The organism is Deltaproteobacteria bacterium, assembly GCA_026388415.1.
Taxonomy (GTDB): Bacteria; Desulfobacterota; Syntrophia; order Syntrophales; family JACQWR01; genus JAPLJV01.
This window is the reverse complement of sequence record JAPLJV010000024.1, coordinates 1-43,793: the sequence shown is the minus strand read 5'-3', so window position 1 is coordinate 43,793 and position 43,793 is coordinate 1. Positions and strand designations below refer to the sequence as shown.

Here is a 43,793-nt window from a genome sequence, read left to right as displayed (position 1 = left end):
CGCTTTACTTAAGAAATATAAGGGTGATGTTACTGCATGTCAAGGGAATCGGCTGAAGCTATAGGACAAAATGGAAGGATCAAGAGAACGTATCAGGAATACTTTGGACAACCCTCAAGGTAGGAAAACCGAAATATGCGATATTGGTTGGCGCGATATAATCATGTAGATGTTAATGAGCCTTATCGGATGCCTGCTGAGTTGTCACAGGCAGAGTTCGGTACTACCAACCCTTTTCCTATATCTTTCGTTAACATTTATTTATGAAGCAACTGGCGGTAAGGCACCATCAGATATTGATTATGGTTTAAAATGTTGGATGCTCGGTAAAATAACCAGATGCTACAGTTCAGGAAAATATTTTGCCCCCGTTCATCAAAATAATCAGCCCCCATAATATTGCGAGTTACTACCCGTAATTCTCAGATAAAATCAAGGAAAATATTGACCTTGTCTGGCATTGATGCCACAAAGTGTTAGGTGGACTTGTCATTAAGAGCTAACGATTACCATTTGTAATGGTGGAGATAAATCCAATATTTAAAAATAGATCCCGGGCGATTTCATTTTTACTGCGACCTTCGGTAGTAATATCCTTAGCCCGTGCTTCAGCAATCAGCATGTCCAGGGGCATTTCATTAAGAAGAGGATAGCTGTGCAGGGGGGAATCGAAATATTGGAGAAGGTTTTCTTCCCGGCGTTTTTCCATTGATGACGAAAAACGCGGCGACTGATGGTTGAAGATCGTCTTGAATATTTTTGTTGAGAACAGATCTCTTCTACTAATTAAATCAGACATTGTTCCCCCGGCAAAGCTGCCCCTGATCCCTTCCCGTGAAGAGATCAGGGGAAAATGATTGTGTTAAATTTACTTACTTCCTTCCGCCTTGATTCTTTTCCCCGGCCATCCATCCATAAACCAGTTATGGTAGAGCATCACATTGATTAAGAGGATAATTGGCGCCATGGGAAACTGCTGGGGATGTGAATAACCAGACTGAGTTCCCAGCAAAAAAGGGCTTGCCTTATAATATGCCCAGTGAAAAACTAAAGCTCCCACAATGGTAATAAAAACACGTATCAGTATATTTACTTCCGTGCTGAACTTGTTCGGCCAATTATCAAAGTAAAAATAGAGGATCATGGCAACACCGAGGACCAGTATTGCCAGTTCACCGGCATGGAGATACCGCCAGTCAGGGGCCATTAATCTCTTGGCACCTTCAACAGATACACCCCACACTACATCCTGCATGAATACAAAGAGGAAGAAAAAGATGGCTGCCAAAAGCAGAATAAAAACGAATCCGCCGATACCCCGCCATGGTTGACTTTTTATCAACCGAAAAGGATATCGCTCCAAGATCATCTCAGAAAGCCATACGGCAACAGTGCCACACATGATCCACCCCACGTTGAAATTACCGCTTAGAGTGTGGAATGTACTGTACCACCAGGGAAAAGCTGCCGTATACTCCTGCCAGGGGTAGAAAAGTACACGGTAATGGGGATGCATGCATATGAAAAAAACATAGGTGGTGAGTAAAAAGGTGACGCAGAATACCGTCATGCCCTTCGCGGGTTGCTTCAGACCATGCCAGGGATAATTCTCGAATGCCGCAGGCCAAATGGGGCTAAGCCAGGAGGCGATGGCTGCCATCATCAAGATGGCAAGAGATGAGTATTCTCGAGAGAAGAAATCTGAAAGACCTGTCTTATGCAGTTCAGGCCAGCTAAAATAAGGAATGGCCAGTTTGCCGAAAAAGTAATAGTAGAATCCCCAGATCAGAAACCCGGTAATTGCAAAGTTAATGAGGGTCAAAACAATACCTTTTTTAAGGGGATGAGAGCCCTCCATCCATTCTCGCTTGAACGGCCAGAAATTGAAAATATATGCCTGCCAAATCGCTACGATGAGTAGCCAGCGGATATACATGTATCCATATTGGGGTGTGTACCAGCGCAACCAGCCGCGGGGATCCATGAAAACCCACCATAGACCCATAAAAACGGCAAAAGCAAGGACAGCGCCGATAATACCTCGCCAAGGTTGTTTTATCAAATTTACCCTTTTACGTTCCTCTAACCATAAAGGATCTACAACTTGTTCAGACATTTTCATCACCTCCTGATAAGGTTAGGCAATTAACAGTTCATCGCCATTCCCAAGATAAATATCCCTCTTGCTCATATTACGGGCAGTTCCTTTCACCATAGGAAGACCAGCCTTAATCATCTTTTCCGCTGTGATATAGCCGGTACAATGGTTTGCACCTATCTTCTGAACACCGTATTTGTTGAACGCCATAATGAGATCATCATATTGCGGATCCCAGTCCTCAAAGGGTGAGATATGGAGGCCACCCTGAACGGCATAGAACTTTTCACCACCTTTTATCTTCTTCCTCACCGCCTCCATATAGCTGATCACGCCCTGGTGGCAGCAGCCGGTTACCAGCACCAGGCCTTTGTCTTTGACATTGAACACGAAGGACTGTTCCCCGAAAACACGGAGGATGATGGGGACATCGAACGTCATGAGGGCAATTCCCGGATAAAGCACGTTGACCTTGCTGGAATCGAGGACAATGACCTTGCCTTTGTGGGGATAGCCATTTTTTACGTTGCCCTTGGGGAAAGACTTGCCCTTGAGAAGATCGAACCCCTCCTGATAGAATCCCTTCGGTACATAAATCGGAATGTCGGGGTAGAATTTTGTAGTTGCCTCAATGCCAAAGAAATGGTCGATATGTTCGTGGGTCTGGACCATAAAATCTATCTCCTTCTTGGCGAGTTTTTCCGCGACTCCTTCTTCCCGGAATCTTTTTTCCATCCAGGCGGGGTTCCAACCGGTATCCAGGAGGATCTTCATGACCTTACCGTCCATAAGGGTTGCCTCAATGTATGTCGCGAAGCCACCCAGATTACTCCCTTGATAGCCGCTCTTAACGCCTTCGACTGTCCAGGGAATCTCGTACTGGTTGACGAGTAGTCCGCCGACTTTCTTGACATCATTCAGCCAGACGTTGTTGTCGTACCAGCTTGTCTCGGAGACCACCTTTATCTTCAGATTTTTTATTTCACCAATGTCAACCTGATTCAGTTTTTCTTTTGGGAGAAGTGCTTTTTTGAACACCGTCGAGGAAAGACCTGCGCTGGCAAAATACCCCGCAACAGTTCCAAGAGCCATTCCTTTTACAAACGAACGCCGAGAAACGTTTTTTTCTTCCATGGTTCAACCTCCTTTGTGTGCTATGGCTATCGTGCCAGAAGCAAGAGCCAGTATGTAACCATAAACAGTGCTATCCCGATTAAAATCCCGACAATCACACCAACACCATAACGAGATTCTCCCTGAACTACTTTCTCCTCCATTGATTTTTCCTCCCTTCAATTGATTTATGAATCCATACAAGCTATATCCTCATCTGCCAGCAAGGGCAGCAGATCCTCCTGCCTGGATCTTAATGCTGTTTGAGTTATTATCTTTTGAATATCAGGCGATGATTCCGGCCAAAGATTTTGCCCGTCGCTTTTAAATAGCATTCCTTCTCCCTTCCAGGTATCTTCATCCTGAACAGTGTATTTATTAACAAGAGTCCAGCAGCGCACAAATTTTTTATAAAGAAAACTGGTAATCATAAACCCGGGATAGTCCCTATCAACCTCTCCCTTTTTCACCATTATTGACGGAGTGCCATTATCGTTGGGAATTGCATAATCCCCCGTGAGAATCACCCGCCAGCTTGTCTGGCTCTTAACCCGAATCAATGCCCCCACGTCTTTTTTGAATGCAACAGACATATCGCCGGCATAGAATAAATCTGCCGGAATTGTGTTACTGAACTGATATGAAGGGACACCGATGTCATGAGAAAATTCCGAAAATCTTTTGGGTGCATGTTCGTCAGGCAGGCTATGACATGGACAGCCCTGAGCACCATCGGGGGGATGGATATGGAACATGTTACCTGCCCGGCAGGCTTTTTCCATTATGGATAAACCATTATAGGCGACTTCATTATCTCTCGGATAATATTTTACTCTAAGCTCTGCAAGCCAGTCGTATCCTTCAACTGTCTGTGCTCCGAGAAGCTCACATTTATATACTCCGGCACAATCAGCAAACCATAGATGCCAATACGGATTGTCATCATTCATAAAGCTTATATATTTTAGGCTCACTTGTTCTTTCAGAATGCTATCCGATATAATTACCAGCCAGTAATTATTGATAAAACCTGCAACTTCTTCTGACTTATCAATCATAGAGTTATGACTTCGCCTTTTTAATGCATTTTTCACAGAACCCTTTATAAGAGAGCATGTGATCAATAATTTTAACGTTATTTATTTAGATAAATGTTTTCCGGTTGCTTTAATAATGGCCGGTTATTTATCGATAGTATTATCGATGGTCCTACGGCAATCACCATGCTTCGCCTGTTTTGTGAACGGCCTCCGGTCAGGATATTGAGAAGCTTTGGTTTATTTTGCAGATGATAAGAAAGAGAAAAAATCAAGACTGCTGATACGAGCGGTAGATGTGTCCCTGATTTGGCCATTCCTAAGTCCCTCAATGTGCCAAGAAGTTTGGGAACTGAATCTAACAATATTTAAAACCGCGTAAATTTAATCATTTAATATTTCTATTGTCAATTGATTTCGTGAATTTGATAAATGAATATCTAAGGTGGACCCACTTGTCAAGACTAACCATTACACATTGAAATCTAGTATCCCTATCTTAACGGCAGATCTAATGCTTTCAGGAAGAAATTTCTGCCGCCATTCACCCCAATAATCACCCTTAAAAAACTGCAAGTTATAATTGGAAATACTCGGATTCTCCCGAAAAGTCCAACGAGTTATTTTTACCGGTTCGCAAATCAGACCACGTATTCTCTCACGGGCCAGAAATTCCTGTCAGCTCTTGCCGTGACCTCAAAATTGCATAAGGGAACATAACCCTTTTTTCTGCCTTCTTTGACCTGGACGATAACGCTGTAGCGGTCATCTTCCTCTGGCTCAACATCAATGACATTCATAATATGACCCACCCTGAAGGGTTGATGCTTGGCTATATCTGTAAAATATGCGTTATCATCGTCCTCTATACGTTCTACTGTAAAGGGAAAGGTAAGATGTTCTTTAAGCCATAGTGGCCAGTCTCTTGTTTTTCATTCCTGGTATATTTTTTCAAAGGCATCCTCATCAGTAGGGAGATAGCCTTTGTTGGATTCTTTGAGGTCCCATGAGGTGTCGTAATTTTTGTCATGATAATTTTTGCCGGTAAAAACTGGACGTGATTATGTTGGAGATAGCGGATAGGGGCGATTTGGTCATTAGTGTAAAGGGGAATTGTTTGTCAATAATCGCTATCTGCACCACCGCCCCCGCTGTCACCACCCTCACAGCCACTGTCACTTTTGGAATCGCTGGAATCACTGTCAGGGCTGCTGAAACCGGAGCTGAATACTGAGGTCGAGCTGTAAGAATCATCCCGGCTATAACTGCGAGAGCGACTCCCGAACTTCCATATGATCCAGATGATCAGTCCGATGATGCCCGCAGCCATAACGGCAATGATAGAGATGGCGGTCGTACTCAATTCATCACTTTTCTTCGCTGAAGTGTTTGGTTTCGCTACCACTGAAGGTTGACCGGTCAGATTCACTTTCGCGTCTGAGGCAATAATTGCTGCTACGACCCTTACCGCATTCAACATACCAGTGCCGTAGTCGCCCTTTTTCAGATAGGGAGCCATCTCGTTGCGTATTATTTCACCCACCTTGCCGTCAGGCAATATCCCTTCCACTCCGTACCCGGTTTCTATGCGGATCTTTCTTTCCTTGACGGCAACAAAGATGAGAACGCCCTTGTTTTCGCCTTTTTTGCCGATTCCCCACGTGTGATAAAGATCATTGACATATCCCTGAAGGTAGTTCTCCCCGATTGTTGGCACGGTAGCCACGACAACTGTGGTTCCCGTCTTCTGCAGTACTTCCCGAACTCTAATTTCCATCTCATTTTTTGCTTCCTGCGGGATGACCCCTGCAAAGTCGTTGATCAGTCCCTGACGTGCTGGGAGTTTGTCTTCGGAAAACAGGGGAACAGTCAAGATAAGAGATATAATGATCGACAATGTCAGAATGATGCTTTTCGTATCACGCAAATTCTGGCCACCATTCCAAAAATGATATTTTGCATCAGCGCTGAAAGGGATAATGATATCTCCGGTGTGATGGATGTAAGGGCTGGCTTTTGGGGTCATGTTGTTGAGTTTCCTTTTATTTATTTATTATTTTCATCGGCGAGAGCTGGGTTTTGATCAATTCCTTCCTGTTGTCCCGGTCCAGCAACAAAGCCAGCACCAGCGGGATAATAAAGCCGATGATGCTCACCCAGATTGGTATGATAAACCCACCGATAAGAATTTCAACCTGAAAAATAATCCTCACCAGGTGCGCCACTGATACACCCATGAGAAGAATCGCTGCAATGGTTATTAAGGGTTTCATGATCAGATCCCTTCCTTGGCTTTATCTGTGATTCTGATAGTATATCTCTTCAAGTGATTTTTTCTTTTTCGCCTTCTTTGGTAGGGTAAGAGCAAATGATCTTCCAGTATCAAGCCACTTGGTCAATTCCTCTATTTTATCCCAGGATCCTTCTTCTACCATGACCCAGCCCTTCATGGGTTTTCCGATTATATCGAACTCCCTTACATGATCGTTGTTCAGTTTTTCAGCGGCAAGTTCCGGCGCCATTCTCACGATGAGATAATCTTTCCAGATGCCAAAGCACATGTTACCGTTGAGCAGATAGCAGATACCGCCGAACATTTTTTTCTTTTCGATACCGTCCCAGGACAAGGTTATGTCTTCGATTTTATCTTCCAGGGCTGTGTTGTAGGGCATAACGGTTCCCCAACAAACGGGAATTCTGTTTAGCGGCCAGGTCTGGTAACGGGAACTGGTGACGATTATTTAGAGCTACCGGCACGCTCTGGCGTTGATCTGCAATATTACCCCTGTTCCCACCCGTTGTAAACAGCGGAAATTTTGTATTGCTAAATTACATATAAAAATAGTTATGTTACAACCATTAAACCTTAAGGAGGATTCATCATGGGAACTGCCGCTTGTAATCAACATTTTTTAGAGGGCAATAAGGTGTGCAGATTACCCGTGGGAGTTTTTATGCCAGGCACGATACATTAGGTCTGACTTTTGAGTCTCTGCCATCTTTGGTTCTCTTTAAAAAATCCAGAACGGTACGGATGTATTCTTCCGGGCGTTGGTCATACGTATTGTGACCGCACTTCGGAAAAACGGCAAGCTCACCCTTCGGAAGATGACGGTAGAAGGCGACGGATTGCTCAACGTCAAAGATAGAACTGCGGTCCGGATAGAGCACCAGGGCGGGACAGGCAACCATATGAAGGATCGGGCGCAGGTCAAAATAGTCTACACCATAAGCGCCGCCATATCTGGCGAATTGATTATAATAGCATTCTGCCGCTTCTCCATGCCACTCAATCATCTTGGCCTGTAGTTCGGGCTCCAGGTCTGTAAATTCTGTTACAAGCCTCATGGTATTGAGCTCGGTCATTGGCACATCGCTGTAGCATTGTGTACTGGCAGCGGTTAAGGTTTTAACCTCCCCTGGATATTTGATTGAATAATCGACACCGACAACGCCTCCTTCACATTGTCCCACTAAATGACACTCCTCAATACCGAGGTGTTCTTTTATTGCTTTCAGTTCTTCGACACTTTCCGGCCGGTAACGATTGCTTACATAGAAATCCAGAAAATCATCCCCCGGTTCAGAGCGGCCGTAACCCCGGCGGTCATACATTACCACCTTGTAGCCTTCAGCTACAAAGCGAGGATAGATACCCTTCCATATCTTCATACAGCCGAAACCATGATGCATAAAAAAAATCACTTCCCCTTCACCATGAACTTCGTAATAAATCCGGAACTTATCTGTTTTTACAAAAGGCATACAGTACTCCTTTATACTCTTTTCCCGTTGTTTGTATCAGATTTTGCCGACTTCACCGGTTTGCCCAATTACTTTGATTCATTATTCACCGCTGTATATCTTACTACAAAAACCTGTTTAAAAACCCTTTTTTCTTGATAATTGCACGAAGGCTACACTATATTGATGTATTGTATGGATATCTTAAAAGTAATGCATGAGAGACAACGCATCAGGGAGTATAAAAAAGATCCCGTTCCTGACGAGATAGTCACCGAGAATTGATAAGACATTGCTTTTCGATGGTGAAAGTATGGGGTGGCTGTTTTTGTTTGTCAATGGGTATTGTACACCGCAGAAATAGTGAACAGTAACTGATTGCTGTTTCAAATGTTGTGTGCCCGTCAAATTCCTCAGATGCTCTCTTTCAGGAAGATGAACATATCACCCCCAACCAAAAAAATAACGCTCAATAATCTGAGGCTTTCATCCCGTAACACTCAGGTAAAATCAAAGATAAAGTGTAATATACCAACCAGTTAGAATACCTACAAACAAACGACCGCAATCTCAGTGTGAATCGATGATTATCGTTTGTAATGTTGAACCTACTACTTCGTGTATATTGCTCTATCATGGATGCCATGTTCTTTAACAAATTTTATAAACTGTTTCTCTCCTAAAACGCCCTTCCACTCAAATTTAACTCCACGCCTACGATAACTTGATCCTGGTGAACTTTCAATATCGGACACTGTCCTGAAGTCTGCCGCTTCAGGCATGTTATCGGAGAATTTAATAAGCCCTTGCTTGGCAAGATCACGAGGTGAACCTTCATAAACAAAGGCAGCGCCGCCATGACTGATATCTACAACATTCACCTTCCACTGAATAGTATTGCCATGCTTTGTTGGAGTTATCACAACAATAATGCCATTATGTATCAGATGCCTGTGATCTTTCCTATCCTTGAAGAATAACTTCTTAAGAAATTGTAGCATAATCCATTTCTAATCCCGTAAGCCGGGTATACAGCAGGTTGGCCATTTTACCGTACCCGCCGGAGACGCATACCAATTGAGGATTAAAATCCAGAATAATATTCGGAGACGGACCATTTACTGACTTCAAGTGTGCCACGAGGTTGCACAAGATAGGAGGGTACACTACCTCATTTGCCGCTTACTGCTTTCTGACTTACATCTTCCTGTCCATCCGGTTTTTTCAAACGAATAGGAACAGATGGTTGCGGCAATGCCAATTCTCTCACCGCTTTCCTGGACTCTGACGATATCTGACCTGCAATTCAAGTTCACGGGACCTGTCGAATCAACATTTTCCAGCCGAATGGTGAACTCTATGGACTTGCTGGGAATAAAAGATTTACCCGTCTCAAAAAAAATACCCCAACGGCTAAAGTCGCGGGTAATGCCTTTATATCCTTCAAATTCCACAGGTATTGCTCCTTGATGGCGCGTCACTCGGCGGTTTTCAGATTCATTTACTAAACTCCCTTCTGTTTTCTGGGCATAGCGCAGGAGCGCCTTGCGGCTGTCCACGTGCAGCTTTTTATAGATATTGCGCAGGTGAGTTTTGACTGTGACTTCGCTGATGCAAAGCTGGTTGGCGATTTCCTTGTTGTGCATTTCCTTACCTACCAGCAGCACCACTTTGGTTTCCTGAGGTGTGAGGAGAGCGGCAACCTCTCTCGCTACAGTTTCGCGCAACAGCAATTTTTTGAAGGAGAGACTAGCCATGCTCCGCTCAAACCATTGTTCTCCCGCATGCACCTTACGCACGCACTGGATCAGCAGTGGCATGGCCATGTCTTTCAATACAATGCCCTTGACACCTATGCACATCGCGTCCAACAACTGATCCTCACCAATTTCCGCAGTGAAGAGCACTACTCTGGTCTGTAGCTTCTCTGCCTGGATTTCCCTAGTAATCGTTAGCCCATCCTTACCAAGCATGCTGATATCTAGAATAGCGACATCAGGCAAATGCTGGCGCACTGCCTCCATGGCATGTGTCCCATTTGTGCAAAGGGCCGCCAAATGAAAATCATTTTCCAACATGAAAAGACTTTCAACCCCTTTTAGGATGAACGGAGAAGCATCCGCCACTACCAAAGATATAGACATCTCATTCCCCTCCTTTTTCCATTTCATTTACCGACTGTATGCCCTCTGTAGACCTATACTAAGGGGTACTTTGACGGTTACATCAGTATGCTTCTTTTGAAAACCATTGGCCTTCAGTTGCATAGTGCGTACGCTAGCCCCTGTACCGGTAACTGTTTGCAATGTACGAGCCGACCCGCCTGACCGATACGCCGTCGGTAGCAGGTATCTACTTCTTATTAGCGTGTATTTCTTTATTATGATTCCTATATTCTTTGATAAATTCGATTAGCTGTTGCTCACCTAAAACGCCCATCCAATTAAATTTGGCTCCTCGCCTATGACAAGTTGGTCCCGTTGAATGCTTAATATTTGATCTTGCTTTCAATTCTACCGTTTCTGACATCTCAGAAGAGCAGTTAATAAATCCATGTTTGGCAAGATCATTAGGTGACCCTTCGTAAATGAAGGCAGCTCCTACACGGCTAATATCTGTAACATTAATCGTATACTGCAGTTCACCTCCGTCATTTATAGGAGTTATAACAACCAAACTGCCCCTGTTCAGTAAATGCCTGGAATCTTCCCCCTCCTTGTAAAATAACATCTTAAGAATATTTAGCATAATACCTCTCTCCTTCCGCTATCTTCAATAGACTTCTGATGCTTGCTTGCTAAGCTTTCGTGAATTTCTCTGAAGTTACTCTTGTTTGTTCGATTTTCTCAAGACGCAGGCAATTGAGTTCTTCAATCAGTTGTTTCTTGGTCTTCCTATCATCTTCCATCGTCAAACTCCGTAAGTGATAGCGTTCTGAAAGGGAATAATCTCTTCCCGGCGCAACAGGCGATGTATGCTTTTTTGAAATGGTGTTCTGGTATGGATGCCATACTCCCCTTTGTAAAAGCAGCTAGTTGCGGAGTATATGAGACTGGCAAGTAGTAATGTCAATGGGAGATGTTTGGTAAAATAATGGTAGGGTAAATTACCTATTACTCAAGAATTGCAAGATGTGATTCGAGATTTATGTTTCTATTGCTCAAGCCGAGTTTTTTTCTGATATTTTTTCTGTGGATGTCTATTGATGCACTGCCTATCCCCAATATCTCTGTGATTTCTTTCGTTGACTTGCCCTGTCTGACGAGCGTAGCCACCTTGATTTCTTTGGGAGTAAGGTTGAACTGTCTCAGGTTTTTCAGCAGGGGTGTGGCAAGTTCGCGAAGATGTGCTTCCATGATATCAAGTTGGGTTAGCTGCCTGACATCGAGATGGCCTCTTTTTATAAATTCTATATAGGGGAGAACCAGATTTTGTATATTCGTCACGAATCTCTCTTCTAAGTCCTTTTTATCATCTTCCCTTTTTTTCAGTAAGACAGTAAGCGCTGTGTTGAGTTCATGAAGGGTTATGTTATTGCTTTCCAATTCCGTCGTTCGTTCCTTAACCATATGCTCAAGATGCTCTCGATATCTTTCCAATTCCTCACCCGCCTGCTTTTGCTCGGAGATGTCAAATCCCAGAATGATGATAGTATTAATTGACCCCTGCTCATCGATCTCAGGCATGTAATCGATGCTGAACCAGCGAGGTTCCCCTTGGATAGGTACCATGTTTTCATATCGTATCCGCTTACCCGAAAGGGCACGATCAATATAGGGCAAAGCGCGCTGGTAAACATCCGCGGGAAGAATCTCCTTGACCTGCCTGCCGACAATTTCCTCTGGCAGCTTGCCGAACAAATTGGCAAAATATTTGTTGACATACTTGTAACATAGGTTCTGTGCGTTGACGTAGTTCACAAACACAGGGATATTATCCGTAATATGATGCAGTTGCTGCCTACTCTCCCGCAGCTTCTCCTCGGAATGGATATAGACCAGAATACCACCTATCTGCGCTGCCAGCATCTCAAGCAGATGGCGTGTGTGAATCGGGATATCATCATGAACATGCGAAGCCATGTTCATGATTGCGACAAGATTGCCCTTGTGCAGCACCGGAATTGACGCGAGAGCGGTCAAACCTTCCCTGTCGCGGGTCTCATCTTTACCCGGCGGCCAGAGAGCCGTGTATCGCCCATAAAATGATGTACCGGCTCTTGCCCGTATCACCTGCGGAGAATCAGCCGCCAAATGGGACGTGTGCTCAACCATTTCGGGCGAGTGTCCGCAAGTAACTGCTAAATTCATAGTACTGTTGACCGGGTCATTCAAGTAAATCCCCCCGGAGTCCAGACACTTATCCCGCAAGGCAGCATCAAGAATGTGTTCAAGGGCTTCCTTTACGGTCTGGCAGGTTGTGAGGGCAAGGACAAGGTTGTGCAGGATTCGCAGCGCCTCCTCAGCCTGCTTACGCTCGGTGATGTCCCTGGAAATCTCAATCACTGTGATAGGTCTTTCATCTTTGTCTCTAAGCACTGTAGTTGCTGTACAGTGGAAGTAAATTGCTTTACCTGCCGCATCGACAACGTCTATTTCGTGTTCATGTATTCCTCCATCGTTAAATGCTTTAAGGGTAAGACAGGGATACGGTTCACAAGGCTCTTTTCGTCTATGATAGGCTTCGTAGCATTTTTTGCCAATTATATCGTTTCCGAACGTTCGTTTGGCAGCCTCATTGGCCCAGACAAGATTAAGTTCTTTATCCATCATACTCATATGGTCGGGCATTGATTGCAGCATGGCATTGAGTTTGCTCTCGCTCTCCCGCAGTGCTTGCTCCACCTGCTTTCGCTCGGTGATGTCCTGAATGTTCGTAAGCAAATAAATTTCATTGTTAACGCTAATCATGACAGCATTGAATAATCCATATCTCAAAACTCCGCTTTGCGGCCGGATTTCCATTTCGAAATTTTCAATGCGTCCACTTTTGTTTAGCTCATTGAAAAAAGACGCTCTTTGCTCTTTTGTAATAAATCCGCCTCCTACCGCTGTATGCCCGATGACTTCATCACGCTTTTTTCCTACAAGTCGAAGAAAATCATCGCTAACTTCAACAACTATGCCGTCTTTCACTGTAGTTATGATTGTGGGAATTGAATTTTGGAGGAAAGCTTTAGTGAATTTCTCTGAAGTTAATCTTGTTTGTTCGATTTGCTCAAGACGCAGGCAATTGAGCTCTTCAATCAGTTGTTTCTTGGTCTTTCTTGCATCTTCCATAGAATCCTCTCAATAAAAGAATATGAGCTCGTCCTGATAGTAATGTTGTGCCTGCTGTTGCTTTTCATTTAGGCAATAGAGCAATATCTTGCAGCAGTAAGGTTCTTCATACTTGCCTACCCTCTTCGTTTCTTTTTCTTACCGTTCCTCTATTTCCGTCATTTCCATTACCAGACAAGCAGGGAAAGTCCATGGTTGCAAGTGGCCTTATTGATGCTGTAAAAAAACGAAAGCCCTGTCACATTTTAAGAGACAGGGCTGGGAGACTTTTTCTCCTTCCTTTAAATGGGAAGGACAATATTAAATATTCTAAGCCTTTCAACATGTTAAGTGCAGTGTACTCCGATTCTCGGTAAAGTCAAGGCATATTATTGCATATTACAAGGGAAGAGGTACCATTGGATACTGAATACCATTCGTAACAAAGCATATCCGTCAAACTTACCGGACGCTTGACTACAGGAAGTTAGCCTCAACTCTGCTCACCCGAAAAATCATCCTTCCAAAACTGCATGTTACGAGCGGTTATACTCGGAAACATGGAAAAGTCCACCAGATATTTTTTGTCAATGGTTTGGGGAATCTGCCTGAACTTTCACGCACTAAGGAATTGCTTTTGACGGGTCGAAGTTTAGTCCCTTTCCGGCCAGACATTCCCTTTGTCTCGAAAGAATAGCCGCCAGATGGATCATTGCTGCTCTTATTGGAGAAGGTGTCGCTCAGGCCCTGGGCGTATTCTGTCCTGACGGCTATGGTGCGGGGAGCCAGTAAAAGACATGGAACAATTCGTCACCCGCCGTGAGTGAGTTGGCCGGCGGACATATAAACTGGCGGTGCACTGGTCGCCCCGGCACCGCAGCAATAGAAAGTGTTCTCCGGGCCGACTACTTCATGTTGCGGATGCGGACTTCTATCCCCGAATCTTTCAGCAAATCTGATATCTTCCGGGTATCCGTTTCGCCAAAATGGTAGGGATATAAAATCTTGGGCTGGAAACTTCTGGCCGCCGCCGCTACCATTTCCGGGGTCATGGTGTAGGGCAGATTCATGGGAAGAAAGGCCACGTCAATCGCCGATAAGTTCTTCATTGCCGGGATATTTTCCGTATCACCGGCCACATAGACGCGCTTGTCCCCCAAGGTCAGGACATAACCGTTCCCCATCCCGGGAGGATGGAAAGGCTGACCATCGGGACGCTTCTGCACAATATTATAAGCCGGCACCGCTTCGATCCGCAGTCCGCCCATGCTCTTGACATCGCCGTTTTTCATAACAATGCCGCCTTGCACTTTGGCGGCGCAGGATTCCGTCAAGACGAGGGTGGTTTTACCGGGACGGGTCAGCATGGCAATGGCCTTGGCATCCAGGTGATCACTATGGTCGTGGGTCACCAGGATCAAGTCGGCCTGGGGCAGGGTGCTGTAGTCGGCTTCTTGCAGTACCGGATCTACCTGAATAATCTTGCCGCCGTAAGCCAACATCAGGCTACCGTGACCGATAAAAGTTATCTTCAGGTCACCGGTCTTGGTTTTGAACACATCGGTAACAAATTTCTCTGCGGCCGCAGCCGGGGAGCAGGAAAGGGAAAGAATGCCTGCCATGATCAATAGGGATAACAGGATCTTCATACTGCACCTCCTCAATTTTTTATTGCTGATGGTTGTAAGGGCGACGCATGCGTCGCCCTTACAATTCACTGCCCTCTTCTTCGTCATCTCCATCTATTATACCCGGCAACATATCCATCTCCGGCGTCATTTCGCCATTCTCGTCTTCCGGGACGTCTTCCTCATCTCTCTCCTCTTCCCGGTCCACCCTGGCCACGCCGACGAGCCGTTCCTCATCTTCCAGATCAATCAGCTTGACTCCCTGCGAGGCGCGATGGACGAGGGGCACTTCCTCCACCCGGAGCCTGATGATCTTGCCCGCATTGCTGATCAGGATCAGATCCTCGTTGCCGACTACCTGCATCAGGCCGGACACACTGCCCACCTTCGGTACGGTATTGAGATTTACGACTCCTTTACCGCCCCGACGATGGATGGGATACTCCGTCATATAGGTCCTTTTCCCGTAACCCCTCTCCGAAACAGCGACAATCGTATTACCGTCCGTGGGTATTTCCATCCCGACCACTTGATCGTCTTTGGCCATCCTGATCCCGGTGACACCCCGGCTGACGCGGCCGGTGGGACGCACATCATCCTCGTGAAAACGGATGGCCTTCCCTTTTCTGGTGCCGAGAAAAACATCCTGGCTGCCCAGCGTCAGTTGGACATCAATTAATTCGTCGTCAGAGTCAATATTGACCGCAATAATGCCTCCCGCCCGGGGGTGGGCATAGGCCGTCAGGACCGTCTTCTTGATGATCCCCTTTTTCATGGCCATAATGATAAACCGGTCCTCCACAAAATCCTTCACAGGCAAGATAGCGGCCACCCGTTCCCCCGGCGCGATATTCACGAGGTTGACAATCGCCTTGCCCTTTGCCGCACGGCCGGCCTGGGGAATCTGATAAACCTTGAGCCAGTAAACCTTGCCCAGGGAGGTAAAGATCAATAGATACTGGTGCGTAGAGGCAATGAAGAGCTTTTCCACGAAATCCTCTTCCTTGGTGCCCATGCCCACCTTGCCCCGTCCGCCGCGGTGCTGACTTTTGTACAAGCTGACGGGATTTCTCTTGATATAGCCGGTATGAGATACCGTGACCACCATATCTTCCTCGATGATCATGTCCTCGATCGCGATGTCTTCAGAACTGGCGACAATCTCCGTGCGCCTTTCATCGTTATAGCGCGTCTTGATGTCTTCCAGTTCGGCGATAATGACTTCCAGCACCTTGCGGGGGTCATCGAGGATGGCCTGTAATCTGGCCATCAAACTTAATAATTCGGCATATTCGGCGTCAATTTTTTCTCTTTCCAGACCCGTAAGGCGCTGGAGGCGCATCTCGAGAATGGCTTTGGCCTGCACCTCGCTGAGACCGAATTGAGCGCACAGGGCCTGTCCTGCCTCCTGGGGGTTGGCGGCGGCCTTGATCACGGCGATCACCGCATCAATCCGGTCCAGGGCAATAATAAGACCTTCCAGGATATGGGCCCGCTCTTTGGCCTTGCCCAGCTCGAAGATCGTGCGGCGGACGACGATCTGCTGACGGAAGGCAATAAAACTCTGCAGCATCTCCTTCAGGTTGAACACCTTGGGCTGGCCGTTTTCAATCGCCAGCATGATGATGCCAAAGGTATTTTCCATCTGGGTATGTTTATACAGTTGATTGAGAATGACACCGGAATGCTCATCACGCTTCAGATCAATGACGACGCGAATGCCTTCCCGATCCGACTCATCCCGCAGATCGGCAATCCCGGTGATCTTTTTTTCCTTCACAAGTTCGGATATCTTTTCAATGAGATGGGCCTTGTTCACCTGGTAGGGCAGCTCGGTGACCACGATGCTTTCCCGTTCGTTTCTCGCCTTGCGCTCGATCAGGGCGCGGGCCCGCACCCGGATGATGCCCCGGCCGGTTTTATAGGCATCGTTAATGCCCTGGCGGCCGTTGATGAAACCGGCCGTCGGAAAATCCGGACCATGGATGTGGCGCATCAAGTCCTCAATGCCGGCCTCGGGATCGTTGATGAGCATAATGGTCCCGTCAATGACCTCACCTAAATTGTGGGGCGGAATATTTGTGGCCATCCCGACCGCAATGCCGGAACTGCCATTGAGTAACAGGAGGGGCGCCCGGGCCGCTAAAACGGATGGTTCCTCCAGGGACTCATCGTAATTAGGCACAAAATCAACGGTCTCCTTGTCCAGATCGGCCATAATTTCTTCGGCGATTCTGGCCATGCGCACCTCTGTGTAACGCATGGCTGCCGGTGGATCGCCGTCAATGGAACCGAAATTTCCCTGACCGTCAATCAGGAGATAACGCATGGAAAAGTCCTGCGCCATCCTTACCATGGTGTCGTAAACCGCCGCATCGCCATGGGGGTGGTACTTGCCGATGATATCGCCGACGATGCGGGCCGATTTTTTATAGGGTTTGTTCCAGCGGTTGCCCATTTCATGCATGGCAAACAGCACCCGGCGATGCACCGGCTTCAGCCCGTCACGCACATCGGGAATGGCGCGACCGATAATGACGCTCATGGCATAGTCGAGATAAGATTTTTTCATCTCGCTTTCGATATCTACGAGAATGTTTCTTCCATATAGTTGATCTTCCATGCTCTTCAAAAATCTCCTTAATAATAGCAGATAAGAGGGTCACCTCATGCCGTGTCCCTCCAGGCTTGGTAATATGTTATTTAAACATCCAGATTGGATACATTCAGGGCATTCCGGTAGATGAAATCACGCCGGGGCTCCACCTGATCTCCCATGAGGGTGGTAAATATGATATCCGCCTCCACGGCATCTTCCACTCTCACCTGCAAGAGGGTGCGCTTATCGGGGTTCATCGTCGTCTCCCACAACTGCTCCGGGTTCATCTCGCCCAGACCTTTGTACCGTTGCACCGCTAAACCTTTTTTACCGGCAGTCAACACGTACTCTACCAGTGCCGTCATGCTGGGCAGGAAGATTTGTTGTTCTCTTTGTCGGGCCGCTGCCGGAGCTTCATTGGTTACGTCGCCCTCGGAAGGAGGAACGACTGCTTCGCCGTTCTCCAAATCCAGGCTGTAGGGAGGGGCGCCGAGCACCTGTATCTGGCTGAGCTGCGTCCTCAATTCAGCAAATTTAGGCGACCGGAAGATGTCCCGATCCATGGCCGTGGTAAAAACCTGGCCATCCCGTAAGACCTGAAATAACATCCGATAGATGCCATGTTCAGGATCGATCTCCAGGGTGGAATCCTGTATGTCCGCATCCATCGCCACCGTCCTGGCGGCTAGTGCTTTCATTTTGTCGCCCTGGCGAAAATCTTCATCCTTAAAATCCGGCTGGTCCGCCAATATTCTCAATACTTCCCGGTCTTTGCCTTCCTTGGCAAACTTATCCAGGATCGCGTCAATGCGTAATATTTTTTTAATAAAGCCCATCAGACGATTGCCGGCCAAGGCGGTGACCTGCCCGTTGCCCGTGAGGAAACGAATCTTACTGATGCCGTTTTCCAGAACGTAGGTTTTCATTTCCTCTTCATTGTGGATATAAAGCTCCCGCTTTCGGTCCACGATCTTGAAGAGCGGCGGCTGGGCGATGTAGAGATAGCCGCGTTCAATGAGCTCCCGCATCTGGCGGAAAAAAAAGGTCAGGAGCAGGGTGCGGATGTGAGAACCATCCACGTCGGCATCGGTCATGATGATGACCTTGTGATAGCGCAAGCGGCTGACATCATATTCTTCCCGTCCGATGCCGGTGCCCAGGGCCGTCACCATGACTTTGATTTCCTCATTTTCGAGCATCTTGTCGAACCGGGCCTTTTCAACATTCAAGACCTTGCCCCGGAGCGGCAGAATTGCCTGGTTCTTTCTATCTCTGCCCTGTTTGGCCGACCCACCGGCAGAATCACCTTCCACAATATAGATCTCGCTGCGCGCCGGATCCCGCTCCTGGCAATCAGCCAGTTTCCCCGGCAGCGCTCCCACCTCGAGGGCGCTTTTCCGGCGTGTCAACTCCCGGGCTTTTCTCGCCGCATCCCTGGCACGGGCCGCATCGAGACACTTGCTGAGCAATTGTTTGGCGACGGCCGGGTTTTCTTCCAGATACGTGCCAATTTTATCATAGACTACCCATTCCACCAGGCCCTTGACCTCGCTGTTGCCCAGTTTGGTCTTGGTCTGACCCTCAAATTGGGGATTTTTAATCTTGACGCTGATCACACAGGCAAGACCTTCGCGCAAGTCTTCGCCTTTGAGCGATTCCTGACCGGCCTTCCATATCTTGTTGCTCGTGGCATAATTATTAAAAACCCTGGTTAGAGCGGAACGAAAACCGATCAAATGCGTGCCGCCTTCTGTAGTATTAATGCTGTTGGCGAAGGCAAAGAGGTTTTCCGCGTACGTATCGTTATACTGCAGAGCCACTTCAACAAAACAATCATCCTTGGAACCGCTGATATAAATTGGGCTTTTATGCAGCACTTTTTTACTACGATTAAGATACTCCACAAAAGACACAATGCCGCCATTATATAAAAATTCACTCTTCTTGTCCGTACGCTCATCCAGCAGGGTGATGGTCACCCCGGAATTGAGAAAGGCGAGCTCGCGTAGCCTGTTAGCTAAAATATCAAAATTAAATTCCAACTCCTCAAAAATGGTGTCGTCGGGCTTGAAGGTAATTTTTGTGCCCCGCCCTTTCGTTTCACCTGTCTGTTCCAGCGGCGCCAAGGGAACTCCCTGACAATAGTTCTGCACGTAAACCCCGCCATCCCTTTTGACTTCCAGCTCCAGTGCAATAGAAAGGGCGTTCACGACCGATACCCCTACGCCATGCAAACCGCCGGAAATTTTATAACTGTCGTTAGAAAATTTCCCCCCCGCATGGAGCATCGTCATTACCACCTCGGCAGCCGATATCCCTTCCGACTTGTGCATATCCACGGGGATGCCGCGGCCATTATCTTCCACCATGACACTGTTATCAACCCTGATCACTACGGCAATCTTATCGCAGAAGCCGGCGGCCGCCTCATCAATGCTGTTATCAACCACTTCATAGACCAGATGGTGGAGACCTTCCTTGCCTGTACTGCCGATGTACATGGCCGGCCTTTTCCGGACGGCCTCCAATCCTTCAAGTACTTTAATACTATCTGCATCATATACATTTACATCACTGCTCATGCTCTCTCATACCTCTCGTTTATTTTACAATTTTAGCGGCATCACAATACACGCGTAGCGATCATTGCCTGCCCCCCTGACGACGCTGGGTTTGTTATTGACGCCTATTTCAAGGGCCACATTCTGTTCATCAATGACTTCCACGGCATTCAAAAAGTAGCCGATGTTATAGCCCACCACTATTTCCTCTCCACTATACTCTATCTCTATCTCATCGGTCGCCTCACCCACATCATCATCTTTAAATTTCAGCTCCATCAGGTTATTTTTGAGAGTCACCACCACCCCCCCGTAACCTTCGCTCGATATTACATTAATGCGCTTCAATGCGTGCAGTATTTTGTCCTTCTCAAGTGTTACGACGATGCCTTTTTCCTGGGGAATCACGCGATGATAATCAGGAAATTCAGCATCTATCAAGCTGACCTTCAAAACAACTTCCATGCTTTTGATAACACACATATTTCGCTCTACACCCAGCGCGATATCACCAATATTTTCCTCAAGCAACTTCTTGATTTCTACCAATCCCTTGCGAGGTATAATAATTCCCTTGGGGAACAGATTTGACATCTGCTCCCGTTCTTTTCCCAAGGGTATTGATGTAACTATAGCCAGACGGTGACCGTCCGTTGCTACCATTCTCAGGATATTCGCTTCCGGCTGGTTTTCCATCTCCAAATAAGCGCCGGTCAAATTAGGCCGCGTCTCATCGGTGGAAGTAGCAAAAAAAGATTTAGTAATCAGTTCCGTAAAAACTTTGCTATCCAGTTTGAATAACGGTAAGTCTTCATCCTCGGCAACACTGGGGAATTCCTCGGCCGACATGCCACTAATGCGGTAAACAGCCTTTTGGCAGGAAATGGTTAATAAATTAGCGTCATTTTTTTTAACCTTGACTAATCCATCCGGAATTTCCCGCATCATTTCATATAATTTTTTTGCCGATACGGTGACCTCCCCTTCCGACAATACCTCTGCCGCGTAATGGGAAACCAGAGTTATCTCAATGTCAGTGGCAATAATGGTAATTTTGTTACTGTGGACGCGCAGCAAGACATTGTTCAGAATGGGCATGGTCGTTTTCTTTTCTACAATGCCTAAAGTTTTTCTGATGCCCGCTAAAAGGGTGTTTCTCTGGATATGAAATTCCATGATTCTATGACTCCTTTCTTATTTATGATTTCCTATTATAAAAGTATAGTAGTAGTAAAATAGGCTGTTGATAATGGTTAAAATTAGAAATAATCATATTGTATCAATGTATTACATGAAATTAGTATGTGGATAGACTGTGGCCGGGGAATGTTGATAACTGTCAGGTTATGTTGATAACAAAATTGGACTAATAATTTAGCAAGCCAATCAGTCATTGTTTATCCTTTGCGAAGCAGATCGCCCAGATTTTGCAGCGTAGTTCGGGTGTTTTCATCCACGTCTCTTAACTTCTTAATTTTATTACAGGCATATATAACCGTAGAATGATCTCTGCCGCCGATTTTCAGGCCAATATCAGGGAAAGAAGAAGAGGTGAACTGTCGGGCCAAGTACATGGCGATTTGTCGCGCAAAGGCCAGGTTCTTATTTTTTTTCTCTGATTTCAGGTCATGAATCTTCAATCCGAAATGATGGGCCACAATCTTGACTATATCTTCGATGGTGATTTTTTCTTTTTCGGTCTCGATGATCTTCTTTAGCACTTCCTGGACCAGGGTGATATCAATTTCTCGTCCCGTCAGAGAGGCATAAGCGGCCATCCGGATCAGATATCCTTCTAATTCCCTGATGTTGGATTCGGCGCGGGAGGCCATATAGTGTGCCACATTGCCCGGCAGGACAATATTGTTTTCCTGCGCCTTTTTTTCTACAATGGCGATTTTGGTTTCAATATCCGGCGGTTGAATATCGGCAATCAGCCCCCATTCGAAGCGCGAACGTAATCTTCCTTCTAAATTAGGAATATCTTTGGGGAATTTATCGCTGGTAACGACAATTTGTTTACCGGAATCGTGGAGCGTATTAAAAGTATGGAAAAACTCTTCCTGCGTTCTGTCCTTGCCGGCAATGAACTGAATATCATCAATCAGCAGGCACTCGATATGGCGGAATTTTTCCCTGAATTTCGGCATCTTGTCGTAACGGATGGCATTCACCAGTTCGTTCATAAATGCCTCCGCCGATATGTAAAGTACGTTCAGATGCGGATGCAGGGCCGTGATCGAAAGGCCGATAGCGTTTAGTAAATGAGTTTTCCCGAGGCCCACCCCCCCGTAGATAAAAAGAGGATTGTAGTTTTTTGCCGGTTTTTCGGAAACAGCGACCGAGGCGGCGTGGGCAAATTGATTGCTGGTGCCAACTATAAAGCGATCAAAAGAATAATGCTGATTGAGGGACGGGTTGATCCTGTGCGTTGACTGTTTGGCTGCCGAGTTGCTGTCGTGCTTACTGCGGCTATTATTTAAAGTTTCAGGTGTTTTTTCCATGGGTTGGGATATTTCAAAACTAATTTGGATGGTCGTTCCCACCAGAGACGTCAGGCTATCCTTAATCAGTGTATGATAGTTGTCTTCCAGCCAGTCTTTAAAAAACCGGTTCGGCACGGATAATATTATGCTGTTATCCTGCAACGTGGCTATCCGTATCGGCCTGATCCAGGTATCAAAGTTCTGTTGACTAACTTTTTCCTTAATAATATTAAGGCTTTTTTCCCACAATAGATCCAATTTACCAACACCTTATCAACAACATCAATAATATTGCGGCAGTGGGGACAGATTGCAAATCAGCCCCTCCCCCAGATTTAATCTGCCCCCGTGAGAATATTCATCAGGCGGTTAAATTCTTCCTTGCCGGAAAATATAATCTCGATTGCACCCAGTTTTTTACCGTATTTGATGCGCACCTTCGCCATCATGCGGGCCGACAGCTTCTTTTCCAGTTCCACAATCTGGGGATCGGCAGGCGCCTTCGTCCGTCCGTCCGGTGCTTCCTTAAGACTTTTTATCAGACGTTCCGTCTCGCGGACATTTAAACCTTTTTTAACAATAAGATGCAGAACTTGCATCTGCTCCTGGGCCGAGTTGAGCGCCAGGAGCGAGCGGGCATGGCCGGGGGTAATTTTTTTTTCTATCAGAGACGTCTTGGCTTCCGGAGGCAATTTCAGGAGGCGCACGGTATTGGCAATAGTGGATCGGTCCTTGCCCACCCGCGTGGAAAGATCTTCCTGAGAAAGGCCAAACTTGTCCATCAGGGTCTGATAAGCGTTGGCCTCTTCTACGGCGTTAAGCTCCTCACGCTGAATGTTTTCCACCAGGGATAGCTCCGCGACTTCCATATCTCCTGCTTCCCGGATAATAATCGGCACATCTTGAAAACGCGCCGCCTGTGCCGCCCGCCAGCGCCGCTCGCCCGCGATAATTTCATAACCCTTCTCGGTTTTTCTCACGACGATGGGCTGGATGATGCCGGATTGCTTCAGGGAAGCAACCAATTGCTGTTGAGCTTCATCATTAAAGTCCTTGCGGGGCTGAAAACGATTCGGGTAGAGTTCCTCTATACCACAAATTATAAACGTTGGCCTCGTATTTAGATCGTCAACAGCAGAAGACAAGATTGCCCCCAGACCCTTGCCGAGTGAGTTTTTCTGCGGCATCTATAGCCTCCCGTTGGAAAGTATTTCCTGTGCCAGCTCCATATAGGCAATCGCACCCCGCGACTTGATATCATAAAGGATGATCGGCAAGCCGTGGCTGGGACTCTCGGACAGCCGGACATTCCTGGGGATGACGACATTAAATACCTTATCGCCAAAATATTTCCTCACATCTTCGCTGACCCGCCGCGACAGCAGATTTCTGGTGTCATACATGGTCAAAAGGATACCCCCGAGGGTCAGGGAGGGATTCAGTTTGGCCTTGATCAACCGGACAGTATTGATCAGGTGCCCCAGACCCTCCATGGCGAAATACTCGCATTGCAGCGGCACAATTAGATAATCAGAGGCCACCATCGCATTGACGGTCAAAAACCCCAGCGAGGGGGGACAGTCAATAATAATAAAATCATAAACAACATCCAACTGTTGCAATAGAGTGCGCAGTTGCTTCTCGCGATTCTGGATAGCGACAAACTCCACCTCCACGCCGACCAGATCGCGATTGCAGGGTACGATGTCCAGATTCGGCACCGCCGTGGGCAGAATGACATCTCTCAGGGGCAGGTCGCCGATCAAGGCATGGTAGAAATTTTTTTCTCTGATCAGGTCCTGATTTACGCCTAGGCCGCTGCTGGCATTGCCTTGTGAATCGCAATCAATCAAGAGGGTCTTCTTTTCCGCCGTGGCAATAGAAGCGGACAGATTGATGGCCGTCGTCGTCTTGCCGACGCCACCTTTTTGATTGGCAATACATATAATTTTATTCATTATTTTTCAGGTATGAAAATAGTTCCTTTATCGAGCTGAATGGTAGCCTCAATAGCATAAATTGATATTTTTATATATAAGTATTTTCACGGCGGGGAAAGTGCAGCAGATCATGCTTTTCACGGCTTGCATTTTATAAAAATGTCTTGTAGAATCTTAAAGAAGGAGGTCAATTATGCAAACAGCCGTAACAAAACGCGGACAGACGGTTATCCCCGCGGCCATCAGGAAGCGTTACCACATAACCGGCCAGGTGCATCTGGCCTGGCTCGATGACGGCGAGACAATCCGTGTCGTCCCGGTGCCGCTGGATTCTGTCGCGTCTCTGCGGGGACGTGGGCGCGGTCAGAAGCTGGTTGACCGTCTGTTGACAGAACGTCGCGCCGATCTCGTCAGCGAGGAAAAAACCTGAGATGTCGCCGGCGACCGCATTGGAAACTAATGTTTACCTTCTGGACACCTCGGCGCTTTTGACCTTCATCGAGGATGAAGAAGGAAGCGATCGCGTGGAGACGGTCCTGAGGCTGGTGGGAACACTGCTGCCCTGGCCGGTTCTGATGGAGACTTACTACATCAGCCTCCGGGAAGCAGGGCGGGCGGAGGCTGATCGCCGTTATGCCCTCATCAGACAATTGCCGGCGGCAATTCTGTGGGACATGAATGAGCAGATCCTCTTGACTGCGGCCCGGCTGAAGGCGGAACATCATGTGTCGTTGGCGGATGCTATTGTTGCCGCATATGCCATCCAGAACCAAGCGATCCTCATTCATCAAGATCCGGAATTCGAAGCCTTAGCCGGCCTTCTGCCGATGGAGGCGCTGCCTTACAAAGCAAAATAAATATGCCATAATTGTCAATGACGATTAACAAATTAACGTGCAATATGTAAAGTCAGCTTAACAGAGTATATTCCGAGTATATTCCGGGGACATAATACAATTTACCATTGACATCCCCCTGTGAAACTGTTAGCATTCCCACCATGGCTCGAATATCTCGAATAATCGCTGTCGGTCATCCGCACCACCTAACCCAGCGGGGTGTCCGTTCTATGGCTGTCTTCCAGAGCGATGCGGACAGGCTCTGCTACTTGCAGCACGTCAAGGAAGAGACAGAGCGTTTCGGGGTGGAAATTCTCTCCTGGTGCCTCATGACAAATCACGTCCACTTCATCGCCGTGCCCAGGGAAGAGACATCTTTTGCCCGAGGTTTCGGAGAAGCCCACCGAAAATATACCCGCATGAAGAATTTTGCCGATGGCGTGCGCGGCTATCTTTTTCAGGGGAGATTCAGTTCCTGTGTGCTCGATGAGCGCCACCTGATTGCTGCCGCGCATTATGTGGAAACAAATCCCGTTCGTGCCGGCATGGTCAAGGCAGCCTGGGACTATCCCTGGTCCAGCGCCGCCTATCATACCGGCCAGGCTGAAACGGATATCCTGGTTGCCGACAGGACTTTACTGGGCCTTGTTGAGGATTGGCAGACGTTCCTTGCGGATGCGGAGAATCGGCAGCCGGAAGCGCTTCGCCTGGCAACGAGGACAGGCCGCCCGGCGGGAGATCCATCATTCATCGCATCGCTTGAGCACTTGACCGGCCGCACTCTAAAGCCCGGGAAGCGGGGAAGACCAGTGAAGAGCAAGCCGGAAAATGGTATTGTGCGCCCGGAACAAATTGCGCCGCGACAGAAAAAAGCGAAGGGGGTTATTCCATGAGCGGAAAATGGGAAGTGGCCGGCATTCTGGCGTTGGCAATAGTCAACCTGCGCGTGAACCCCGGATGCGTAATCGGTGCTGCTGGAGACATAAGGCCAATTGCCTGCAGGGGAATGCCATTAAATGGTATTATGTCCCCGGAATATCCAAAGTAAAATGAAAATAGAAAGACTTGGTTATAGTTTTGATTATCCTGATGAATGGATTGAAGAATTACCTCTTCCAAAGATACCTTCAATACAGGAACATTATTCCTTTGAACCATCACCGGAAGTTCTTCTTATAAACATTTTGGAAATATATCCACATATAAGAGGTTATGGAGTTCCAATTTTTGGTGATAAGGAATTATAAGAGGTATTGAGAAGGGTGATTTTATCCCTCCTGTCAATGTCGTAAAGAATGATTGTAATAGTTCATATAAATATGGACTTACAGACGGGTGTAAAAGATTACATTGTTCTGTTATGGTTGGATTTACAAAAATACCTGTAATGTATAATGAGAGTTATCTTCCGTGATTAATATATTTCATCAAACCAGAGGACTTATGAAAAATAAATCCAAATATCTTTTGATATTATTGACTATTATCATTGTTTCGTTTCCTTCAATCTGTTTTTCAAAACCGAAAACGATTCAAGGTGAATATTGTATGGTATATACAGGTGATATGAATAATAAGGATGAATTAAAGAAATTCACAGATTCACTAAGGATGAAGTCAATAGAAAATGGTATTGTTAAGTCAAAAACGGATTGGAGAAGACCCGAAGATTGTGATATAACTCATATCATGGATGTCATTGATAATTATATGAAGATTAAGGTTATTAGTAATACAAAAGTTGGTAGGAGAATGTGTGAAAAAGTGAAAATCACTTTGGACCAAGACATTATAAATCAATACTTCAAAGAATTAGACCGTGATCTGGAACCAAAAAGACGAATTCAAAAAATAAATGAGGAATTAGAAGGTAAAATAAGAACTCGTCGGTTACAAGAAATTGATAATTCAACAAAGAATTGTGAATGGTGTTGGGATTTGAGTGTTTCTCTTCATAAAATTTCCCTTCAAGATAAAAAAGACATTACAGTTGGTATCATCTTGGATGTCAAAATTAACAATTTAGATGAACGTAGTAGGGAGTCTGTTGAGAATAGAGAGGAAAATCTATTTTACGACCAAATTGAATGGAATAATATTATCGAACTTGGAGAAAAATACAAAGTAGTCGAAAGAAAACATCTTAAAAAAATATTGGATGAACAAAAATTGTCATCATCAGGTATCACAGACAGTGAGACCTTCAAATTAGGTAAAATCTTAAATCTGGATATAGTTGTCCTCAGAATGATTTATGATAATAGTCAGGTAACAAAGGTTTTGAAGGTTGATACAGGGGAAGTCTTGTTATCCAAGAGTTATTATGAGAACATTTTACCTTTCAATGTTTCTTCCTCTTCAATCAAGGAAAATTACAAATTTCAGGAGGAATGTGGAAAACGATGTGAAGAAGTGTTTAAAAACAAATATGGTGGTGTAGGTCAAGTAACAATAAATACTGAAAACGGATTTATGGTAATTAACCAACGTAACCACTATAATTATAAACTGAATAAATGTTTTCATCTGGTTAAAACTGATTATTGTAATAAAAAAAATGTAGTAGAATATAGTATAAAAGAATTATCGGATGTAAATGAAAATAGAACCTTTGGAGAATCCTTATATTTTTTCGATACTAAACACTTTTCACATTGTTATGTTGGAAATAAGGATTGTAAATCTGAACGGGAATGGAACTTACTAATAAAACCTTACATGGAAGAATGATAAAATGTAAAAGTCAAGCACTTACCGGACAGTCAGCTTCTCTCCGGGGCGATGCTTAAGCTGCTTGTTTCGTCGTTAGTTGCTCTTTGATAACCTTGCCCATTTCTATTGTTTCTATTGGCCTTTTGCCCATATTGCGATACCCGCGATGAGGCCTTTCGTAATTGTAATAATTGAGCCATCGATCCAGATCTTCTTGCAGTTCCTCTACTGTAGTATTCCGGGGACATAATGCCAATTACCGGTGATTCAATGCCATTAAATGGTATTATGTCCCCGGAATATCCGCCCGACGCAATACTTCGGAGGCGTACCGGTAGAGATCTGGCATTTCCACATCGGCGGCTACCAGGTCTGCGAAAAATGGCTCAAGGATCGCTAAGGCCGTAAACTGACCTACGAAGACACCCGCCACTACCAGCAAATCATTGTGGCCCTGAACGAAACCATAAGTAAAATGAGGGCCATAGACGCAATCATCAAACAACAGGGCGATTGGCCAACCGCGTTTTCGGAGGCAACACATAGGCATGGCGAAGAAATGTGAATTACCGTCCTCTCGACAGCTCTGTTGCGTTGGGAGATCGTGAAGAGGTAATTGGAATGATTCATAAAAAGCAGATGGTGCGCGAGGAGATGGCCGGGCATAAAAACAGTGCAATCGTGCTGCGATATTCCGGGGACATAATACTATTTACCATTGACATACCCCTTTGAAACTGTTAGCATCCCCACCATGGCTCGAATATCTCGCATAATCGCTGTCGGTCATCCACACCACCTCACCCAGTATGTAGGGTGCGTTAGCGAAGCGTAACGCACCGAATATTGGTGGGTTACGACAAAAACCCGCCTAACCCACCCTACATGATTGATACCGCATTGCTGGCAGATTGGAATAACATTGAGATTCATATTACTGCGCCGGACATTACGTGGAGAATGATAATGGCAAGCCGTGACAAGCAAATTTGGGAAGAGAATCGGACCATTGGCGGTGGCAGGGGCAATATCGTCATCTACCAACCTGGCGAAGGGGGGAGCGGACTGGAAGTGCGTCTGGAGCAGGAGTCTCTTTGGCTGAGCCTCAACCAGATCGCCGCGGTGTTCGAGCGAGATAAGTCCGTTATTTCCCGGCACCTGGGCAATATATTCCGTGAAGGCGAACTTGAGCGCGGAGCAACTGTTGCATTTTTTGCAACAGTTCAGGACGAAGGTGGGCGTAACGTCGAACGTAAGGTCGAGTATTTCAATCTCGACGCCATCCTTTCCGTCGGTTACCGTGTCAACTCCAAGCGTGGCACACAGTTCCGTATCTGGGCGACCGGAGTTTTACGCGAGCACCTGACGCGGGGGCTTACGATTAACCGTCAGCGGCTGGAAGAAAACGCACGGGAGATCGAGGCGGCGCTGGTACTGGTGCGGCAGGCCATTGCCAGCCCGCAGCTTACCACCGACATGGGCCGGGGGCTTGTCGAGGTGATTGCCCGTTACACCCAAACCTTTCTCTGGCTCCAGCGCTATGATGAAGGAATGCTCACGGAACCGAAGGGCGAGCCGGGCGGGATTCTGCTCACCCTCACTGAAGCCCGCGTAGCCGTCGCCCGGTTGCGAGAAGACCTGAGCTCTCGTCAGGAAGCAGGAGGCATGTTCGGGCAGGAGCGGGGTGATGCTCTATCGGCTATTCTGGGCATCCTGCAACAGAGCGTTTTCGGTCAGCCGGCCTATCCCAGCTTCGAGTCCAAGGCCGCCCATCTGCTGTATTTCATCATCAAGGATCATCCCTTCTCGGATGGCAATAAGCGCATCGGGGCCATGCTGTTTGTTGATTTCCTGAATCGTAACGGTCGGTTATTCCTGCCCTCCGGAGAAGTCATCATTAACGACATCGGCCTGGCGGCCCTGGCGCTCCTGACGGCGGAATCCAATCCTCGGGACAAGGACGTAATGATCCGGCTGACAATGAATATGCTGACGAGGGAGCGTCCATGTCACAAATAACCATCGTTCTGAGTTTTACCGGGCAGGAAGATTTCCCTGGCCTGCTTGAGGCCTTTCTTTACCTGCCTATGGTTAGCAGGATCATCGTCGTTGCTCCGGAAAATCCGGGGGTGCTGCCGGAACAGTGTGAATGGTTGGAGGAGGATGCACCTACGGCGGGCTCTGCCCTGAACCGCCTGCTGGCGATTGTTTATACGCCCTATCTGCTGTTTGTGCAGCCCCTGGCGGCCATAACTCTGGGGCCGCATTGCCTGGAACGCTTTGTGGAAGTTGCTGCCACGACGGGGGCCGGCATGGTTTACAGTGACTTTGAGGAAATGGTTGGTGGGGAGCGTCGGCCGCACTCGGTCAATGACTATCAACTGGGCAGTATCAGGGAAGAATTTGACTTTGGTCCACATACGCTTTGGACGGTTGCTGCTGCCCGTGACAGCGTCAACAAATGGGGAAGCCTGGCCGATGCCCCGGGGGTTGGGTGGTACGATCTGCGGCTCAAGGTTTCCCTGGATTATCCCCTTTTTCATATCCGCGAAGCGCTCTATGCCGTGACGGTAGGCGCAGCAACAGCCGGGCATTTTGCCTATGTGGATCCCCGGAATTACTTGCTCCAAAAAGAGCTCGAAGGCGTTGCCACGGAGCATTTAAAACGTCTTGGGGCCTTTCTGGAACCCGTATTCTGTGATTTGCCACCCGCACAGGAGAGCTTCCCGGTCGAGGCCAGCGTCGTCATTCCGGTGCGTAATCGGGAACATACGATTGCCGAGGCGGTCCAGAGCGCCCTGGCGCAGGAGACGGATTTTCCCTTTAACGTGCTCGTTGTGGACAACCATTCCACCGATGGCACGACGGCCGTCCTGGCAGCGATGGCAAAACAGCACGCCGCCCTGCGCCATATTGTTCCGTCGCGCCGGGATCTCAGTATCGGCGGCTGCTGGAATGAAGCGGTATTTGCATCGGACTGCGGTCGCTATGCCGTGCAGTTAGATTCCGACGACCTGTACGCCTCTCCCCATACGCTCGCAAAAATTGTGGATTTCCTGCGCAGCGGCCCTTACGCCGTGGTTATTGGCGCCTACACCTTGGTAAACGCCCGGCTCGAGGCAATACCGCCCGGGTTGATCGCCCACCGGGAATGGACGGATGACAACGGCCGCAACAACGCCTTGCGCATCAGCGGCCTCGGGGCGCCGCGCGCCTTCAATACGTCGGTGCTGCGTCATTTCCGCTTTCTGAATGTGGGTTATGGGGAAGATTATGCGATCGCCCTACGTCTTTCACGCCAGTACCAGATCGGCCGGATTTATGAGAACCTGTACTGGTGCCGACGGTGGGAAGGGAACTCCGATGCGGCCTTGGCGATAGAGCAGAAAAACCGGTATGACGCCTTCAAAGACCAGGTGCGCACGTTGGAGATTATGGGTCGGCAGGAACTGAATGGACAGGCTAAGCGTTGAGGTTCCTTTGCACAAGCGCGTTGAGCCCCCGTGTCGTTATTCCGCACTTGATATGCAGCCTGCCCCGTACTGGATACGGAGGGAATCAAGTTATATCAGCGGAGTCTGGATTCCGGCGTACGCCGGAATGACGTGATGACCGTATTTTGCAAAGATGGGAAATGCAGTGAAATTCAACGAACGCCGTATCTACGCCACCTTTGATGGTCGAAGCAGGACGCCCCTGCCGGCGCTTGCCGAGGCCCTGCTGAACCGGCAGCAAAGGGACTGGCCGCAGCTTGCCGCCGGCTATGCCGCGTTGGATATGCGGCGGGAGCGGTGGCTGACGGCTGGCGACCTGTCCGTTCTGCTGCAGTGCAATCCCCAGCGCGTCGTGAGCACCAGCGCCAATACTGATCCTGCCGCCATCAAGAGGCGGCCCTGTTTTTTGTGCCTTGCCAACCTGCCCGCCGGTCAGCAGGCCATCTTGTATCACCGCCACTTCTTCGTGTTGTGCAACCCCTTCCCGATTGTGTCGCGGCACTACACCATTGCCCATCGTGAGCACTTGCCGCAAGCGCTGCACGGGGTAATCCCGAAGCTCCTGCAGTTGGCCAGGGATTTTCATCCCGATTACGCCCTGCTGTACAACGGCCCACAGAGCGGCGCCTCTGCGCCCGATCACCGGCATTTTCAGGCCCTGCCCAAGGCGTCCATCCCGGCGCTGAACGAGGTGGGGCAGCATATTACCAAAGTGTGCGAAAAAAATGGGGTAGCGCTTTACAAGCAGATAGACGGCGCCCGCACCGCCTGGCAGGTGGAAGGAGAAAATGCCAAAGATATAGCGGTCTTGATGCGATTACTGCTCCGGGCCATGCGGCGCCTGCAAGCCCCGCTTGGGGACACCTTGCAAAAAAAGGTGTCCCCACTCCATGCAGAGCCAATGCTAAATCTGTTTTGCCTATATGCAGCAGGGCGCTGGCGGGTCATGATCTTTCCCCGTCGGCAGCATCGCCCCTCAGCCTATTACAAATCGGGAGAGGAGCAGATCCTGGTGAGCCCCGGCGCGGTGGATATGGGCGGTGTTTTGGTTCTGCCCCGGGAAGTGGATTACAACCGTCTTGATGCCGCCTTACTCATGAATATTTTTCAGGAAATATCCCTCGGAGAGGCGATCATGGATGAGATAGTGGCCGCGCTTTAATCTTTTCACAAGACCCGTGCCACCATGATGCCCAGGCGGGACTTCCTGTGCCGGAGATAGCGGTAGATGGTTTCTACGGAGATAATAACCTTGCCGGCCCGCTGCGAGGCATGGAGAAGATGGAGCCCCCGCCGCAGATGGACGGCCAGGCCCACATGGACCACATCGAGTCCCGCAATCGAGGTGGTAATGGCAATCAGATCGCCGTTTTTGATCTTGTGGCTGCACGCCGGCACGGATGTTTTGGGGATATGGTGGTAAGAGCGCGCCGAGCAGATTTTTTCTATTTGCTGCAGGCGGCGATAAGTGGCGGGGGAAGCCAGCGCCGGGTACTGGTCCCGATGGACCGTCATAAAGTTGAATTCCTTGTGCCAGGGGATCCCGCCGAGGGCCGGGGTGATGTCCTGCAGGAAGCCCCCGGACTGGTTATCATAAAGCCAGTCGGAAAAATAATGCAGCCGGGCGGCGTAGCCATCCAGGCAGCCTTGACGGTACCGGATGGCCTGCAGCGCCGCCTTGAATGCCGGCCAGTTGGTCTGGCCCGTCCTGATCAGCCTGGCCAGCACGACCGTATTTTCCACCAAAGTAAAGCAGTCTAATTGCCGGAGGTTGACAACCAACTTTTCCCCTTCCTCCTGCTCCAGAGTGCGGGGAGCAAAGGGTGTGTCCAGGAAAAAGGTCCCCACGGCCAGCAGCAGTGCTCCCAGGTCATCAGGAAACCTGCCGGGCTTTTGGACCGCCTGGATCAGGGCGTGAAAAATCTCATGATCTTCAGAAACCGAGAGCAAAATCATTCCCTCCCGTTTGGCACGTTGCCAACCGATAGCATCAATACTTGCCATTTTCAACAGTTGCCTTATAATAGCTTGCCTGTCCGGCAACGCCGCCTGACTCGCTGCCCGTGGAGAGCACACTGATGGAAGATAATAAGCAAACCAGCCCGGACGAAATTATTGTGGACAGCCGGCTCAGTTTCCAGGCCGCCCTTGCCGGTACGGCGGCGCCGCCGGTCATCACTAAGGAATTATGCCTGCTTGAGGTCCGCTATTGGTCCTTCGACGGGAGATTGCACCAGGGGCAATTAGTAGTTAACCAGCGCCTGCAGGAAGAGCTGGCAGATATTTTTGCCATCATCAGGGCGGCGCGCTTCCCCGTGGCCAAGGTTATTCCTGTAGTGTATTACGGCTGGTCCGATGAGGCCTCCATGGCGGATAATAATACTTCGGCCTTCAATTACCGCCTGATAGCCGGCGCCACCAGGCTATCGCGCCATGCCACCGGGCAGGCCATAGACATCAATCCCCGCCAGAATCCCGTCATCTATGCCGATGGCGTCTCACTACCCCCGGGCGCCGTGTATGCCCCGCAGGCTCCAGGCACGCTCAGCCCGGATAGCGCCATCATGCAAGCATTGCTGTCGCGAGGCTGGCAGTGGGGCGGAGATTTTCAGGGCTTGAAGGATTATCATCACCTGGAGAAACTCCTTTAATTCCATTCCTAAATCAAAGCGCTATCTTTGTTGACGTCGTCGTCGGCTTCCTCGACGTATGTACAATACGCCTCGTCGCCTCCTCCTTGCCGCCTCGATATCATCTTTGATTTAGAAATGGAATAAGCAGGCCGGCGGCGCCCAGGGCCAGATACTACTCAGGGCGTTTTTTTACTGTAGAATTTAATGAGAAAGTCCGTATCAAGCGGGGAAAGGTCAAATTTAAAAACGGCCGTTTCAATGAGTTTCGTGCGCGCTTGTTCGGGGTCTGCTTCCAGGTTGTCGGATATCCATTTTACGGCTTTGCGGATATCGTCTCCTGAGGGCATCACTGCTGACATAACACCACTCCTTTTTTCTGTGAGATGGGTAACATAATGATCCGTTACGTGTCAGACTTCAACCATATTTTGCGCCGATAGTAAAGGTAAATTCTGAATAATTGGGGACAGCCACTCATTTCATACCTTCTTCACCTGTTCCCGATGGCCAAGAATAATTAGTGGCTGTCGCCAATTATCGCCAATATTTCATTGACATGCCAGACGGACTTCCCTATACTTCCGCCGGTAAAATGAAGAACCAATAAAATATTTTTCCTGATAAAGGCAATGATTATGAAGCAGATGCAATCTTCAGACAGTTCACGAAGTTTCGGCAGGGGAAAGGGGAGCCTGCAATGTTAAACGATCAGAGCGCCCTGGTAAAAGAGTTCCAGGCGCAATTTGCCAAGAAGGTAAGAGAGAGTGAGATAGAGAGCCTGGAGTACTGGAAAGAGCTGTTAGACAAGTTGCTCATCGCGAAGCCCGAAGGAGTGGCGGCCCTCCAGGCCCAGGTCAAGAAGGTCGCCAACATGATGGGAACGCGGATCAACACTTTGAAAAGAACATGAAAGATATCGCTAATTTTCTCTTTGAAGTCGGCATGCTGAAAAAAACGCCGCGCTCGGGTTTCCAGTTTCTCGGTTCCGGAGGGGAATCGGTTGCCGAGCATGTATCCCGGACCATCTTCATCGGCTACACCTTGAGCAAGCTGGAAGGCGACGTTGATGAACTGCGGCTGCTTAAGATGTGCCTTTTTCATGACCTGCCGGAAACAAGAACCGGCGATATGAACTACGTCAACAAAAGATATGTCGCCGTGGATGAGAAGAAAGCCGTTAAGGATCTGGCCGATACCCTGTTCTTCGGCGCTGAAATGGCGGCGGTCATCAGCGAATTTAATGAGAAAAAGAGCCTGGAGGCGCTTCTGGCGCACGACGCCGACCAGTTGTCCCTGATTCTCCAGTTGAAAGAATGCGGGGATCTGGGGAACAAATACAGCCAGGAGTGGATCTGCTATGCCCTGAAAAGGCTCAACACGGAGACGGCAAAAAAATTGGCCGCCGAGATCCTGGCGACCGATTCCTCGGAATGGTGGTTTCAGGATAAAAGCGACTGGTGGGTAAACGGTAAAAATTGAATGACGAAAGGGCAAAGGGGGTTATTCCGCTGAACAGGGGGAAGACTCACTACAGGATTATCAGGCATGGCTACAAAAAAGCAAAAACGCACCACTGATATAAAGACCAAAAAACAGAAAAAAAGCACCCGGCTGGTGATCCTGGCCGCCATCACATTGACCGTGTTTGGATCGCTGATATTCTTGTTTGTCACTCTTTTCGACTCCCTCTATCCTCCCGTGACGGGCAAGGGAGGGACGGCAGCCAAGAGAGAAAAATGGTTAGTGACGCTCTATTTTTCCGATGCCAACGAACGTTTCCTGGCCCCGGAGAAGAGACAAATCCTGAAGGAAAAAGACACGGCCGGGCAGGCGCGGGAACTGGTAAAGGCCTTGCTGCAAGGTTCCAAGACCCAGCTCGTCAGTACCTTCCCGGCCCACACGGATATGCAGAACGTTAAAATCGAAGCCGGCGGGAAGATTTATGTCAGTTTCAACAAAAGCTTCGTCAAGAATCACCCGAAAGGCAGCACCAGTGAAATGGCCACCATCTATTCCCTGACCAATACCCTGACGGCCAACCTCCCCGACCTCAAGGAAGTAACGCTTTTGGTAGATGGCAAAGAACTATCCTCTATCGGGGGACACGTAGATACCCGGCATCCCTTTACAGCCAACAAGGACCTGCTGGCGCCTCAGGGGCAGATTTAAATCTGTCCCCGTAAAAACAACGCGCTCCGGCAGATTTTTTCCATACAGGTGGCTTCATGGCGCAAAAAACGAAACTCTCCCTTACCCGCAATATCGGTATTGTCGCGCATATTGACGCCGGCAAGACGACGGTGACGGAGAGGATCCTCTACTACACGGGGAAGTCCTACAAGATGGGAGAGGTCCATGACGGCGCCGCGGTGATGGACTGGATGCCCCAGGAACAGGAAAGGGGCATAACCATCACCTCGGCTGTGACCACTTGCGACTGGGGAAAGCACGAAATTCACATAATTGACACCCCGGGCCATGTGGATTTTACCATCGAGGTGGAGCGTAGCCTGCGTGTCCTGGATGGGGCAGTGGTCGTTTTCTGTGCCGTCGGCGGAGTGGAGCCGCAGTCCGAAACGGTCTGGCATCAGGCGGACAAGTACGCCGTGCCGAAGATCGCCTTCATCAACAAGATGGACCGGGTGGGGGCCGATTTCTGGGGAACCATCGCCATGATGAAAGAACGCTTCAACTCCCTCCCGATAGCTGTCCAGATGCCCCTGGGTCGGGAAGAGCGATTTGGCGGCGTCATTGATCTGATCGAGCAGCAACTGATTACCTGGGAAGATAACACCCAGGGGGCATCCTATCAGGCAGGTGATATCCCGCCGGAAATAGATGATGCACTGGCGGATAAATACTTAAGCGGCCTCGATATTTCTGCCGGTGAAATCAAGGCCTCGCTGCGTCAGGCCACTCTGGACTTGAAAGTAGTGCCCGTCTTATGCGGCGCCGCCCTGAGAAATAAAGGCATTCAGCCCATTCTGGACGGGGTCGTGGATTATCTGCCATCACCGCTGGATGTCCCGCCGATTAAGGGCACCAATCCCGTGACCAGGCAGGAAGAAAGCCGTTCCAGCAGCGATAAGGAGCCGTTGGCGGCCCTGGCCTTCAAGATCATGCAGGATGAAGGCCGCAAGTTAACCTACCTGAGGATCTATTCGGGGCGAGTGCAATCGGGCGCCGACCTTTATAATGCCACCAAAGGGAAGAAGGAGAAGGTGGCCCGTTTGCTCAAGATGCATGCCAACAAGCGGGAAAGAATCGAGCAGGCCGGGGCGGGGGAGATCGTAGCCGTCGTGGGCCTGAAAGAGACCACGACGGGAGACACCATCTGCGACGAGGCCCATCCGATCCTCCTGGAACCGATTGAATTTTACGAACCAGTCATCAGTCAGGCGATCGAGGCCAAAACCTCGGCCGATCAGGAGAAATTATTGCCCGCCCTGGCCAAGCTCATGGAAGAAGACCCGACCCTCAAGGTGAAATACAATGATGAAACGGCCCAGACGGTAATTTCCGGCATGGGAGAGCTCCACCTGGATATTATCATTGACCGCCTGAACAGGGAATTCAATGCCCATGTCAACGTAGGCCAACCGCGCGTCGTCTATCGTGAAACCATCCAGAAACCGGCGGAAGTGGAAAATTTCTTTGAAAAGGAGCTGGGGGAGAAGAAACACTTCGGTCATGTGCGCATTCAGATTGAACCGGCCCCCCGGGGTCGCGGCAACGAGATAATCTGGAAGACAGACAACGGACTGCCGTCCTTATCCGAGGAATATCAGGCAGCGATCGCCGAAGGCATCGAGGAAGCCCTGCAAAGCGGCGTTCTGGGCGGTTATCCCATCGTGGACATCAAGATAATCATCAAGGGCGGTTCTTTGCGGGAAGGTGAATCATCGCCGCTGGCCTACAAGATTGCCGCCTCCACGGCCATTAAAGACGCCTGTTTACAGGCCTCGCCGGTCCTTTTGGAACCGATCATGCTGGTGGATATCATTACCCCGGCCGAGTTTATGGGCGAGGTGATCGGCGACATCAACGCCCGCCGGGGCGAGATTCAGGCCGTTTCTCCGCGCGGGGCCATCAGTGAAATAAAGGCCAGGGTGCCTCTCAAGGCGATGTTTGGCTATTCCACCGACCTGCGCTCGGCCACGCAAGGCCGGGCCATCTTCAGCATGCTGTTTTCCACTTATGACCACCGGTGAATGTTTTTGTAAAGTCAGATAATAATGGCTATTATATCAAAATACTTAAGATATTTATCGCTACTGTGCCGGGAGCACTTCTTCCAGTTGCTGGTTGTGGCACTCGTGGTTATTTTCCTGAGCGCGGGCGGCGTGTTTTACTTTGAACACGTCCGCAGTGATTCCAATATCTATTCTCTATGGGATGGCATCTGGTGGGCAGTTGTGACCATGGCGACCGTTGGCTACGGCGACAAATATCCCGTCTCGCTGGGCGGCCGGCTGGTGGGATTGGTCCTGATCTGTTCCGGTGTGGGGCTCATGTCCCTGCTCACGGCCACCATTGCCTCCATGTTTGTGGAAAAGAAGCTGAAGGAGGGAAAAGGCTTGGAAACTATCAAAGAAAAGGATCATATCGTCATTTGTGGCTGGAATCAGCACACGGAAGAGGTTTTGCAGGGATTGGCTACTTTTGTCATTGCCAAAGAAACAGGCATCGTGCTGATCAACGCACTTTCCATTGACGAGGTTGACTCCCTCAAGCTCAGGTATGCCAAACATAACCTCAAATTCCTCCGCGGCAATTATGTCCATGAAGACGTTCTGTTACGGGCCAATATTACCAAGGCGAAATTTGCCTTAATTATGGCGGATACTTCCGGAACGCACGCCAAGGACCGATTGGATGAGCGCACCATGTTGGCGGCCATGGCTATAAAATCGCTCGCCCCCTCTATCAAGACCATCGCCGAACTTCTGGACGTCGAAAACAAGCCGCACTTGAAGAGAGCCAACGTAGATGAAATTATTGTCCGCGGGGAACATGTCGGATCTCTTTTGGCCAGTGCTATCAACTCGCCCGGCATACCGCGCCTGTTTTCCAGCATGCTGTCCCTGGGCGACAGCAACAAACTGTGGCGTGCTGAGATACCCAGGCAGTTTATCGGCAGGACTTTCGGTGAACTATTTCGTTATTACCGTGAAAAGCAGCAGGCCATCCTGATCGGTTTTCTGCAGGAAAAAAAATCTGTCCGGCTGAACGATCTCCTGGCAAATGACTCCTCGGCAATTGATGTCTTTATCAGAGAAAAACTCAAGGAGGCCAATAGGGAATTTTTGCATGAAAAAGAAGAAACCAGGTTAATTATCAATCCGGAAGACGGATACTTGATCAGCGGGGAGGACTTTGCCGTTCTGCTTTGCCGGACCATGCCCCCGCACCAGAAGATTTAGCAATGGAGCCTTGAAATGGAAATGAATATCCCCCTTTTGCAAGAGACGGAACTTTTTAAAGGTTTATCGCCCGATCAGATCGGGAAAGTTCTGAATATCTGCCGCACCGTCCGCTTTTCCGCAAGTGATATAATCATGAAAGAGGGGGAGATGGGCGACAGCATGTACATTATCCTGCAAGGAACCGTGGAGGTAATCAAAAGGCTCATTTTGGCCGGTATGGACGATGACGAAAGCGCCGATAAGAACAAGGTCTTCACCCGTCTTGATGCCGCCGGTCGGCATCCCGTCTTTGGAGAAATAGCGTTGCTGCAGGAATTGAAGAGGACCGCCACCGTCCGCGCCGTAACTGACTGTAACCTTTACGAAATAAAAAAAGCAGACTTTTTGAAGCTGGCGGAATCAGATTTTGAATTCGGATATCGTATTTTACTGAATATGGCCGGCATTGTAAGCGAACGCTTGAGAAAAGCTGATGAAGATACGGTCAAACTGACGACCGTGCTGAGTATGATTCTAAAGGAATCATGAAAGATTTATGACTACCTTGACTTCAATTCCCAACGACCCCCGCCGTGCTGCCACTCCGCTCCTGGATAAAGATAAATTGCTCAAAAGCATTTTCAGTATCAGCAAACTTCTGACCGCCCCCTCCCATCTGGATGAAGTGCTTTCCAAAATCCTCGATGAGCTGGTAGAGGCAATCGGGTTTGATCGTGGCATCATTCGCCTTTTTGATAAAAGTAAGCGCTACCTTAAAACATACGTGGTAAAAAATTTCAGTCCGGAAGAGGACAAAGAGGCCTTTGACCGGGCGCTGGACATTCAGGAATACGACTGCATTCCCGCCAAGGTTGCGAAAACCGGCCAGTTGATTGCCATTGAAGATGCGGCCACAGATCCCCGGGTAACTGAAATAGACCGTAAGCGGACCAAGATCTATGACCGGGGTTCCATTTTTTGCGCCCCCCTCAAAATTGGCGACGAAGTAATCGGCACCGTTGTTGCGTGGCGCAAGGAAAAAACGAAATTCTTCCCGGAAGAAATAAGCCTGCTTTTGACCTTTGCCAGTCAAATGAGTATCATCATCTATAATACCCGGCTTTTTGAAAATGATACGGAAAAAATACGCCAACTGATGGTCCTGCAGGAAGCGGTCTCGGAAATGAATTTAAGTGGCATTCAAAGCGAGCGCATCCCCGGAATTCTGATTACCAATGCCGTTAAGATGATGAAAGTAAGCAAGGCCCTGCTTTATCTCCCCGGAAGAAAAGATGAGCCCTGCCTCGTCCATGAAAATGGTGAGCTTATGCCCGGCAATATTGATGAATACCAGGGCAAAATCGAAAAAAGCATCATCAAGAAAGCCATGGACACCAATATGGTGCTCAGGAAGCAGGCGTCGTCGCTACTCCCTTCCGCAGTGCCGGTGTTTAGCGACCATACCTCGGAAATTGCCTTCCCGATCCGCATCAAAGAAAGGGTACAGGGTGTTCTCTACCTGGCCAATGAGTCTGGCAGCTTCGCAGAAGAACAGGTCAAAATTCTCGATGTCCTGGTGAGTAATGCCGCCACTTCTTACGACAACGCCATGTTGCACACCATGCTTTCCGAGGAGGCAATATCCCTGAAGACGGAAGTGGACAATCTCAAGGAAAGAGAGGACAGGCTGCTGGGATTCCACAATATCCTCGGCAAATCAAATAAAATACTGAGTATTTTTCATACGATCGAGGAGGTTGCCGGTCATAACACCAGCATCCTGATCCGTGGCGCCAGTGGTACGGGGAAAGAATTATTGGCCAGGGCAATCCACAAACAAAGTAACCGCCGTTCCAAACATTTTGTTGATGTCAATTGCGCGGCCATTCCCGGAACGCTGCTGGAAAGCGAGTTATTCGGTTACGAGGCGGGCGCTTTTACGGACGCCCGGAAAAAGAAAATCGGCCTACTGGAATACGCGACCGGAGGCACGCTCTTGCTGGATGAAATTGGCGAAATGACCATGCCGCTGCAGGCAAAATTTCTCCGCGTCCTGGAAGACGGCTATGTCCGCCGTCTGGGCGGCACAGATAACATCCCGATAGATGTCCGCTTTATCTTTTCCACCAACCGTGATTTGAACCGCATGGTTGCCGAAGGCGCCTTTCGCGAAGATCTTTATTACCGTATCAGTGTCGTCCCTATTTTTGTCCCGCTCTTAAGGGAAAGAAGCGAGGACATCATTATCTTGGCCCAATATTTCGTGGAGGAATTCAATAATAAATTCGGCAAAAAGGTCACCGGATTCAGCAAGGAAGCGGCTCAAACCCTGCTCAACTATCCCTGGCCAGGAAATGTCCGGGAACTGAAGAACATCATCGAACGCGTGATGATCGTTCAGGATATGAAAACCATCATCACCCCGGAATACCTGCCGGCGGAGATCAAGGCAACCGCTACCCAGGAAAAAGATCAATTCTCCCTTTATAATTTCTCACCCGTCTTAACGACCGAAGGTATAGATTTCGACGCCGTGACCGAAAGAATCACCAAGGATGTCAAAGAAAAAATCATCGCCAAAGCCATGGAGCTCAGCGGCGGTAATAAGAGCAAGGCTTCTCAGCTGTTGGGTATTTCCCGATACAAACTGCTGCGGGAACTAAAAAAAGAGGCATTTAATCACCTTTAATTATTGACGCTTTTCAATGCTTCCCTATTCCCAGCGGTCACTGTGCGCTATATGCACATAGCGTGCGTTTTAAGCACAAAGGAAAATATAGCTATAATGTAACATTTTTTTTATAAATAAGATAAATGTTGCGTGCATATTACGCACACATTTATAGTCTAATATTTATAGATGGACGATCGGCAAGCTTATTTATTTATTTTTTATTATCACAATACACTGCAATCATTAATATATTATTAATAACGAGCCCACCGAAAAACTGTTTTCCATTGTTGGCATCTATGTTGCACTCTTCCCCGATGCGAAAGACGATGTGCTTAATAAGGCCTTTTAAAGCGTTTTAAGTCGGCGGGTGGTTTTATTACCCTCCTCTCCACCCGCCGACCCCCCCTTGCAGATAATCTGAAAGCTGGTGGGATAAGCTTTCAGTATACATAAAGGTGGATGGCGGGGATTTATTCCTTGCCATCCATTTTTTTGTTTCTTAGACAATATGATGCGGTATCAGTGGAGCTACTATTCTTGCTATGCGTAATCACTGGAAGCTTTGGCTTCCTATGCCAATAGTTAAGTGTACTGTCCCCAGAATTTATGGCGTTGTCGTTGAGATAACTAAAATCCTATCATAAACCTTACGCCGATTTCTGTAGAGTTATTTTTGGGTTCGTATATGCCAAGTCCGGTGGGGGCTCCATTAAAGGTCAATGGTTGAACGTCCGAATCGGCAATATTCCAATACCTTATGAAGGGTTCTATAAAATAAAATACCCGATCTGTTTGTTTCTTGATGATTATAGATCCTCTTGCGCCATAACCACTGTTCTGGTGATTTTCAATGTCATTAAGGCCGGCTAAAAAACTGCTCTCATAGCTTTTTTGCATTCCTTGCCAAAAATAATCATATTCCAGAATCACACCGGCAGACCAACCTTTATCGAAAACATTTACCGCTTCGATACCAATTGGGCTATAATAATAATTTGATTCTCTTAAGTATCCTCCAGCGCCTGTTGAAGTGATTCTTCCGGACCCATCATCTTTTAAATATCTGTACCCAAAACCGATGAATGGCGTCATCGTGAATGAACTTCCGATTTTAAAGTCGTAGCCTCCAAGCGTCCTGATTTCAAATATGCTATCGTCTATATTATCAAGGGTGCCTGAATTTTGGTAGTCTACCTGTCCATAACTGTATCTGCCCGCAACCTTAATCATGACGCCATTGTGATAAATATAGGCCGCACCAATTCCATACATTGTTCCCTTTTGACTCATGACATCGGGTTCTTTATACTCAATGATCGATATTTCCGGCCCAATTTCCCAAGCGTGCCGTGCGTCTCGTGAAACCTTATCTACTATGGGCGTCTTAGATTCCAGTTTTGCATCAACGTCAATATCTTTTAAAAAACGGGCCACTTCGTCGAAGTTACGGGATATTATTTTGCCGTCTTTCGTTTCAATGTGGATATCGTAAACGTTCATTTTAATAACTCTTCCGTATATGATGCTCCCATCTTTAAATTCCGCACCGACAATGTTTCCGGTTTGTGC

Annotated in this window: 40 protein-coding genes and 2 pseudogenes; 18 read left to right on the top strand and 24 right to left on the bottom strand. The window is 48.2% G+C overall.

Features of this window, described 5'->3' with window-relative positions; genetic code table 11:
* Positions 1–499 precede the first annotated feature (499 nt).
* The 20 genes and pseudogenes from NT140_05975 to NT140_05880 all read right to left on the bottom strand — a co-directional run bounded on the left by NT140_05975 (position 500) and on the right by NT140_05880 (position 24,482).
* A complete protein-coding gene (locus tag NT140_05975) occupies positions 500–799 on the bottom strand; it encodes a hypothetical protein (GenBank protein MCX5831419.1) in 300 nt (99 codons plus the stop codon).
* Positions 800–868: 69 nt separating this feature from the next.
* Positions 869–2,116, bottom strand: a complete 1,248-nt coding sequence (locus NT140_05970; protein ID MCX5831418.1) for a hypothetical protein — start codon at positions 2,114–2,116, stop codon at positions 869–871.
* Positions 2,117–2,137: 21 nt separating this feature from the next.
* Complete coding sequence (locus tag NT140_05965) at positions 2,138–3,232, bottom strand: MBL fold metallo-hydrolase (protein MCX5831417.1); 1,095 nt, start codon at positions 3,230–3,232, stop codon at positions 2,138–2,140.
* Positions 3,233–3,399: 167 nt separating this feature from the next.
* Complete coding sequence (locus tag NT140_05960) at positions 3,400–4,269, bottom strand: hypothetical protein (GenBank protein MCX5831416.1); 870 nt, start codon at positions 4,267–4,269, stop codon at positions 3,400–3,402.
* A gap of 620 nt (positions 4,270–4,889) precedes the next feature.
* Positions 4,890–5,159 (bottom strand): annotated as a pseudogene (locus NT140_05955) (hypothetical protein).
* Between the two features lie 209 nt (positions 5,160–5,368).
* Positions 5,369–6,274 carry a TPM domain-containing protein gene (locus NT140_05950; protein MCX5831415.1) on the bottom strand — a complete coding sequence of 302 codons (906 nt, stop codon included), beginning with the start codon at positions 6,272–6,274 and terminating at the stop codon, positions 5,369–5,371.
* Positions 6,275–6,290: 16 nt separating this feature from the next.
* A complete protein-coding gene (locus tag NT140_05945) occupies positions 6,291–6,521 on the bottom strand; it encodes a hypothetical protein (protein ID MCX5831414.1) in 231 nt (76 codons plus the stop codon).
* A 21-nt stretch (positions 6,522–6,542) separates the two neighbouring features.
* Entirely contained in the window at positions 6,543–6,920 is a 378-nt protein-coding gene (locus NT140_05940) for a TfoX/Sxy family protein (protein MCX5831413.1), read from the bottom strand.
* A gap of 280 nt (positions 6,921–7,200) precedes the next feature.
* A complete protein-coding gene (locus tag NT140_05935) occupies positions 7,201–8,013 on the bottom strand; it encodes an alpha/beta hydrolase (GenBank protein ID MCX5831412.1) in 813 nt (270 codons plus the stop codon).
* 590 nt (positions 8,014–8,603) lie between these two features.
* Complete coding sequence (locus tag NT140_05930) at positions 8,604–8,993, bottom strand: hypothetical protein (protein MCX5831411.1); 390 nt, start codon at positions 8,991–8,993, stop codon at positions 8,604–8,606.
* Between the two features lie 165 nt (positions 8,994–9,158).
* A complete protein-coding gene (locus tag NT140_05925; GenBank protein ID MCX5831410.1) occupies positions 9,159–10,136 on the bottom strand; it encodes a response regulator transcription factor in 978 nt (325 codons plus the stop codon).
* A gap of 208 nt (positions 10,137–10,344) precedes the next feature.
* The gene (locus tag NT140_05920) at positions 10,345–10,740 is read right to left on the bottom strand and encodes a hypothetical protein (protein ID MCX5831409.1); all 396 of its coding nucleotides are present in this window, start codon (positions 10,738–10,740) and stop codon (positions 10,345–10,347) included.
* Between the two features lie 365 nt (positions 10,741–11,105).
* Positions 11,106–13,271 (bottom strand): PAS domain S-box protein, encoded by a 2,166-nt coding sequence (locus NT140_05915; protein MCX5831408.1) that lies wholly within the window; start codon positions 13,269–13,271, stop codon positions 11,106–11,108.
* Positions 13,272–14,155: 884 nt separating this feature from the next.
* Positions 14,156–14,899 (bottom strand): MBL fold metallo-hydrolase, encoded by a 744-nt coding sequence (locus NT140_05910; protein MCX5831407.1) that lies wholly within the window; start codon positions 14,897–14,899, stop codon positions 14,156–14,158.
* 58 nt (positions 14,900–14,957) lie between these two features.
* Entirely contained in the window at positions 14,958–17,501 is a 2,544-nt protein-coding gene (gyrA, locus tag NT140_05905; protein MCX5831406.1) for a DNA gyrase subunit A, read from the bottom strand.
* Positions 17,502–17,581: 80 nt separating this feature from the next.
* Positions 17,582–20,059, bottom strand: a complete 2,478-nt coding sequence (gene gyrB, locus NT140_05900; protein ID MCX5831405.1) for a DNA topoisomerase (ATP-hydrolyzing) subunit B — start codon at positions 20,057–20,059, stop codon at positions 17,582–17,584.
* Between the two features lie 24 nt (positions 20,060–20,083).
* Entirely contained in the window at positions 20,084–21,214 is a 1,131-nt protein-coding gene (gene dnaN / locus NT140_05895; GenBank protein ID MCX5831404.1) for a DNA polymerase III subunit beta, read from the bottom strand.
* Positions 21,215–21,435: 221 nt separating this feature from the next.
* Positions 21,436–22,782 (bottom strand): chromosomal replication initiator protein DnaA, encoded by a 1,347-nt coding sequence (gene dnaA / locus NT140_05890; protein ID MCX5831403.1) that lies wholly within the window; start codon positions 22,780–22,782, stop codon positions 21,436–21,438.
* A 77-nt stretch (positions 22,783–22,859) separates the two neighbouring features.
* The gene (locus tag NT140_05885; GenBank protein ID MCX5831402.1) at positions 22,860–23,711 is read right to left on the bottom strand and encodes a ParB/RepB/Spo0J family partition protein; all 852 of its coding nucleotides are present in this window, start codon (positions 23,709–23,711) and stop codon (positions 22,860–22,862) included.
* Positions 23,712–24,482, bottom strand: a complete 771-nt coding sequence (locus NT140_05880; GenBank protein MCX5831401.1) for an AAA family ATPase — start codon at positions 24,480–24,482, stop codon at positions 23,712–23,714. It lies immediately after the preceding gene.
* Between the two features lie 175 nt (positions 24,483–24,657).
* Here NT140_05880 and NT140_05875 point away from each other — a divergent pair, with 175 nt between their 5' ends.
* The 6 genes from NT140_05875 (at position 24,658) to NT140_05850 (ending at position 28,033) form a co-directional block, all read left to right on the top strand.
* Entirely contained in the window at positions 24,658–24,894 is a 237-nt protein-coding gene (locus NT140_05875) for an AbrB/MazE/SpoVT family DNA-binding domain-containing protein (protein MCX5831400.1), read from the top strand.
* A gap of 1 nt (position 24,895) precedes the next feature.
* Complete coding sequence (locus NT140_05870) at positions 24,896–25,321, top strand: PIN domain-containing protein (protein MCX5831399.1); 426 nt, start codon at positions 24,896–24,898, stop codon at positions 25,319–25,321.
* 143 nt (positions 25,322–25,464) lie between these two features.
* Complete coding sequence (locus NT140_05865; GenBank protein MCX5831398.1) at positions 25,465–26,196, top strand: transposase; 732 nt, start codon at positions 25,465–25,467, stop codon at positions 26,194–26,196.
* Positions 26,193–26,351, top strand: coding sequence for a hypothetical protein (locus tag NT140_05860; GenBank protein ID MCX5831397.1), 159 nt, complete (start codon positions 26,193–26,195; stop codon positions 26,349–26,351). Before NT140_05865 ends, NT140_05860 begins: the two co-directional genes overlap by 4 nt.
* A 1-nt stretch (position 26,352) precedes the next feature.
* On the top strand, positions 26,353–26,550 hold the full coding sequence (locus NT140_05855) for a hypothetical protein (protein ID MCX5831396.1): 198 nt from the start codon (positions 26,353–26,355) through the stop codon (positions 26,548–26,550).
* Between the two features lie 196 nt (positions 26,551–26,746).
* Positions 26,747–28,033, top strand: a complete 1,287-nt coding sequence (locus NT140_05850) for a hypothetical protein (protein ID MCX5831395.1) — start codon at positions 26,747–26,749, stop codon at positions 28,031–28,033.
* 55 nt (positions 28,034–28,088) lie between these two features.
* On the opposite strand, the pseudogene NT140_05845 reads toward NT140_05850, so the two are convergent.
* A pseudogene (locus NT140_05845) lies at positions 28,089–28,251 on the bottom strand (IS481 family transposase).
* A gap of 44 nt (positions 28,252–28,295) precedes the next feature.
* Here NT140_05845 and NT140_05840 point away from each other — a divergent pair.
* From NT140_05840 to NT140_05825, 4 genes are all read left to right on the top strand, one after another.
* Positions 28,296–28,415 carry a hypothetical protein gene (locus tag NT140_05840; GenBank protein MCX5831394.1) on the top strand — a complete coding sequence of 40 codons (120 nt, stop codon included), beginning with the start codon at positions 28,296–28,298 and terminating at the stop codon, positions 28,413–28,415.
* A 566-nt stretch (positions 28,416–28,981) separates the two neighbouring features.
* Positions 28,982–30,034 (top strand): virulence protein RhuM/Fic/DOC family protein, encoded by a 1,053-nt coding sequence (locus tag NT140_05835; protein ID MCX5831393.1) that lies wholly within the window; start codon positions 28,982–28,984, stop codon positions 30,032–30,034.
* Positions 30,022–31,488, top strand: coding sequence for a glycosyltransferase family A protein (locus tag NT140_05830; GenBank protein MCX5831392.1), 1,467 nt, complete (start codon positions 30,022–30,024; stop codon positions 31,486–31,488). The genes NT140_05835 and NT140_05830 overlap by 13 nt, the downstream gene beginning before the upstream one ends.
* A gap of 166 nt (positions 31,489–31,654) precedes the next feature.
* Positions 31,655–32,671, top strand: coding sequence for a DUF4922 domain-containing protein (locus tag NT140_05825; protein MCX5831391.1), 1,017 nt, complete (start codon positions 31,655–31,657; stop codon positions 32,669–32,671).
* A 5-nt stretch (positions 32,672–32,676) separates the two neighbouring features.
* Here NT140_05825 and NT140_05820 read toward each other — a convergent pair whose 3' ends face one another.
* On the bottom strand, positions 32,677–33,513 hold the full coding sequence (locus NT140_05820) for a DUF1460 domain-containing protein (protein MCX5831390.1): 837 nt from the start codon (positions 33,511–33,513) through the stop codon (positions 32,677–32,679).
* Between the two features lie 74 nt (positions 33,514–33,587).
* On the opposite strand from NT140_05820, the gene NT140_05815 reads away from it, so the two are divergent.
* Positions 33,588–34,160, top strand: coding sequence for a M15 family metallopeptidase (locus NT140_05815; protein MCX5831389.1), 573 nt, complete (start codon positions 33,588–33,590; stop codon positions 34,158–34,160).
* 158 nt (positions 34,161–34,318) lie between these two features.
* Here NT140_05815 and NT140_05810 read toward each other — a convergent pair whose 3' ends face one another.
* A complete protein-coding gene (locus NT140_05810; protein ID MCX5831388.1) occupies positions 34,319–34,501 on the bottom strand; it encodes a hypothetical protein in 183 nt (60 codons plus the stop codon).
* Positions 34,502–34,839: 338 nt separating this feature from the next.
* On the opposite strand from NT140_05810, the gene NT140_05805 reads away from it, so the two are divergent.
* The 7 genes from NT140_05805 to NT140_05775 all read left to right on the top strand — a co-directional run bounded on the left by NT140_05805 (position 34,840) and on the right by NT140_05775 (position 42,236).
* Positions 34,840–35,052, top strand: a complete 213-nt coding sequence (locus NT140_05805; protein ID MCX5831387.1) for a hypothetical protein — start codon at positions 34,840–34,842, stop codon at positions 35,050–35,052.
* Positions 35,049–35,621, top strand: a complete 573-nt coding sequence (locus tag NT140_05800; protein MCX5831386.1) for an HD domain-containing protein — start codon at positions 35,049–35,051, stop codon at positions 35,619–35,621. Before NT140_05805 ends, NT140_05800 begins: the two co-directional genes overlap by 4 nt.
* Before the next feature lie 66 nt (positions 35,622–35,687).
* Entirely contained in the window at positions 35,688–36,311 is a 624-nt protein-coding gene (locus NT140_05795) for a GerMN domain-containing protein (protein MCX5831385.1), read from the top strand.
* Positions 36,312–36,367: 56 nt separating this feature from the next.
* On the top strand, positions 36,368–38,353 hold the full coding sequence (gene fusA, locus NT140_05790) for an elongation factor G (GenBank protein ID MCX5831384.1): 1,986 nt from the start codon (positions 36,368–36,370) through the stop codon (positions 38,351–38,353).
* A 24-nt stretch (positions 38,354–38,377) separates the two neighbouring features.
* A complete protein-coding gene (locus NT140_05785; protein ID MCX5831383.1) occupies positions 38,378–39,565 on the top strand; it encodes an ion channel in 1,188 nt (395 codons plus the stop codon).
* A gap of 15 nt (positions 39,566–39,580) precedes the next feature.
* Positions 39,581–40,096 (top strand): cyclic nucleotide-binding domain-containing protein, encoded by a 516-nt coding sequence (locus NT140_05780; protein ID MCX5831382.1) that lies wholly within the window; start codon positions 39,581–39,583, stop codon positions 40,094–40,096.
* A gap of 7 nt (positions 40,097–40,103) precedes the next feature.
* Entirely contained in the window at positions 40,104–42,236 is a 2,133-nt protein-coding gene (locus NT140_05775; protein MCX5831381.1) for a sigma 54-interacting transcriptional regulator, read from the top strand.
* Positions 42,237–42,851: 615 nt separating this feature from the next.
* Here the strand turns inward: NT140_05775 and NT140_05770 are convergent.
* On the bottom strand, positions 42,852–43,793 hold a 942-nt coding region (locus NT140_05770; protein ID MCX5831380.1), incomplete at its 5' end, for a hypothetical protein.

Bases quoted from the DNA above. Each gene is read 5' to 3' on its own strand.
- NT140_05940 (MCX5831413.1), bottom strand. From the start codon at position 6,920: ATGCCCTACAACACAGCCCTGGAAGATAAAATCGAAGACATAACCTTG.
- NT140_05935 (MCX5831412.1), bottom strand. From the start codon at position 8,013: ATGCCTTTTGTAAAAACAGATAAGTTCCGGATTTATTACGAAGTTCAT.
- NT140_05785 (MCX5831383.1), top strand. From the start codon at position 38,378: ATGGCTATTATATCAAAATACTTAAGATATTTATCGCTACTGTGCCGG.
- NT140_05965 (MCX5831417.1), bottom strand. From the start codon at position 3,232: ATGGAAGAAAAAAACGTTTCTCGGCGTTCGTTTGTAAAAGGAATGGCT.
- fusA (MCX5831384.1), top strand. From the start codon at position 36,368: ATGGCGCAAAAAACGAAACTCTCCCTTACCCGCAATATCGGTATTGTC.
- NT140_05810 (MCX5831388.1), bottom strand. From the start codon at position 34,501: ATGTCAGCAGTGATGCCCTCAGGAGACGATATCCGCAAAGCCGTAAAA.
- NT140_05795 (MCX5831385.1), top strand. From the start codon at position 35,688: ATGGCTACAAAAAAGCAAAAACGCACCACTGATATAAAGACCAAAAAA.
- NT140_05865 (MCX5831398.1), top strand. From the start codon at position 25,465: ATGGCTCGAATATCTCGAATAATCGCTGTCGGTCATCCGCACCACCTA.
- NT140_05925 (MCX5831410.1), bottom strand. From the start codon at position 10,136: ATGTCTATATCTTTGGTAGTGGCGGATGCTTCTCCGTTCATCCTAAAA.
- NT140_05815 (MCX5831389.1), top strand. From the start codon at position 33,588: ATGGAAGATAATAAGCAAACCAGCCCGGACGAAATTATTGTGGACAGC.
- NT140_05820 (MCX5831390.1), bottom strand. From the start codon at position 33,513: ATGGCAAGTATTGATGCTATCGGTTGGCAACGTGCCAAACGGGAGGGA.
- NT140_05945 (MCX5831414.1), bottom strand. From the start codon at position 6,521: ATGAAACCCTTAATAACCATTGCAGCGATTCTTCTCATGGGTGTATCA.
- NT140_05850 (MCX5831395.1), top strand. From the start codon at position 26,747: ATGAAAAATAAATCCAAATATCTTTTGATATTATTGACTATTATCATT.
- NT140_05975 (MCX5831419.1), bottom strand. From the start codon at position 799: ATGTCTGATTTAATTAGTAGAAGAGATCTGTTCTCAACAAAAATATTC.
- NT140_05910 (MCX5831407.1), bottom strand. From the start codon at position 14,899: ATGAAGATCCTGTTATCCCTATTGATCATGGCAGGCATTCTTTCCCTT.
- NT140_05870 (MCX5831399.1), top strand. From the start codon at position 24,896: ATGTCGCCGGCGACCGCATTGGAAACTAATGTTTACCTTCTGGACACC.
- NT140_05835 (MCX5831393.1), top strand. From the start codon at position 28,982: ATGGCAAGCCGTGACAAGCAAATTTGGGAAGAGAATCGGACCATTGGC.
- NT140_05830 (MCX5831392.1), top strand. From the start codon at position 30,022: ATGTCACAAATAACCATCGTTCTGAGTTTTACCGGGCAGGAAGATTTC.
- NT140_05780 (MCX5831382.1), top strand. From the start codon at position 39,581: ATGGAAATGAATATCCCCCTTTTGCAAGAGACGGAACTTTTTAAAGGT.
- NT140_05875 (MCX5831400.1), top strand. From the start codon at position 24,658: ATGCAAACAGCCGTAACAAAACGCGGACAGACGGTTATCCCCGCGGCC.
- NT140_05950 (MCX5831415.1), bottom strand. From the start codon at position 6,274: ATGACCCCAAAAGCCAGCCCTTACATCCATCACACCGGAGATATCATT.
- NT140_05970 (MCX5831418.1), bottom strand. From the start codon at position 2,116: ATGTCTGAACAAGTTGTAGATCCTTTATGGTTAGAGGAACGTAAAAGG.
- NT140_05800 (MCX5831386.1), top strand. From the start codon at position 35,049: ATGAAAGATATCGCTAATTTTCTCTTTGAAGTCGGCATGCTGAAAAAA.
- NT140_05930 (MCX5831411.1), bottom strand. From the start codon at position 8,993: ATGCTACAATTTCTTAAGAAGTTATTCTTCAAGGATAGGAAAGATCAC.
- NT140_05805 (MCX5831387.1), top strand. From the start codon at position 34,840: ATGTTAAACGATCAGAGCGCCCTGGTAAAAGAGTTCCAGGCGCAATTT.
- NT140_05840 (MCX5831394.1), top strand. From the start codon at position 28,296: ATGGTATTATGTCCCCGGAATATCCGCCCGACGCAATACTTCGGAGGC.
- NT140_05885 (MCX5831402.1), bottom strand. From the start codon at position 23,711: ATGCCGCAGAAAAACTCACTCGGCAAGGGTCTGGGGGCAATCTTGTCT.
- dnaN (MCX5831404.1), bottom strand. From the start codon at position 21,214: ATGGAATTTCATATCCAGAGAAACACCCTTTTAGCGGGCATCAGAAAA.
- gyrB (MCX5831405.1), bottom strand. From the start codon at position 20,059: ATGAGCAGTGATGTAAATGTATATGATGCAGATAGTATTAAAGTACTT.
- NT140_05880 (MCX5831401.1), bottom strand. From the start codon at position 24,482: ATGAATAAAATTATATGTATTGCCAATCAAAAAGGTGGCGTCGGCAAG.
- NT140_05920 (MCX5831409.1), bottom strand. From the start codon at position 10,740: ATGCTAAATATTCTTAAGATGTTATTTTACAAGGAGGGGGAAGATTCC.
- gyrA (MCX5831406.1), bottom strand. From the start codon at position 17,501: ATGGAAGATCAACTATATGGAAGAAACATTCTCGTAGATATCGAAAGC.
- NT140_05915 (MCX5831408.1), bottom strand. From the start codon at position 13,271: ATGGAAGATGCAAGAAAGACCAAGAAACAACTGATTGAAGAGCTCAAT.
- NT140_05775 (MCX5831381.1), top strand. From the start codon at position 40,104: ATGACTACCTTGACTTCAATTCCCAACGACCCCCGCCGTGCTGCCACT.
- NT140_05960 (MCX5831416.1), bottom strand. From the start codon at position 4,269: ATGATTGATAAGTCAGAAGAAGTTGCAGGTTTTATCAATAATTACTGG.
- NT140_05860 (MCX5831397.1), top strand. From the start codon at position 26,193: ATGAGCGGAAAATGGGAAGTGGCCGGCATTCTGGCGTTGGCAATAGTC.
- NT140_05855 (MCX5831396.1), top strand. From the start codon at position 26,353: ATGAAAATAGAAAGACTTGGTTATAGTTTTGATTATCCTGATGAATGG.